This is a genomic window from Spirillospora sp. NPDC052269 (assembly GCF_040679435.1).
GTDB lineage: Bacteria > Actinomycetota > Actinomycetes > Streptosporangiales > Streptosporangiaceae > Spirillospora.
In genome coordinates this window covers 111,031-166,420 of the sequence record NZ_JBFAUU010000015.1, presented here as the reverse complement: position 1 = coordinate 166,420, position 55,390 = coordinate 111,031, and the positions used below count along the sequence as shown (strand labels likewise).

At 73.3% G+C, this 55,390-nt stretch carries 56 protein-coding genes and 1 pseudogene (2 of these 57 running past the window's edge); 20 read left to right on the top strand and 37 right to left on the bottom strand.

Features of this window, described 5'->3' with window-relative positions; all coding sequences use genetic code 11:
• Positions 1-901: the 5' portion of a MalY/PatB family protein gene (locus tag AB0L06_RS30270; RefSeq protein ID WP_500234519.1), read on the bottom strand. It extends 299 nt beyond the left edge of the window; only the first 901 of its 1,200 coding nucleotides appear in the window; its start codon is at positions 899-901; its stop codon lies off the left edge, out of view.
• A 200-nt stretch (positions 902-1,101) separates the two neighbouring features.
• On the opposite strand from AB0L06_RS30270, the gene AB0L06_RS30265 reads away from it, so the two are divergent.
• The gene (locus AB0L06_RS30265; RefSeq protein ID WP_500234518.1) at positions 1,102-2,166 is read left to right on the top strand and encodes a polyprenyl synthetase family protein; all 1,065 of its coding nucleotides are present in this window, start codon (positions 1,102-1,104) and stop codon (positions 2,164-2,166) included.
• A 9-nt stretch (positions 2,167-2,175) separates the two neighbouring features.
• Here the strand turns inward: AB0L06_RS30265 and AB0L06_RS30260 are convergent, their stop codons facing one another.
• Positions 2,176-2,829 carry a TetR/AcrR family transcriptional regulator gene (locus AB0L06_RS30260; RefSeq protein ID WP_500234517.1) on the bottom strand — a complete coding sequence of 218 codons (654 nt, stop codon included), beginning with the start codon at positions 2,827-2,829 and terminating at the stop codon, positions 2,176-2,178.
• Positions 2,830-2,890: 61 nt separating this feature from the next.
• Between AB0L06_RS30260 and AB0L06_RS30255 the strand changes: the two genes are divergently transcribed.
• Positions 2,891-4,309 carry an MFS transporter gene (locus tag AB0L06_RS30255; RefSeq protein WP_500234516.1) on the top strand — a complete coding sequence of 473 codons (1,419 nt, stop codon included), beginning with the start codon at positions 2,891-2,893 and terminating at the stop codon, positions 4,307-4,309.
• A 28-nt stretch (positions 4,310-4,337) separates the two neighbouring features.
• The gene (locus tag AB0L06_RS30250; RefSeq protein ID WP_500234515.1) at positions 4,338-4,649 is read left to right on the top strand and encodes a hypothetical protein; all 312 of its coding nucleotides are present in this window, start codon (positions 4,338-4,340) and stop codon (positions 4,647-4,649) included.
• Here AB0L06_RS30250 and AB0L06_RS30245 read toward each other — a convergent pair.
• The 6 genes from AB0L06_RS30245 to AB0L06_RS30220 form a co-directional block, all read right to left on the bottom strand.
• Positions 4,558-6,759 carry an MMPL family transporter gene (locus AB0L06_RS30245; protein WP_500234514.1) on the bottom strand — a complete coding sequence of 734 codons (2,202 nt, stop codon included), beginning with the start codon at positions 6,757-6,759 and terminating at the stop codon, positions 4,558-4,560. The genes AB0L06_RS30250 and AB0L06_RS30245 overlap by 92 nt on opposite strands.
• Positions 6,760-6,889: 130 nt before the next feature.
• Entirely contained in the window at positions 6,890-7,162 is a 273-nt protein-coding gene (locus tag AB0L06_RS30240; protein ID WP_500234513.1) for a hypothetical protein, read from the bottom strand.
• On the bottom strand, positions 7,159-7,482 hold the full coding sequence (locus AB0L06_RS30235; protein WP_500234512.1) for an ArsR/SmtB family transcription factor: 324 nt from the start codon (positions 7,480-7,482) through the stop codon (positions 7,159-7,161). The genes AB0L06_RS30240 and AB0L06_RS30235 overlap by 4 nt, the downstream gene beginning before the upstream one ends.
• Positions 7,483-7,612: 130 nt before the next feature.
• On the bottom strand, positions 7,613-10,096 hold the full coding sequence (locus AB0L06_RS30230) for an FtsX-like permease family protein (RefSeq protein ID WP_500234511.1): 2,484 nt from the start codon (positions 10,094-10,096) through the stop codon (positions 7,613-7,615).
• Positions 10,093-10,833, bottom strand: a complete 741-nt coding sequence (locus tag AB0L06_RS30225) for an ABC transporter ATP-binding protein (RefSeq protein WP_500234510.1) — start codon at positions 10,831-10,833, stop codon at positions 10,093-10,095. Before AB0L06_RS30225 ends, AB0L06_RS30230 begins: the two co-directional genes overlap by 4 nt.
• A 26-nt stretch (positions 10,834-10,859) precedes the next feature.
• Positions 10,860-11,501 (bottom strand): PadR family transcriptional regulator, encoded by a 642-nt coding sequence (locus tag AB0L06_RS30220; RefSeq protein WP_500234509.1) that lies wholly within the window; start codon positions 11,499-11,501, stop codon positions 10,860-10,862.
• Between the two features lie 176 nt (positions 11,502-11,677).
• On the opposite strand from AB0L06_RS30220, the pseudogene AB0L06_RS30215 reads away from it, so the two are divergent.
• Together AB0L06_RS30215 and AB0L06_RS30210 are read left to right on the top strand one after the other, a co-directional pair.
• Positions 11,678-11,767 (top strand): annotated as a pseudogene (locus AB0L06_RS30215) (hypothetical protein); the annotation flags it as partial.
• A 124-nt stretch (positions 11,768-11,891) separates the two neighbouring features.
• A complete protein-coding gene (locus AB0L06_RS30210) occupies positions 11,892-12,137 on the top strand; it encodes a hypothetical protein (protein WP_500234594.1) in 246 nt (81 codons plus the stop codon).
• 118 nt (positions 12,138-12,255) lie between these two features.
• On the opposite strand, the gene AB0L06_RS30205 is transcribed toward AB0L06_RS30210, so the two are convergent.
• Entirely contained in the window at positions 12,256-12,447 is a 192-nt protein-coding gene (locus tag AB0L06_RS30205; RefSeq protein ID WP_500234508.1) for a DUF397 domain-containing protein, read from the bottom strand.
• 23 nt (positions 12,448-12,470) lie between these two features.
• The gene (locus tag AB0L06_RS30200; protein WP_500234507.1) at positions 12,471-13,490 is read right to left on the bottom strand and encodes a helix-turn-helix domain-containing protein; all 1,020 of its coding nucleotides are present in this window, start codon (positions 13,488-13,490) and stop codon (positions 12,471-12,473) included.
• A 173-nt stretch (positions 13,491-13,663) separates the two neighbouring features.
• On the opposite strand from AB0L06_RS30200, the gene AB0L06_RS30195 reads away from it, so the two are divergent.
• From AB0L06_RS30195 to AB0L06_RS30185, 3 genes are all read left to right on the top strand, one after another.
• Entirely contained in the window at positions 13,664-13,918 is a 255-nt protein-coding gene (locus AB0L06_RS30195) for a hypothetical protein (RefSeq protein ID WP_500234506.1), read from the top strand.
• Complete coding sequence (locus AB0L06_RS30190) at positions 13,915-14,406, top strand: ATP-binding protein (protein WP_500234505.1); 492 nt, start codon at positions 13,915-13,917, stop codon at positions 14,404-14,406. The genes AB0L06_RS30195 and AB0L06_RS30190 overlap by 4 nt, the downstream gene beginning before the upstream one ends.
• 88 nt (positions 14,407-14,494) lie before the next feature.
• A complete protein-coding gene (locus tag AB0L06_RS30185) occupies positions 14,495-14,968 on the top strand; it encodes a TIGR00725 family protein (RefSeq protein ID WP_500234504.1) in 474 nt (157 codons plus the stop codon).
• Here the strand turns inward: AB0L06_RS30185 and AB0L06_RS30180 are convergent.
• The 14 genes from AB0L06_RS30180 to AB0L06_RS30115 form a co-directional block, all read right to left on the bottom strand.
• Positions 14,949-16,133: an NAD(P)/FAD-dependent oxidoreductase gene (locus AB0L06_RS30180; RefSeq protein ID WP_500234503.1), complete on the bottom strand. Its 1,185-nt coding sequence runs from the start codon at positions 16,131-16,133 to the stop codon at positions 14,949-14,951. The genes AB0L06_RS30185 and AB0L06_RS30180 overlap by 20 nt on opposite strands.
• An 85-nt stretch (positions 16,134-16,218) precedes the next feature.
• Positions 16,219-16,347 (bottom strand): hypothetical protein, encoded by a 129-nt coding sequence (locus AB0L06_RS30175; RefSeq protein WP_500234502.1) that lies wholly within the window; start codon positions 16,345-16,347, stop codon positions 16,219-16,221.
• Positions 16,348-16,486: 139 nt separating this feature from the next.
• Entirely contained in the window at positions 16,487-16,675 is a 189-nt protein-coding gene (locus tag AB0L06_RS30170; RefSeq protein ID WP_500234501.1) for a hypothetical protein, read from the bottom strand.
• Between the two features lie 6 nt (positions 16,676-16,681).
• Positions 16,682-18,130, bottom strand: coding sequence for a SagB family peptide dehydrogenase (locus tag AB0L06_RS30165; RefSeq protein WP_500234500.1), 1,449 nt, complete (start codon positions 18,128-18,130; stop codon positions 16,682-16,684).
• Between the two features lie 68 nt (positions 18,131-18,198).
• The gene (locus tag AB0L06_RS30160) at positions 18,199-20,139 is read right to left on the bottom strand and encodes a TOMM precursor leader peptide-binding protein (protein ID WP_500234499.1); all 1,941 of its coding nucleotides are present in this window, start codon (positions 20,137-20,139) and stop codon (positions 18,199-18,201) included.
• Complete coding sequence (locus tag AB0L06_RS30155) at positions 20,132-21,967, bottom strand: hypothetical protein (RefSeq protein WP_500234498.1); 1,836 nt, start codon at positions 21,965-21,967, stop codon at positions 20,132-20,134. The genes AB0L06_RS30160 and AB0L06_RS30155 overlap by 8 nt, the downstream gene beginning before the upstream one ends.
• Before the next feature lie 250 nt (positions 21,968-22,217).
• Positions 22,218-23,084: a glycosyltransferase family 2 protein gene (locus AB0L06_RS30150; protein ID WP_500234497.1), complete on the bottom strand. Its 867-nt coding sequence runs from the start codon at positions 23,082-23,084 to the stop codon at positions 22,218-22,220.
• 46 nt (positions 23,085-23,130) lie between these two features.
• Complete coding sequence (locus tag AB0L06_RS30145; protein ID WP_500234496.1) at positions 23,131-24,051, bottom strand: NADP-dependent oxidoreductase; 921 nt, start codon at positions 24,049-24,051, stop codon at positions 23,131-23,133.
• Positions 24,052-24,071: 20 nt separating this feature from the next.
• Positions 24,072-25,607 (bottom strand): MFS transporter, encoded by a 1,536-nt coding sequence (locus tag AB0L06_RS30140; protein ID WP_500234495.1) that lies wholly within the window; start codon positions 25,605-25,607, stop codon positions 24,072-24,074.
• Complete coding sequence (locus AB0L06_RS30135; protein ID WP_500234494.1) at positions 25,604-25,858, bottom strand: hypothetical protein; 255 nt, start codon at positions 25,856-25,858, stop codon at positions 25,604-25,606. The genes AB0L06_RS30140 and AB0L06_RS30135 overlap by 4 nt, the downstream gene beginning before the upstream one ends.
• A gap of 162 nt (positions 25,859-26,020) precedes the next feature.
• The gene (gene crcB, locus AB0L06_RS30130; RefSeq protein ID WP_500234493.1) at positions 26,021-26,389 is read right to left on the bottom strand and encodes a fluoride efflux transporter CrcB; all 369 of its coding nucleotides are present in this window, start codon (positions 26,387-26,389) and stop codon (positions 26,021-26,023) included.
• On the bottom strand, positions 26,386-26,922 hold the full coding sequence (locus AB0L06_RS30125; protein ID WP_500234492.1) for a fluoride efflux transporter FluC: 537 nt from the start codon (positions 26,920-26,922) through the stop codon (positions 26,386-26,388). The genes crcB and AB0L06_RS30125 overlap by 4 nt, the downstream gene beginning before the upstream one ends.
• Before the next feature lie 356 nt (positions 26,923-27,278).
• A complete protein-coding gene (locus AB0L06_RS30120; protein ID WP_500234491.1) occupies positions 27,279-28,835 on the bottom strand; it encodes a sialidase family protein in 1,557 nt (518 codons plus the stop codon).
• A 295-nt stretch (positions 28,836-29,130) separates the two neighbouring features.
• Positions 29,131-29,607, bottom strand: a complete 477-nt coding sequence (locus AB0L06_RS30115; protein ID WP_500234490.1) for a hypothetical protein — start codon at positions 29,605-29,607, stop codon at positions 29,131-29,133.
• Positions 29,608-29,764: 157 nt separating this feature from the next.
• On the opposite strand from AB0L06_RS30115, the gene AB0L06_RS30110 reads away from it, so the two are divergent.
• From AB0L06_RS30110 to AB0L06_RS30080, 7 genes are all read left to right on the top strand, one after another.
• The gene (locus AB0L06_RS30110) at positions 29,765-30,400 is read left to right on the top strand and encodes a LysE family translocator (RefSeq protein WP_500234489.1); all 636 of its coding nucleotides are present in this window, start codon (positions 29,765-29,767) and stop codon (positions 30,398-30,400) included.
• Between the two features lie 75 nt (positions 30,401-30,475).
• Positions 30,476-30,658 (top strand): DUF3099 domain-containing protein, encoded by a 183-nt coding sequence (locus AB0L06_RS30105; RefSeq protein WP_122197198.1) that lies wholly within the window; start codon positions 30,476-30,478, stop codon positions 30,656-30,658.
• Positions 30,659-30,683: 25 nt separating this feature from the next.
• Complete coding sequence (locus AB0L06_RS30100) at positions 30,684-31,310, top strand: trimeric intracellular cation channel family protein (RefSeq protein ID WP_500234488.1); 627 nt, start codon at positions 30,684-30,686, stop codon at positions 31,308-31,310.
• Between the two features lie 46 nt (positions 31,311-31,356).
• Positions 31,357-32,169, top strand: coding sequence for a formate dehydrogenase accessory sulfurtransferase FdhD (gene fdhD, locus AB0L06_RS30095; RefSeq protein WP_500234487.1), 813 nt, complete (start codon positions 31,357-31,359; stop codon positions 32,167-32,169).
• Between the two features lie 82 nt (positions 32,170-32,251).
• Complete coding sequence (locus AB0L06_RS30090) at positions 32,252-33,187, top strand: metal-dependent hydrolase (RefSeq protein ID WP_500234486.1); 936 nt, start codon at positions 32,252-32,254, stop codon at positions 33,185-33,187.
• Positions 33,188-33,302: 115 nt separating this feature from the next.
• A complete protein-coding gene (locus tag AB0L06_RS30085; protein WP_500234485.1) occupies positions 33,303-34,148 on the top strand; it encodes a M24 family metallopeptidase in 846 nt (281 codons plus the stop codon).
• A complete protein-coding gene (locus AB0L06_RS30080; RefSeq protein ID WP_500234484.1) occupies positions 34,145-35,938 on the top strand; it encodes an SDR family oxidoreductase in 1,794 nt (597 codons plus the stop codon). The genes AB0L06_RS30085 and AB0L06_RS30080 overlap by 4 nt, the downstream gene beginning before the upstream one ends.
• Here AB0L06_RS30080 and AB0L06_RS30075 read toward each other — a convergent pair.
• Entirely contained in the window at positions 35,935-37,893 is a 1,959-nt protein-coding gene (locus AB0L06_RS30075; RefSeq protein WP_500234483.1) for an AfsR/SARP family transcriptional regulator, read from the bottom strand. The two genes, AB0L06_RS30080 and AB0L06_RS30075, sit on opposite strands and share 4 nt — an antisense overlap.
• 344 nt (positions 37,894-38,237) lie before the next feature.
• On the opposite strand from AB0L06_RS30075, the gene AB0L06_RS30070 reads away from it, so the two are divergent.
• Positions 38,238-39,671, top strand: a complete 1,434-nt coding sequence (locus AB0L06_RS30070; protein WP_500234482.1) for a phenylacetate--CoA ligase family protein — start codon at positions 38,238-38,240, stop codon at positions 39,669-39,671.
• Positions 39,668-40,537 carry a hypothetical protein gene (locus tag AB0L06_RS30065; protein WP_500234481.1) on the top strand — a complete coding sequence of 290 codons (870 nt, stop codon included), beginning with the start codon at positions 39,668-39,670 and terminating at the stop codon, positions 40,535-40,537. The genes AB0L06_RS30070 and AB0L06_RS30065 overlap by 4 nt, the downstream gene beginning before the upstream one ends.
• Before the next feature lie 15 nt (positions 40,538-40,552).
• On the opposite strand, the gene AB0L06_RS30060 is transcribed toward AB0L06_RS30065, so the two are convergent.
• From AB0L06_RS30060 to AB0L06_RS30040, 5 genes are read right to left on the bottom strand one after another with little or no spacing between them, the layout of a single operon-like run.
• On the bottom strand, positions 40,553-41,719 hold the full coding sequence (locus tag AB0L06_RS30060) for an ABC transporter ATP-binding protein (protein ID WP_500234480.1): 1,167 nt from the start codon (positions 41,717-41,719) through the stop codon (positions 40,553-40,555).
• 12 nt (positions 41,720-41,731) lie between these two features.
• Entirely contained in the window at positions 41,732-42,556 is an 825-nt protein-coding gene (locus AB0L06_RS30055; RefSeq protein ID WP_500234479.1) for a carbohydrate ABC transporter permease, read from the bottom strand.
• Positions 42,556-43,449 (bottom strand): carbohydrate ABC transporter permease, encoded by an 894-nt coding sequence (locus tag AB0L06_RS30050; RefSeq protein ID WP_500234478.1) that lies wholly within the window; start codon positions 43,447-43,449, stop codon positions 42,556-42,558. The genes AB0L06_RS30055 and AB0L06_RS30050 overlap by 1 nt, the downstream gene beginning before the upstream one ends.
• Positions 43,446-44,708, bottom strand: coding sequence for an ABC transporter substrate-binding protein (locus AB0L06_RS30045; RefSeq protein ID WP_500234477.1), 1,263 nt, complete (start codon positions 44,706-44,708; stop codon positions 43,446-43,448). The genes AB0L06_RS30050 and AB0L06_RS30045 overlap by 4 nt, the downstream gene beginning before the upstream one ends.
• A complete protein-coding gene (locus tag AB0L06_RS30040; protein WP_500234476.1) occupies positions 44,708-46,027 on the bottom strand; it encodes an NAD(P)/FAD-dependent oxidoreductase in 1,320 nt (439 codons plus the stop codon). The genes AB0L06_RS30045 and AB0L06_RS30040 overlap by 1 nt, the downstream gene beginning before the upstream one ends.
• Before the next feature lie 260 nt (positions 46,028-46,287).
• Between AB0L06_RS30040 and AB0L06_RS30035 the strand changes: the two genes are divergently transcribed.
• Entirely contained in the window at positions 46,288-46,725 is a 438-nt protein-coding gene (locus AB0L06_RS30035) for a CBS domain-containing protein (RefSeq protein ID WP_500234475.1), read from the top strand.
• A 102-nt stretch (positions 46,726-46,827) separates the two neighbouring features.
• On the opposite strand, the gene yczR is transcribed toward AB0L06_RS30035, so the two are convergent.
• A complete protein-coding gene (gene yczR, locus AB0L06_RS30030) occupies positions 46,828-48,318 on the bottom strand; it encodes a MocR-like transcription factor YczR (RefSeq protein ID WP_500234474.1) in 1,491 nt (496 codons plus the stop codon).
• Positions 48,319-48,360: 42 nt separating this feature from the next.
• On the opposite strand from yczR, the gene yczE reads away from it, so the two are divergent.
• Positions 48,361-49,002 carry a membrane protein YczE gene (gene yczE, locus AB0L06_RS30025; protein WP_500234473.1) on the top strand — a complete coding sequence of 214 codons (642 nt, stop codon included), beginning with the start codon at positions 48,361-48,363 and terminating at the stop codon, positions 49,000-49,002.
• A gap of 99 nt (positions 49,003-49,101) precedes the next feature.
• Here yczE and AB0L06_RS30020 read toward each other — a convergent pair whose 3' ends face one another.
• The 3 genes from AB0L06_RS30020 to AB0L06_RS30010 all read right to left on the bottom strand — a co-directional run bounded on the left by AB0L06_RS30020 (position 49,102) and on the right by AB0L06_RS30010 (position 51,997).
• Entirely contained in the window at positions 49,102-50,010 is a 909-nt protein-coding gene (locus AB0L06_RS30020) for a hypothetical protein (RefSeq protein WP_500234472.1), read from the bottom strand.
• Complete coding sequence (locus AB0L06_RS30015; RefSeq protein ID WP_500234471.1) at positions 50,007-51,026, bottom strand: S66 peptidase family protein; 1,020 nt, start codon at positions 51,024-51,026, stop codon at positions 50,007-50,009. The genes AB0L06_RS30020 and AB0L06_RS30015 overlap by 4 nt, the downstream gene beginning before the upstream one ends.
• Before the next feature lie 113 nt (positions 51,027-51,139).
• The gene (locus AB0L06_RS30010) at positions 51,140-51,997 is read right to left on the bottom strand and encodes an SIR2 family NAD-dependent protein deacylase (protein ID WP_500234470.1); all 858 of its coding nucleotides are present in this window, start codon (positions 51,995-51,997) and stop codon (positions 51,140-51,142) included.
• Positions 51,998-52,151: 154 nt separating this feature from the next.
• On the opposite strand from AB0L06_RS30010, the gene AB0L06_RS30005 reads away from it, so the two are divergent.
• A complete protein-coding gene (locus tag AB0L06_RS30005; protein ID WP_500234469.1) occupies positions 52,152-53,129 on the top strand; it encodes a sulfotransferase family protein in 978 nt (325 codons plus the stop codon).
• A 115-nt stretch (positions 53,130-53,244) separates the two neighbouring features.
• Here AB0L06_RS30005 and AB0L06_RS30000 read toward each other — a convergent pair whose 3' ends face one another.
• The 3 genes from AB0L06_RS30000 to AB0L06_RS29990 all read right to left on the bottom strand — a co-directional run.
• Positions 53,245-53,394, bottom strand: coding sequence for a hypothetical protein (locus tag AB0L06_RS30000; RefSeq protein ID WP_500234468.1), 150 nt, complete (start codon positions 53,392-53,394; stop codon positions 53,245-53,247).
• A gap of 230 nt (positions 53,395-53,624) precedes the next feature.
• Positions 53,625-54,233 carry a hypothetical protein gene (locus AB0L06_RS29995; RefSeq protein ID WP_500234467.1) on the bottom strand — a complete coding sequence of 203 codons (609 nt, stop codon included), beginning with the start codon at positions 54,231-54,233 and terminating at the stop codon, positions 53,625-53,627.
• Positions 54,234-54,491: 258 nt separating this feature from the next.
• Positions 54,492-55,390, bottom strand: the end of a protein-coding gene (locus tag AB0L06_RS29990; RefSeq protein WP_500234591.1) for an ABC transporter ATP-binding protein. 1,018 nt of this gene lie beyond the right edge of the window; only the last 899 of its 1,917 coding nucleotides appear in the window; its start codon lies off the right edge, out of view; it ends in the stop codon at positions 54,492-54,494.

Sequence of the window (55,390 nt, the reverse complement as noted above, 5' to 3'; positions counted from 1 at the left end):
GACGGCGGTTGTCGTCGAGGGCGGCGAGCAGGCCGTCCAGCCAGGGCTCGCCGTGGGCGAAGGCGGCTTCGGCGGCCAGGACCCCGAAGAGTCCGGCGCCGTCCTCCACCTCGTCGTGGATCGCGGCGCTCACGGCCCGGGCGTCCGGCCCGGCGACGACCAGGGCGGCCTTCAGCCCGGCGACGTTCCATGCCTTGGACGCCGAGTGGAACGCGACCGAGCCCGCGGCGGCCGGGTGGTCGAGCGACGGGAAGGGGACGTGCCGGGCCCCGGGGTGGACGAGCGGCGCGTGGATCTCGTCGCTGACGACCTGGACGCCGTACCGGGCGGCGAGCTCGGCGACGGCTTCGAGGTCCTCTTCCGAGAAGACGGTGCCCGTCGGGTTGTGGGGGTTGCACAGCAGGTAGGCGCGCACGCCTGAGGCGAAGTCGCGTTCCAGCCGGTCGAGGTCGAGGCGGTATCCGTCGTCGGTGGCGGCCAGGGGGCTCGCGACGACGCGGCGGCCGATCCGGGGCAGCCAGGAGAAGTACGGCGGGTACCCCGGCGTGTTGAACAGGACGCCGTCGCCCGGTTCGGTGACGACCTGCAGGACCTCCGCGATCCCGACCATCACGTCCGGCACGAGCCGCATGGACGCCGGGTCCGGCCGCCAGCCGAAGCGGCGGGCGGCGAACTCGGCGAAGGCCTCGGGCAGGCGTCCGGCGGTGGCGTAGCCGGTGTCGCCCTGGGCGACCGCGCGGGCCAGCGCATCGGCGATGGGCGCGGCGATCGGGGTGTCCATCTCGGCGATGTGCATGGGCAGGACGTCCTGCGGGAAGTCGCGCCACTTGACGCTGTGGCGGCCCCTGAGGTCCTCGAGCGAGTAGGCGGCGAGCGGGGACGGCGGCGTCTCGGAGGACATGGTGGACCTTTCCGCGAAGGGACATGGTTCGCAATTGCCACCTTTTCACCCCCGAGGGCGTCCGGTCAGCGCCGTCGCCGACCGATCGGCCGATGGAAAAGATCACTGGCAAAGCGTTCCCGCGCGGGCGGCAAAAGTGGACGGGACGCGGCCGCCGCTCGGCGAGACTGCGGAGCGACGTCCGCCCGTGAGGAGTCCGCATGTCCGCCAGCGTTTCCAGTTCCCTCCCCCACGCGCCGTCCGCTCGGCCGTTGCTGGAGCGGTCCCGGGCGCTGGTCGAACCCGAGTACCGGGGCGCGGTCGACCTCCTGCCGTCGCCCGTCCGCCGGGTGATCGGGTACCACGCCGGGTGGTGGGACATCGACGGGCGCGCGGCCGACGGCGGGGGCAAGGCGGTCCGCCCGGCGCTGGTGCTGGCCGCCGCGTCCGCCCTCGGGACGCAGGTTCCGGAGGCGGCGGTGACGGCGGCGGGGGTCGCGGTGCAGATGGTCCACGACTTCTCGCTGCTGCACGACGACGTCATGGACCGGGACACCACGCGGCGGCACCGTCCGGCGGCCTGGACGGTGTTCGGGACAGGACAGGCGATCGTGGCGGGAGACCTGCTACTGGCGACGGCGCTCGGCTGCCTGCCCGGGGCGGGGGCCGACGCCGCTCCGGCCCCGTTCGCGCGGGACGCCCGGACCGTCCTGTCGGACGCCGTGGTCCGCCTGTGCGCCGGGCAGTCCCTGGACCTGCGGTTCGAGCGGCGCACCCGGGTGTCGCTGGACGAGTGCCTGAAGATGTCGGACGGCAAGACCGCCGCCCTGCTGGAGGCGTCCTGCCGCCTGGGCGCGCTCGCCGGCGGGGCCGGTCCGCGGACGGCGTCGGCCCTGGCGGTCTTCGGACGGCACCTGGGCATCGCCTTCCAGCTCGTGGACGACCTGCTGGGCATCTGGGGCGACCCGGCCGTCACCGGGAAGCCCGCGGGGTCGGACCTGACGTCCCGCAAGAAGAGCCTCCCGGTGGTGGCGGCCCTCCACTCGAAGAACAACGCCGCCGCCGAGCTGGCCGACCTCATCGGACTCTCCGCCGAGCTCAGCGAGGGCGAGGTGGCGCGGGCCGCCGAGCTCGTGGAGCACGCGGGCGGCCGCGCCTGGGCCGAGCAGGAGGCGCGCCGCCGGCTGGCCGGCGCCTTCACCGCGCTCGACCACGCCGAGATCCCGGCCGAGCGGCAGGCCGAACTCCGCGCCCTGGCCACGCTCGTGGCCTCCCGCGACCGCTGACCGCCCCGCTCAGTGGGCGGTGTGGACGCGCCGGTGGTCGGTGGCGACGCCCGCGAGGACGACGGTGACGACGTCCTCGGCGAGGGCGGGGGTGATGGGCAGGTGTCCGAACAGGACGCGGTAGTAGGTCGTGGCGGCCAGCATGTCCAGCAGCAGGTCGATGTCGGCGTCCGGGCGGATGTCGCCGCGGTCGATGCCGCGCCGCAGGGCGGCGGCGGTGGTCGCGCGGCGCGGCTCGAAGTAGGAGCGGCGGAACTCCTTCTCCAGGTCGGGGTCGTCCGCCAGGTCGGCGACCAGGGCGGGCAGGACGCGGCGTCCGACGGTCGTGGTGAACGCCGTGCTCAGGGTGCCGATGCCGGTGACGAGGTCGCAGTGCGTGCAGCCGGTGTCGGGGGTGGGCGAGGTGCCGACCGTCCGCGCGAGGGCCTCGACGACCAGGTGCGGGAGTGACCGCCACCGGCGCCGCAGGGCCGGTTTGCTCGTGCCCGCGCGGGCGGCGACGCCCTCCATCGTGAGGCCCGCGTAGCCGACCTCGTCGAGCAGGTCGAGCACCGCGCGCGGGACGGTCTCGTCGATCCGCGCGTCCCGGGGACGCCCCGGACGGGCCGGGGCGGCGTCCTGCCGGCCGGGACGCTCCGCGGGGCGGCTGCCGCTGTTGACCATGCGCCCAGTATATGTACTATTTCGTTCCGATCCGGAACGGAACGAAATAGAGGTGATGGCCGTGTCCCCCTCCGCGCACACCGAGCGGCCGGAAGTGCCGCCCGACACGACGCCCCCCGAAGAGGGTGTGTTCGGCGCGTCCTACCGGGCGCTCACGGCCGGGGTCCTGCTGTCGGTCGGCATGGTCGCGTTCGAGTCGCTCGGCGTGGCCACCGTGCTGCCCGGCATCGCGGGCGACCTGCACGGGCTGGGCTCTTACGGCTGGGGCCTGTCGGCGCTGATGCTGGCGAACATCGTCGGCACCGTCCTCGGCGGACGGTCGGCGGACCGGCGCGGCCCGCGGCGTCCGATGGCGGCCGGCATGCTGGTGTTCGCGATCGGCTGCGCCGTCGCCGGGGCGGCCCCGACCTGGCCGGCGTTCCTCGCCGGACGGGTCCTGCAGGGCCTCGGCGTCGGGGCCGTGATGGCGATGGCGTACACGCTGATCGGGCTCGCCTACCCGGGACGGCTCCAGGCGCGGATGTTCGCCCTGCTGTCGTCCGCCTGGACGCTGCCGTCCCTCGTCGGACCGGTCGCCGCCGGGACGCTGAGCGACGCGGTGAGCTGGCGGGCGGTGTTCGTCCTCGTCCCGCCGATCGCCGTGCTGGCGGCCGCCCTCGCCCTGCCCGCGATGGGCCGCCTGCCCGCCCCCTCGGCCCCGGGCCCGGACGAGGCGGACGCCGTGGCGTGGTGGAAGCGGCCGCTCGCCGCGTCCGTCTGGCTGACCCTGGGCAGCGGCCTGCTCCTCCAGGGACTGCTGCTGGACGACCCGGTGCGGCTGGCCGTGGTCGCGGGGATCGGACTGGTCGTCGCCGTCCCCGCGCTGCGGCTGGTCACCCCGGGCGGCACGCTGAGCGCACGGCCCGGACTCGGGGCGGGCGTCGTCGTCCGGGCACTGCTGTGCGGGGCGTACTTCGGCAGCGAGGCGTTCCTTCCGCTCGGGCTCCAGCAGCTGCGCGGGATGGGCGCGACCGAGGCGGGCCTCGGCCTGTCGGCGGGCGCGATCACCTGGGTCGCCGGTTCGGCGTTCCAGGCCCGCCGGGACTCCGGACGCGTCGCCGCAACGGCCGCCGGGTTCGCGGTGCTGCTCGGCGGCGTCGCCCTGACCGGGGCGGCGGTGGTCACGAGCGCGATGCCGAGCTGGATCGCCGTCCTCGGCTGGGCCGTCGCCGGAATCGGCATGGGCGTCGCGTTCAACGCGTCCACGACCGCCACGCTGCAGCCCGTCCCCGCCGCCCGGCAGGGACAGGCCAGCGCCGCGCTCCAACTGGCCCAGACCCTGTCGACCGCACTGGTCGCCGGCCTAGGCGGCGCCGCCGTCGTAGCCGCGGAACACATATCGTCCCTGAGCCCCCGCGGCGCCCTCCTCCTACTCTTCGCCCTCACCGCCATCCTGGCCCTCGCAGGCACCCTCCTCTCCCACCGCCTCACACCCCGCTGAACCTCCGCGTTCGCGGGCTGGAACGAAGGTGGGTTCCGGAGCGGTGCTGCTGGGCGTGCTCGCCGTCCCCGACCTCGGGGAAGTGGACTGGGGAGCGCTGCCGACGAGCGTCTGGCTGAACGTGGCGTACCTCGCGGTCGGCGCCGCCGCGGTCGCCAACCTCCTCTACTACCGCGGCGTCGCGGACGTCGGGCCCGCCGCCGCCTCTCTGATGATGTTCCTGGTCGCCTGCATGCTCGGCGTCCTCGTCAGGGGAGGCTGGGAGTTGACCCGCGCCCTTCGCGAGCGGGCGCCCCGGAGGGGGCCGCGGAGGGGGCCGCGTCCGCTTCCCGTGGACTGACGCGTCCCGCCGGGGCCCGCTTCCATAGGCGGTCGCCCAGGACGGCGAGCGCGGCGGGCAGCAGGACGCCGCGGACGAGCGTGGCGTCGATGAGGATCGCGGCGGCCAGGCCGACGCCCATCATCTTGTACTCGATCGCCGTCAGCACCGCGAAGACGCTGAACGCGCAGGTCATGATGGTCGCGGCGCTGGTGACGACGCCCGAGGTCGCGCCGACCCCGGCGACGACGGCCGCGCGCGCCGGGAGGCCCTCGGCCCGGTGCTCGCGGATCCGGCTCAGGATGAAGATGTGGTAGTCCATGCTGAGCCCGAACAGGATCACGAACATGAACAGCGGCAGCCAGCCGACCACCCCGCCGTAGCCGGTGAAGCCGAGCGCGCCGCCGAGGTGGCCGTCCTGGAAGCCCCAGGCCAGCACGCCGATCGCGGCGCCGATCGACAGCAGGTTCAGCGCGATCGACACCAGCGGGACGGCCAGGGAGCGGAAGGCGACGGCCAGCAGCACGAACGCCAGCGCCAGGACGGCCCCGACGACGACCGCCGACCGGTCCTTGATGACGCGGGTGAAGTCGTAGGCGAAGGCGGTCTTGCCCGCGACGGCGTGCCCGACGCCGTCCATGCGGCCGAACGCGGCGTCGCCGCGGTGGCGCAGGTCGAGGAGCGAGCGGTTCGCTTCGGTCCCGGTGCCGAAGTGCGCGAGCGGGACGCGCGCGACCAGCACGTTCTCGCTTCGGGCGGTGACGGTCGGGTGCAGGTCCGCAATGGCGGACGCGACGGCCGGGTCGTCCAGCGCGCCGGGTCGCTTCTCCCACAGGACGACGGACGCCGGTGACGGGCTGCCCGGGAACGCCGACTGCATGCGCAGCGCCGCGTCCACCACGGGGACGGACCGGGGCAGGCTGTCGGTGACCGCCGCGTCCTGGAGGCGCAGGCCGAGCGCGGGCACGGTCAGCAGGACCAGCGCGAGCACGGCCAGCCCGCCCCACACCAGTGGACGCCGGACGACGCGCCCGGCCACGGCCGTCCAGAACCGGGACGGGGCGGCGGCGGTGCGGCGGCGGCCGATCCACGGCAGGCGCAGGCCGTCCACGCGGGGGCCGAGCGCGGCGAGCAGCGCGGGCAGGAAGGTGACCGAGCCGACCATGGCGAGGCCGACGACCAGGACGGTCCCGGCGGTCAGGCCCTTGAAGTTGTCCAGGCCGGTGAACAGCAGCCCGGCGAGGCAGAGCATGACGGTCAGGCCGGAGACGACCACGACGTGCCCGGACGTGCGGGTCGCGACGCGCAGAGCCTCGTCCGGGGCCCGGCCCGCCGCGCGCTCCTCCCGCGTCCGGCGCAGGTAGAACAGCGAGTAGTCGACGCCGACGGCGATCCCGACCAGCAGCACGATCGAGGACGCCGCGCTGTTCACGGGGACCCAGTGCCCGGCGAGCCGCAGCAGCCCGAACGTCCCGGCGACGGTGGTGACCGCGAGGAGCAGCGGGATCCCGGCGGCGATCAGCGACCCGAACACGGCCAGCAGGATCAGGACGGTCAGCGGCAGCGAGAAGTACTCGGCCCGCTTCATGTCGTCCTTGATGCCGCCGTTCACCGCGTCCGAGAGGCTCTTGTCCCCCGCCTGCGCCAGCCGGACGTCCGGGTGCCGCGCAGCGACGTCCCGGACGGCCTTCACGACGCCGTCATAGTTCGCGCGAAACTGCTCGTGCGGCCCGGCGACCTGCACGGTGACCAGGCCCGACCGTCCGTCCCGCGACACCAGGGCCGGGCTGTCGAGCGGCGATCGGACGGTCCCGTAGGGCCGCAGCGCGGCCGTCAGTTCGCGGGTGGCGGCGCGGAGTCCGGGGTCCGCCGAGAACCGGGTCGTCCCGCCGTCCCGGCTCTGGACCAGGACGTTCTCCAGCAAAGGAAGGTAGCCGGTGTGGACGTCCAGGACGCGGTCGGCGCGTCCGGACTCACCGGGGTCGGTGCTGTGTCTCTGATCCAGGCCGAGGGCCCCGGCTCCGAGGATCGCCGCGACGACCAGGACGAGCCAGCCGGTGATGGCGAGCGTCCGGTGCCGTGCCGACCACCCCGCGACGCGCTCGGTGATCGGTTTGCGTTCAGGCAGCATGAAGTGCTGTCCTTTCGGTGAAGGAGTGCTGCTGAGAGAGCCCGCCCGGAAACGGGCGGGTGGTGGTGCCTCTTCACGCCGGGTCGTCGAGTGGCCGCTCGACGGCCCGGCTCTGCTGTGCTCCGCCCGCTCACTCGACGGTGAGCAGGATCTTCTCCAAGGCGTCCATCCTCTTCTGCATCTCGCCGAGGCTCCGCGCGCTCTCGGTGAGCTGCTTCTCTATCTCGCGCTGGGTCGCGAGGCTCGTCTCGGCGATCCGGCGGAACTCCGCCTCGCGGGCCAGCGCGGCACGCGCCCGCACCGTCGCCCCCAGCTGCACGATGATCACCGTGACCACGGTGGTGACGAAGGCGAAGATGCCGATCGCGCCCGCCACCTCCGCCAGATCGTGACCGTCCATCATCCGTCCGCCCTCCTGTCCTCCGGTGCGGTCAGGGTCCGCACCGCCCGCCGTACGCCCTCAGGGGTCAGTTCGAGCCGGAACGGGACGATCTCGTAGAACTTCATCGCCTTCCCGTCCGGCGAGACCTCGCTCGCGCTCGTCACCAGCCCGGCCGCCTCCAGCTTGCGCAGGTGCACCTGGAGCAGCGGCCGGCTGATGCCCAGCTCGCGCGCGAGGTTGCTGACGTAGTCGCGCTCGACCGCGAGCGCCGCGAGGATCCGCAGCCGATGCGGGTTGTCGAGCGCCGCGAGCGCGCGGAGCAGTTCGTCCCCGGTCGTCACGCCACCTCCTCCGCACATGCAAAAGAAAATTAGCACGTGCCCATCGGAGTTTCCACATGCCGAGATCTTGATACCGCACGGGAGGGTGGAACGAACGGACGACGCGCCTGGTCAGGGACGGCGCGAAGGGTCAGTCCAGTGTCCGCCGGGCGAACGCGGACGGTTCCCGTCCCGCGAGGGCCCATCCGGCGACGGTCGACGCCACCGGCACACCGACCACGATCGCGAGCAGGTAGGGCACGGGGACGTGCCCGAGCTTCCCCAGATCCTTCAGGTGGACGGCGACCAGCGCCGCGATGGCCCCGGCTCCGCCGAGCAGCACGCCCAACAGGGCGAGCCCTCCGGCGGTCGCGGCGGTCAGCGTCCGGCGGACACGGACGCTCGCCCCGGTCGCCGTGAGCGTCCGCAGGTCACGCGCGCCCTCGATGCGGATCAGCCCGACCGTCATCGCGAGCACTCCGAGTGCGAGCAGCAGCCCCGCGAGCGCCGCGGCGAGCCGGACCCGGCCGAGGGACGCCTGGTCGCGGCGGGACTCGACGTTCACCCCGGCGGACGCGGCGATGTGCCGGGCCGAGACGAGCTGCGCACTGGTGAGGGGCTTGCCGGATTCCACGAGCCACCCGGCCCGGATCCGCTTCCAGTGCCGCCGCGCCAGCCCGCTGGAGGTGAGCACGGACGTCGGGTCGTCGGTGTAGGCGCTGGTCCGGATCCGCTGGATGCGCGTCAGCGTCTCCGGCCTCGACACGCTCGGGATCTCGATCCTGCCGTGCCGTCCGGTGACCAGGTCGGTGGACGGCCCCACCGACGCCGGGTCGACGCCGAGGTGTTCGAGCAGCCCGGGCGTCTCCACGTACAGCGGGACGGCCTGGAGCGCGCCGCTGCTGCGGCCCGCACCGGCGGCGGCATCGTCGTCCTTGCCGGTAGAGCCCGGCGGGATGCCGAGGTCGGCGGCGGGCTGGCCGCCCTGCGCGTCCGCGTAGCCGGGCTCGGGCCTGATCGCCGGGTCGACCGGCAGGTCCAGCGCGACGACCTCGGCGTTCGGCAGCTGCGCGGCGATCCGGCGGACCTGGGCGTCCAGGTCCGCGATCGCCCTGTCGGTGCGCAGCGGCACGACCGGGTCGCCGAGCCGTCCGATCCGGATCACCAGCTGCCGGTCGGACAGGTTGCCGGTGGCGGCGGTGTCCTGAGCGGCGGACGAGGCGACGATGACGGCGATCGGGATGCCGAGCGCGAGGCTGATCGCGGCGAGCGCGGCGGCCGACCGGGCCCGATACCGCGCGAGGTCCCGCACCGCGAGGCGGATCGCGACCGGGGCGCGGCCGCCGGCCGCCGCGAGCGCCCGCAGCGCGAGCGGACCGGCGAGCAGCACGCCGAGGACGGTCCCGAGCGTCCCGGCGATGACCAGGAACGGATTCCTCTGCCCGGACGCGGCGAGGCACGCGATGCCCCCGGCGAGGAACAGCACCGCGAGCGCGGTGGCCCGGCGCGCGGGCCTCGGCCGCGGCGGACGCGCCGACAGCGCCTGGACGATCGGGACCCGCGCGACGCTCCGCGCGGGCCGCCAGGCCGCGGCGGTCGCCATGACGACGGCGAGCAGCGCGCACTCCAGAGCCAGCGACCACGGCACCCCGGACGGCGGGATCCGGTGCTGCGCCGCACCCTCCAGCGTCCCGGACACCGGCACCCACACCGCCACGCCCAGGAGCAGCCCGGCGACGGCCGCGACCACGCCGACCGCCGCGCCGTTGGCGATCATCACCAGGCGCAGCTGCCGCTCGGTCGCGCCGATCGCCGCCAGCATGCCGATCTCCCGCAGCCGCCGCTGCGCGACGACGGCGAACGCGGCGGCCGCGACCAGCGACACCAGCAGCAGCATCACGGTCGTCACGGCGAGAACCGCCCCCGCCGCCTGCCCGTTGTGCCGCAACGTCTGCGTCGCCAGCGGAACCTCCGACGCCTGCCGATAGGAGTCGAAGGTGCCGGCCGACACCCTGACGAAGACCGTCACCCCGTCGGCCTTCAGTGTGCCGGGCGCAACCAGGGCGAACTCGTCGCTCAGGTCCCGTGGGTTCTCCACGATCCCGACGACCTCGCGGTGTTCGCCGCCCGCCGTGAACGTGCCCCCGATCCCCAGGTCGAGTTCCCTGGCGGCGCCGTCGGTCAGCGCCGTCTCACCCGTCCCCTGCGGTAGGCGCCCCTTCCGGACGTCCAGCATCGGCGCCGTGTACGGGCCGTGCGGATCCTGCGCCCGGACCTCGAGCGACTCGGCGATACCTGGAACGGGCACGAACCGCCGCCCGACCTCCTCGATCTTCCCGAGCCTGCTCCGCGCGAGGTCGAGGCTCCGCTTGAGCGCCGCTGCGTCCCCGCCGTCCAGATTGACGAGCTGATGCGCCCGTCCGTACCGGGCGTCATCACGCGGCGCGAGGTTGACGGCCGCCGCCCCGCCGACGACCGCGCCGAGCACGGCGAGCGTGAGGAGCGAGGTCACGACGACCTGCTGCCGCCAGCCGCGGCGGAGCATCCGCCATGCCCACCGGACGATCGCGCGCCGGGCCGCCACTCCCCCGTTGGCCGGTCCCCCGAGCGAGGACGGCTCGCGCGTGACCGTCACCACTGCCCTCGGGACGGCTCGCCGCCGGTGAGCAGCGAGTCCGGCCCGGGAGGCGGGGCGGTCTGGTCGACCACGCGGCCGTCCCGGATGAACACGATCCGGTCGGCCCAGGCCGCCAGCTGCGAGTCGTGCGTGACCACGACGCCCGCGACGCCGTCCCGGCAGGCGGTGCGGAGCATCCGCATGACCCCCTCACCGTTCACCGAGTCGAGCGCACCGGTCGGCTCGTCGGTGAGCAGGATCCGCCGGTCCCCCACCACGGCGCGCGCGATGGCGACCCGCTGCCTCTCGCCACCCGACAGCTGCTCGGGAAACCGGCCCGCGCGTTCGCCGAGGCCGAGCCGGTCCAGCGCCTCCAACGCGATCGAGCGGGCGGTGCGCGCCCCGGTGCCGTCCAGCTCCAGCGGAAGCGCGACGTTCTCGGCGACGGTGAGGCCGGGCAGCAGGTTGAAGTCCTGGAACACGTAGCCGATCAGACGGCGGCGCATCTTCGCCCGGTCATTGCGGGACGCCTTCGCCAGGTCGATCCCGCCGACCACGACCCGCCCCTCGGACGGCTCCTCCAGGCTGCCCGCGATGGTCAGCAGGGTGCTCTTGCCCGACCCGCTCGGCCCCATGATCGCGACCAGTTCGCCGTAGCGGATCGTGAGGTCCACCTCCGCGAGGGCCCGCACCTGGTCGGGCGGGGAGCCGTAGACCTTCGACACCCGCTGAAGCTCGATGGCGGGTTGGTTCACCGTGGCACCTCCACATTGCGAGCCGTCTAGTCGCGCGCCGTCGCGCGTTCCGTCCCCACGCCGCTCCCCGTCACGTCCCGCCCGCCCCCACCGCGCGCCGCGCCGCCGCTCCCCGGTCTGCCCTGCGCCGTGACGCCGTTCCCCGGCACGCCGCTCCGCCTGAACAGCGCGTCGGCCTTCTCCAACCACCGGTAGGCCGCGTCCAGGCGGAACAGCTCGGCGTCGGCGACCAGCGTCAACCCGATGTCGTCCTCGTCGGCGCGGCTCTTCAGCGCGGTGAACCGCTGCATGGTCTCCACCACGTGCCGCCGGTGCGTCTGAAGCACCTCGTGCACGTCGACACCCGGCACCGTCGAGGCGACCATCACCTTGATGACCAGCTCGTCCCGCGGCGGCGGGGTCACCCCGGACGGCGCGCGCAGCCATCCGGTCAGCTCGTCCCACCCAGCCCCGGTCAACCGGTACCGCTTCTGCGACGACCGCCCGTCCGCCTCCTCCGCGTCGGACTCGATCAGCCCGTCCCGCTCCAGCCGCTGCAGGCTCGTGTACACCTGCCCGACGTTCAGCGGCCACAACTCGCCCGTCCGCTGCTCGAACTCCTCACGCAACCGCAGCCCGTACTTCGGCCCCTCGCTCAGCAGGGACAGCAGGGCATGACGGACACTCATCGCCGACCTCCCCGAAAGATACTCAGTACTATACTCGTTATACTCCCACCGTCCAGAGCAATCCGCGACGCATCGGCAAGTCTCCGCCTGCTCGCGCGTTCCGCCTCCAGATCGCCCCTCACGGCGTCGTCCCCGGCCAGTTCGCCCAGCTCCTCGCGCTGTACGAGCAGGAGGGCGTGACACAGAACCAGCTCTGCGACCAGGTGCGGATCGACCAGTCGACGCTGTCCCACACGCTGGGACGCATGGACCGGGACGGGCTGATCGAACACACCCCCGACCCGGCGGACCGCCGCCGCACCCTGGTCACGCTGACCGAACGCGCGGGCGACCGGCTTCGCGATGGCCGGCGCCTCCTCCGACGCCAGGATCAGGGCCAAGAGACGCCGGATGCCGTTCATCGCCGCGAACGGACTGCTGATCCTCGTCCCCGCCGCGCTCTACCTCGACAGGCTCGCCTCCCGAGGAGGGTTCGGCACCCTCTTCTACGCCGTCCAGGCACTCGAGCTGACCGCCGGCGCGGCCAACCTCACGCTGATGTCGCTCAACCTGCGCGACGGCCTCCGACTGACCGGACGTTGGCCCGGACACGGACACCACCACAGCCCTGACGCCTCGACATCAGCCCACAACTGAGACAGGCGCACCGTCCGGACGGCCCGGGAGGCGCCTCGCGTCGACCAGGCCGAACCGGACGCCGCCCCTCCCTCTCAATGCGCCGGATGACTGCCGTCCATCGTCTCGTCGGACGAGGTCAGTCCGCGCGGATGATCGATGCGAGGGTTCGCCATTCGGCGGCCCCCAGCAGGATCGGCGCAATGCTCGTGTCCTTGCTGTCGCGGATCGCCACACCGTCATCCAGGTCGGCGAGTTCCACACAGTTCCCGTTCTGGCCACTCCGTGAGCTCTTGCGCCATCTGGCGTGGGACAAGTCCGGGACGTTCATCCCGCACCGCCTTTCCGGTCGCCTCACTGCGCTGCATCCGCCAGCTTCCGGATGAGTGCGATCGACTCGTCCGGGTGCTCGGCGGCGGCGCGCAAACGGTCAAACGCAAGAATAAACCGCCCCACGTCGTCCGCATCCTCCAGATAAACACCTTCCGGGACGGATTCGAGGTAGATCACGTCGGGGTCCTGAGGCTCGGCGAAGTCCAGGACCACGAACGGGCCGGTCACGCCCGCGTGGGCGCCCGCCGCGAACGGGACGACCTGGATCATGGTCTTGGCCTGCTCCGACATCTCGGCCAGGTGGACGAGTTGCCGACGCATGATGGCCGAGCCGCCGACGGTGCGATGCAAGGCGGCCTCGTCCAGGATCGTCCACAAGCGTGGGCGATCGGCACCATTGAGGATCTCCTGCCGGGCCATGCGCACCTCGACACGGCGCTCGATCTCGTCCGGGTCGAGTTCCTGGGGACCGCCGCGGATCATCGCACGGGCGTAGTCGGCCGTCTGGAGCAGTCCGGGAATCATGGTCGTCTCGAAGGTCCGGATGCCGGACGCTCCGGCCTCAAGGCCGATGAACGCCTCATAGGGATTGGGCAGGACGTCCCGGAAGGAGTGCCACCACCCGGGCTTACGCGCGTCGCGCGCAAGCTGGATCAGCCCTTCCTTCGTGGTTCCGCCGATCCCGTAGAGGTCGAGGAGTTCGCGGACGCTGCGCGGCTGCGGCTTGGTCCGACCGGTCTCGATGCGGAACAGCGTGGTGTTCGACCACTCCAGGCGCTTGGTCACCTCATCGCGGCTGAGCCTGCGCGCCTCCCGGCACCTGGCGAGTTCGAGCGCGAGCCTGCGGGACAGAAGCGTCGGGCTGTGTCCCGTTCCCGGACGACGTGTCATGACATCCTCCTTGCTCTTTTGCCGAATTGCACAAGCCGTATTGCGTGAGCTGGCCAGCGTCGTGCATTGTGTTCGAGGACAGAGTGTCATCACATCGATGCGCTCGGTGGCGAAAGAGTAGAAGTCCGGCTCTGCTCTCAGGCGGCTCACGGGCCGACCTGGGAGGAGGTCCGGAACACAAGCGGCCCCGGCCTGGTGCGGCTACACCAGGCCGGGGCCTTGCCCGACTGGAAGGAGTCGGACCAATGCAGAACCTATCGGACACGAGGCGTCCGGGTTCGCAGGTGACACGTGGCGCAGGCGGCGAACACACGCTGAACGCCGTGACGCTGACTCGGATCGGACTGCTGGCGGGACTGATGGCTGACCTGCGGCGATTCGGCAGGGCTACACGACTGGAATGCCCGAAGTCGGGTGAGCCGGTGCTGTTGGTGCGCGCTCCCCTGTCGGGGGCGTGGTTTGCGGTGCTGGTGACGCGGGACGCGCAGGACAGGTGGCTGTTCGGATGGCGCGACCGCCTCCAGGTCGCGGACGACTCGGCGATGGCCGCGGCGCGGATCGCCGAGGTCGTCCGGTGACGGCCTGGGACCTGGTGGTGTCGCGGCGGCTGGATTCACCGTGCGGCGCGCGGCTGGACGTCAGGGCGGTGCGCGCGCAGGTGCGATCGTGGGTGATGGCACGCCCCCTGCCTGTGGACCTGGACGTCGTGGACCTGGCGGTGGCGGAGATCGCGGCGAACGCCGTCCGGCACACCGCGTCCGGACGGAGCGGCGGCGGGGTTGACGTGGCGGTGCGCACCGTCCATGGGGCCGAGTTCTCCGCGGCGCACGCGTTGCGCGTGGAGATCACCGACGACGGTGGCGCGATGGACATCCCGATGCTCCCGATGCCCGAGGCCGATGCCTTCGAGGATGCGGACCTGACCGCGGAGTCCGGGCGCGGCCTGGGCCTGGTGGCCATGATGACCGACCGCTCCGGCGCGGTGCTGCTGCGCGAGGGCGACCTGCGCCGATGGCGCGTCTGGTTCGAAGTGGCGGTCGGCGCGCACACGGACGCCCCACGGTGAGAACGCGCGCCGGGTGCAGGCGCTCGATCTGCGTGGCGCCTCAAGGGCTCTCTCGCGCTTGGCTAGGGTCGCGAGGGGAGGAACTGACATGGCCGTTCAGGTTTCGGTGTGCGGGCCGAGTGACTGCACCGGCGACGAACGTCGGGATGCGTACGAGGTCGGGCGGCTGCTGGCCGAGCGCGGGGCGGTGGTGGTCTGCGGTGGGTACAGCGGGGTCATGGCCGCCGTGGCGGCCGGTGCACGATCCGCGGGCGGGACGGTCGTGGGCGTCCTGTCTCATGACACCGCCGAGGGCGCCAGCCCGGACCTGTCGATCGTGATCCCGACGGGTGCCGGCGAGGCTCGGAACAGCGTCATCGTCAACTCCGGTGACGCGGTCATCGTGGTCGGTGGCTCATGGGGAACCCTTTCGGAGCTGGCATTGGCCGCGCGTCGAGGCCGCGTCCCCGTCGTCCAGCTGGGCGGTTGGACGATCCTGGGCCGGGACGGCGAGCCCGTCTCCGGCATCCGCCACGCCACCACTCCTGAGGAAGCTCTTGCCCTTACCGGCCTGTGGTCCTGACGAATGAGGGCTCGGCTCCGGCGGGTTCGAGCATGCCCGCATACGCGCGGAAGTACCGGTCGACGTAGGCGGGGTCGCCTTGGTTCTCGATGACGCGCTGCGAGTGGTCGTCGATCTCCATTCGAGCGACGAGCAACGTGTTCCGGTAGGCGGCGTCGAAGTCGCGGGGCAGCTGCCGGGCGTACCTGGTCAGGGCTTTCCTGACTCGGTCATGGTCGTCCAAGGGGATGTCGAGGTGGTCGGCCAGCATGCCGGCCTGGGTGAAGGCGTCGGTGATACCCCGGGCGGTGCCGGGATCCTTGGTGTGTGCCGCGTCGCCGACCAGGACCCAGCCCGGCCCTTGGGCGTGGCGGAAGAAGTTCGGTTGGTCGGCGCAGCAGAACAGCGGTTCCTCCTGCCGGGCGTCCGCGAGTTGCCGGTCGAGTTCGAGCGAGGCCCGCCGCACCTTGCCGAGGTAGGTCCGCTGACGGTCGTGGTTCGCGATGGTGTCTCCGGTGCGGGAGAACGCGAGTCCGATGAGCGTGAGTCCGTCATGGGTCGGGATGCACGCGGTTCCTGCCCCTGCCCCAAGGTAAAGACGCAGGCCCTGGTCCGGGATGCCGCTCCAGTAGGTGTAGTAGGTGTAGGTGAGCTTCGGGTCTTGGCGCAGGTAGGGCGCGCGGGTGAGGCGTGCGATGGTGGAGTTGCGTCCGTCGGCGCCCACGACCAGGTGAGCTCGTTCCACGTGTCGCGCTCCGTGCCGGGTGCCGTGGACGACCCCGGCCACGGCTCCGTTCTGCCAGTGCAGGTCCAGCACGGTGGTGCGGGGGCGGAATTCGGCACCGGCCCGGACGGCGGCCCGGACGAGGATGTGGTCCAGGATGTGGCGGCGGGGTGCGCAGCCTCCCGTGACCACGCCGAGCATGGGCGCCTGGCCGGTGAGTCGAGCGCCGGAGAGGTCGGCGCAAACGCGCGTCAGGGACGGGCAGCCCGTGGCGAGCACCTCGTCCAGCAGGCCCCAGCGGTGCAGGTGGGCCAGGCCGGGCTGGTGGATGTAGTGGGTCGACACGGTGTCGCTGGGAAAGCGGGCGCGGTCCAGGAGAAGGACCTTGTGTCCGGCGCGGGCCAGCAGCATCGCGGTGACCGCTCCGGCGCAACGCGCACCCACGACGATCACGTCGTACACCTGTTCCGTCCTCCCGGGACGTTGCCGGCGCAGCGGGCGGATGCCCGACGTCAGGTGTCCGCCCGCCGCATGGTTCACACGACCGCTACTTGCCCCAGTTGCATCCGCAGACAGGGGCGGTCTCGGTGGGGTCCGTGGCCTGCTCGGCGTCGGACGGCCGTACCTCGATCGTGCCGGTGGGCAGGTCGTTGAGCTGGTCGATGATTTCTTCCATGGACGATCACTCCTTGTTGTGGTTGCTCGGGGTTGTGACCCTGCCGTCAGGCCGACGCGTGAACGTCGGCCCGCTTCAGGGGGCCGACCGATGAGCAGGAGGCTCAGCGGCCGCCCGGCCCTGTCGGCCCACCGGACGCTCAGCCGCAGTGGGACCCGCACGAACTGCCGCACGGGCACAGGCAGGAACAGCTGGTGCACTCGCAGGTGCAGTGGGTGCAGTCGCAGGGAGGCAGCTCGGGAACGTGCGACGTCTGCTGAGCGTCGGCCGACCGCACCTCGATCGTGCCGATGGGCAGGTCGTTCAGTCGGCTGATGAGTTCTTCCATGGACGGTCACTCCTCGATCTCGTGCGCATGTCGGGTGGTGACGTTGCGGTCGGGCGGACGCGTGAGGGTCGGCCCGCTCGGGTGCGGGTGGCCGATGAGCAGGAAACTCAGCGACCGGTGGGGCGCGGCCAGGCCGAGAACGGCGTCGGTGACGGGGTTGGTGCCGTCGGAGTGGATGCGGCTGGTGAGGCCGAGTGCGGCGGCGGCCAGGGTCGCCCGGTGGACGACCATGCCGGTTTCGGCCTGTTGGAGGCGGTAGGCGAGGTCGCCGTAGGTGGCCGTTTCGATCAGTGGGGCGCCAACGGGGATGAGCGCGGCGGCGGCGCCGCGCAGGGCGTTGCGGGTGTTGACGATGAGCGGACCTGCGGTGATGTCGGCTGAGCCGTGATGGATGAGCGTGCGTCGCGTGTGGTCGTATCGGTAGGCGCCGGACGGGATGTCGGTGACGTTCCAGATCAGGACGTACAGGTCTGTGGTGACGCGGTCTCCAGGGCGAGCAGCCGCCAGGATGCGCGCCAGGTCGGCGGCGGTGAGCGGGCGGCGGCGGAAGCCGTTGATGGGCGAGGCACGGTGGGGGATGCCGCGTGCCAGGTCGACGTCCTCGGCCAGGGGTAGGGATATTGCCGGTTCGGAGGGTGATGCGGCCGGTCGGGGCGTTGATGGTGGCAGGGGTCCTGGCGTTCTGGTCGCGGCGTGGAGTTCGGCCAGGTGAGGCAGGAGGCGGGTGACGGGTCTGGGTGGGTCGACGGGTTGAGCAGCGGCCTGGGATGGCGGTGCGTCACTTCGGGGTGCCCCGCTGCGGGGGGTGTTGAAGGTCAGGACGGCGAGTGCGCCTTCGGCGGTGGGGTCCAGGCCCAGGAGGGTTTCGGTGTGTTCGCCGTCGAAGGCCAGGTGGATCGAGGCGTCCAGGTTCATGGATTCGGCCAGGACGAGAGCCTGGGCGCACAAAGCGCCGGTTTCCTGGCAGGCGAGGCGGTAGGCGAAGTCGCGGTATTTGAAGCCGTTGCGCCAGAACACGGAGGTGAGGACGATGGCGGCGTCCGCGGTCGCGGCTTGTGGGAGCGCGTTGCGGTGGTCGCCGTCGCGGACGGTTTCCAGGGCGTGGTGGACGATGTCGTAGTGGTGCAGCGCCGTCTCGTCGAGCAGGTACGCCTCGATCGGGTACAGAGCGCCGCCGGACGCCACCGGGCGGCCGATCCGCACGGAACGTGGGCCGGGGATCGCCTGGCCCACGCCGTCGGTCGGGTGGTTCCAGGACACGCGGGTCAGGCCGAGCAGGCCCCGGAGGAGGTCGCCCTTCCAGGCGTCCTGGCCGGTCGGGGGCAGGACGGTGCGAGTGGTGTCCCGGTACCGCTTGTAGCGGGGTGGGGCGGCGGCCCAGTCGATCGGCTCCGCGCGCCGCTGGTCGATGGCTGCCAGAAAGCGTCGGGTGGCGTGCCCGTCGGTGACCGTCATGAACTCCGCTCCCCTGCTGTTCCAGCTTGCTCTGCCTTGGTCGGGTCCGGGCTTGGGGCTTTGGCCGCTCAGGGAAAGGGGTGTGGGTGCGGGTTGAGTTCGTCCGGACGCAGGTCGCGGTCGCGGTAGCCGAGCAGGCGGGGCACGGTCAGCAGCCGAGGCAGGTCGTGGACACGCCGGTAGCGGTGGCCGAACGTCATCGACACGGTGCCCGGGACGATGACCTTGGCGGCGGCCAGCCCGCCCGCTTTCAGATCGGCGCAGGTCGTGTCGACCGCGATGACGTCCAGGCCGGTCGACAGGAAACGGCCGACCAGCTCGCTCAGGTCGTCGGCGAGGTCCCGGTGGGTCGGCCATGGCTGGACGAGTTCGGCGAGCGGCCAGCCGGGAGCGTCGGTCGGCAGGAAGCTCAAGCGCGACCAGGCGTCCGGGTGTCCGTACAGGGTGTGGTGGTCCGCCATTTCCCGGACGTGGTCAGGGTCGTCCAGCATGGCTTGCCGGCGGTCGTCGTGTGCCGGGTCTTTGGCGCTGTCGCGGTTGGGGTCGGCGGCTCCTTGGACGAACACGAGCAGTTCCATCAGCGCCGAGTGCAGAGCCTGTTCGGCGTGAGGGTGGGCGCCGGCGCCGCAGAGGACGTGCGGGCGGTCGCGGCCGTCTCGGTCGCGGCCGTCTGATCGGTCGACGGCCATGACCCAGAAGGCGGGTATGCCCTGTTCCATGGGCATCGCGAACGCCATGACCTCGTAGCCGAGGTTCTGGCGGATCTGCGTGGCGGTCAGCGGGATGCGGCGGTCGGTGACGGAGTTCAGGTCGACCTTGGGGACGGGGAGCCGTCCGTACCAGGTCATCAGGAAGGCGTCTCGTTCGGCGACCTCGAGCAGGCCGTGCAGGATCGCTTCGTTCCGGGAGCTGCCGAGGGCGGCGCCGTTGGAACACTCGTACACCCAGCCGGGCTCGGCCTTCGTCCTTTCGCCGTAGTAGGCGTAGGTGGCCGGGACCAGCAGCGGACGGGCGGCGGCGAAGGAGTACCCCCAGACCCAGCTGGCCCGCGCCTCCGGGTCGAAGCGGGTGTAGTCGAAGCCGTCCTGGTCGTACCAGGAGTCGGGGTAGAGGCCGAGGGTGCGCGGGTCGAGCGCGTGGTCGGCGATGTCGGCGTAGGCGGCCCGGACGGTCGTCCGGCCGCACAGGTGTGAACCGGCGTGGCGTTCGAGTGCCTCGGCGATCGCGGTCAGGCGCGCCGAGCGGGCGTCGCGGGTGCGGCCGTAGCCGTGGCGGCTGTCGTGCCCCTCACCGGCCGGCCCCAAGCGGGCCATGGCCCACGGGATCGGGCCGGTGTCGAAGGCCACGACCGAGTTGATCAGCCCGGTTTCGGTGTCCGCGTACGTCTCCTCCAGGCTTTCGGTCAGCTCGCCGGTTCGCAGTCGTGCCGGGTCGGGCTTGGGGGCGCGTTCCGGCGTCAGGTCGGCCGCGTGCTCCTGGGGCGGTGCGGCGCAGTCCGGGCAGCGCGGGTCGGGGAGCAGGCGGTGGTGGGTGAAGGCGCCTGTGGCGGCCGAAACCCGCAGCACGCCGTTCCGGGTGTGGACGAAATCGGACGCCAGTTCGTCGCGCACCAGGGCGGCGACCAGGTCGGTGACCAGCGGCAGAAGCGGCAGTCCGTCGTGGTGTCCGCTGTTGCGCCGCGTGTCGAGGCGTTCGCGCAGCTCGCGGCGGGCCGCGGCGTGCGGCAGGTTGCCGTTGCGGCGTCTGCGCAGGCAGGTGGGGCAACCGGGCCGCGATGGCTCGACCGCCGGGCCGATGAAGATCACCCCGGACTCCAGCCGCACCGGAAGCCATGGTGTGCCACCGGCGCGGACCGCCTCGTGCGGGGCGGTGTCGCCGCCGTCGGTGACCACCACTCGCAGGTGCGGCGGCACAGGCATCCGACGCAGCGCGGCATGGAGCGTCCCGGAACCCAGCACGCCGTCATCGGCCGGGTCTGCCGCGGACTCGTCGAGCAGACCATCAAGCATCGCTCGTCACCGCCTGCGCCACGAACGGCAGCAACTGGGCCACCTGGGCGTCGTGGGCCAGCGGGAGGACGGTCGGCCTTCGGCCCGCCCGCGTGAGCGCGTCGGTCATCGCCTCGGCGAACCGCTCGGTATCGCGGTCGTCGGCTTCGTCGCCCTCGGGCCAGCGGATCGGTGGATCGGCGTACCAGGGCTGTCGTTCGGTGCGGGACTGCCAGGCCAGCAGCGCCCGCTCCAGCGCCGCGCGCATCGCCGCGGCGGGACCGGCCCCGCAGGCGGGAGCCGCGTACGTCATCGTGACGCGACCGTCCTGTTCGGGCGCTGTCGAGCCGGTCGCGGTGCCGACCATGTACGCGGGGAGCCCGAACACTGCGCTCAGGTCGCGGATCTCCACCTGCTCACCGGCCGCCTCCAGCAACGCCACCAGCTGCGCGACTCGGGCGTCGGGCAGTGCGGCGACCGTGGGGAAGTCACCTGGATCGTTCTGGCGTAGCAGCGCCTGGCAGTGCTGCGCGAGGGCGGCCGCCACGGCCTGCGGCCAGGACAGCCCCGCCGCGACGCCGACCGGCGCGGTGTAGGGGGTGAGCGCCTGCCGCGTCCCGGCGAGTGCCTGGTAGGTGGCGAGTCCCGCCAGCACCGTCCGCAGCCGCGCGGAGTCGGCGGTGTCGCCCCATCCGATCACCGAGGGCTCGGCCGACCAACTCGGTAGCGCTCCGCGCGGGTCGGACACGGTCGCCTGGCACACGCGCAGCGGTGTCTGTGCCAGGTCACCGGAGTCCAGCGTTCCCAGCACCCCGGTACGGGCGTCGACGATCTCCGCCACCCGCGCCAGCAGGTCATCGGCCGCCATGGGCGGGAGGGAGGCCACATCCGGAGCCGTGTCGTGAGGGCCGGCGTAGGGGAACACGCGGTGTCGCCTGGTGTCGAGGGTGCGCAGGTCGATCCGGGTCACCGCCGAATCCGCCGACGCCGACGCCGGACTCGGTGATGCCGCCGGTGTGTTCGTCATGCCGGTGAGGTACTCGAAGCACGACAGCGCCGTCTGCGCGACCAGCACCGTGGGGACCGCGCCCGTGAGCCAGTCTCTGTCGTCCGGCGCGTCCTGCCGCAGTGTGTGGCGCGGCAGTCCCGTGAGCCGTCGCCAACACGCGGACGCGACGCCGTTCGTCCCGACCGGCGTCACCCAGGCCTCGTCCTGCCGGAGCCATACCTGGCCCAGCGCGAGGCCGTGCCGGGCGCAAGCGGCCGCCGTGGACTCCAGTTCGTCGGTCTGGTCGCCGTCGTGCACCTGCAGCACGACGTCGGCGTCGTGCCATGCCTGTTCGGTGCCGCCGATCAGCACCATCTGGTCGGGGTCCCGGCGGCTTTCGGCGACCGCCGCCAGCAGGTCCACCGGTTCGTCGCCCAGATCGGTCACCCGGACGGTGTGCCAGCCGCTGTTCAGCCCGGCCCGCAGCAGCGCGCCCAGCACCGGGCCCGACCCGACCAGGGAGATCCGCGCCAGCCGCAGGCGTTCGAACCGCCGCTCGGCCGAGTCGAAGCCGTACCGGATGAACGCGATCTCCGGGGCGTAGACCTCCTGCTCGGCCGCGCTCAGCCAGTGAGGTTCCTCGACCCGCGCGTCCACCACGAACCGGTGCTCGGCCAGCGCCCCGACCAGCCGTTCGACCAGGTCCCGGCGATCGGGCGACAGTGGCCCGGTCAGTTCTTGGAGGGTGTGCTCTCCGGTGAGGAACGGAGCCAGACGGGACAGCCACACGTATCCGTGCTCCCCCGCGATCGTGCACGCACCACGATCACTTTCCAGGAACACACCCTCATCGCACTCCACGTAACGCACATCGTCCAACAATCTCGGCCGCATGCATCTCCCCTGCCGTGTCCTGTCAGTCCCACTGCGAGATGCCCGAGCCCACCGGGCCTGCACCCCGCAAAGGAGCAAAGTCGAGGGAAAGGCCCGGCCCGGCTCGCCATCGAGCGGTCTTGCACGCTGCACTGGTGCGGCAGCGGGCGGTTGGCGGGATCGGTGGGGAACGAGTGCAGCCGTCGGCGTGGGCCGGCGGGCCGCGCGACGGCCGGTCTCAGATGACCGGCGGACGGCCCACCCGGGTGAGGCGTCCCACCGTCCGCCAGGCGATCGGCTTCCGCGTCTGCTCGTGCCGCGTGGACAGGCCCTCGCGGAAGCCGCGCAGGGTGGCGGCGAGCGCCTCGCGGGACCGCAGCCGCGCGACCGTCAGGATCGCCCACGAGGCGATGTACACCGCGGCCAGCGGCATCGGCAGGTTGCGATAGGCAGCCCAGACGCGGTTCCGCGCGCTGAGCCGGTGGAAGCCCGCGTGCCGCGCCGGATCAGTCGCCGGATGGTGAACGACGACATGCGGCGCGTAGCGGCCCGTCCGGCCCAGGTCCCAGAGCCGCCAGGCCAGGTCAAGGCCTTCGTGGAAGAGGAAGTAGTGGCCTGGCCAGTGGCCCGCGCGCTCGAAGTCGTCCCGGCGCACCAGCACGATGCCTTCCGACATCGTCGCGACCGCTCCCCCGCGCCGCGGATGCCTCCCGCGCGGCCGCGGCACCCATCGCGCGAGCGTCACCCCGGTCACCGGGTCGGCGATGCGCGGCTGCGCGTAGGCGGCCTCAGGGTGCCGTTCGAGCTCCGCGACCAGCCGCGCGACGTCGTCGCGGCGCGGTAGGACGGCGTCGTTGTCGAAGAACAGCACGAACTCGCCGCCGCCGAGCGCGTTCGCACCCACGTTCCGGCCCTCGGGGATGCCGACGTTCGTCGGGAGCGCGACCGTCCGGACGCCGTCGGGCACGCCGTCCGGGACGCAGCCGTTGCCGACGACCACGGCGTTCAGCGTGACGCCCTCCTGGGCGAGCAGCGACGCCATGGCTTCGGCGAACTCGTCCGGACGGTCGTTCATGGTCAGGACGACCGCGTCGACGGTGCTCATGGCTGGTAGTGAAGCAGGCCGGGGCGCCTGCCGAGGGGTGGTCCGGTCAGGGCAGGAGGACGATTTTGCCTCGGGTGTGGCCGGTGCGGCTGGCGTCGAAGGCGGCGGCGACCTCGGCGAGGGGGAAGGTCCGGGAGACCTCGACGGTGAGGGCGCCCTGGTCGGCGAGGCCGACGAGTTCGGTGAGGGCGGCGCCGTCGGGGCGGGTCCAGACGGACGAGCCGCCGTGGCGGCCGACGGCGGGGTCGGCGATCGAGGCGTGGCGGCCGCCGGAGACGAGGACGGCGAGGGTGGTGTCGAGCTGGCCGCCGACGCAGTCGGCGACGGCGGTGACGCCGCCCGGGGCCAGGTCGCGGACGCGGTCGGTCTGGCCGTCCCCGTAGGCGAGGGGTTCGGCGCCGAGGGTGCGGACGAAGTCGTGGTTGGGGGCCGAGGCGGTGCCGAGGACGCGGGCGCCGCGCTCGCGTCCGAGCTGGACGGCGATGCTGCCGACCCCGCCGGACGCCCCGTACACCAGCAGGACGTCGCCGGGCCCGACCTCCAGCCGGTTCAGCATGCGCAGGGCGGTGAGGCCCACGAGCGGCAGGCCCGCCGACTGGGCCCAGTCGAGCGCGACGGGGCGGCGGGCGAGGAACTCGGCCGGGACGGCGACGTACTCGGCGAACGTGCCGTGCCGGACGATCGGCATGCGGGCGTAGGCGATCACCTCGTCGCCGTCCGCGAACTCGGGGGTGTCGGGTCCGGCTCCGGTGACGACGCCCGCGACGTCCCAGCCGGGGACGACCGGGAAGACCGCCTCGATCAGCGGGTCCAGGCCGCCCGCCATGACCTTCCAGTCCACCGGGTTGACCCCGGCGGCGCGCACCTCGACCAGGACGTGGCCCGGCCCGAGGCGGGGGTCGGGGACGTCCCCGAACCGCAGGCGCGAGTTGTCCGGGGCGTAGGCGTCGTAGCTGGCGGCCTTCATGGTGGTCCCTCCGGACGGTGTCAGTGGCCGTTCTCGGTCGGCCGGAAGTCGGACGGGATCACCCGGTACCCGATGTATCCGGACAGGAGCAGCAGGATCCCGGCGACGGCGAACGCGACGCCGAGCGCGTGGGTGAACGAGGCGGCCGCGGCCGCCATGATCCGCACGCCGAGCCCGCCACCGTTCTGCGCGGCGATGACGGCGGCCTCGCCGATCGAGTCGCGGACGCGCGCCATGTCGGCCTCGCTCAGGCCGAGGCTCGGCACGTCCCCCCGGTACAGGACGGCGGCGAGGCTGCCGATCGCGGCGACGCCCATCGCGCTGCCCAGCTCGTAGGAGATCTCCTCGACGGCCGCGGCGCCGCCCGCCTCCTCCTGCGGCGAGGACGACAGCAGCGCCACGGACGCGGCGGTCGTGGCGATGCCGAAGCCGGTGCCGAGGCACAGCAGCGCGACCGCGATCTCGACGTACTCGAGCCGTCCGGCGAGGTCGGCGATCCACGGCACGGCCATCCCGACGGCGGCGAGGACCATGCCGACACCGAGGACGACGCGGACGCCGAACCGCTCCATCAGCCGGGGCGTGAACAGCGGCGCGACGATCAGCGCGGCCGGGGCGGGCAGCAGCCGGAGTCCGGCGGCGAACGGCTCGAGGCCGCGCGCGTACTGGAACCACTGGGTGAGCAGGAACAGCACCGCGCCCAGCGCCATCATGCCGAGGAAGATCGCGACGGCCGAGACGGTGAAGACGGGGTTGCCGAACATCCGCACCGCCAGCAGCGGGTTGGCGATCCGCAGCTCCCGCCGGACGAACAGGGTCAGCGTGAACGCCGCGACGGCCAGCAGCACCAGGCCGACCGGTATGTCGTGCCCGCCGACCAGCTTGATGCCCCCGGCGAGCGAGACCATCCCGACGACCGACAGGACGACGCCCCACCAGTCCCAGCCCCCCTCGCGCGGATTGGACGACTCGGGCACCAGCCACAGCGCGAACACGATGCAGACGAGGGCGACCGGGATGTTCAGCAGGAACGCGGCCTTCCAGCCCGACGCCTGGACGACCAGGCCGCCGACGAGCGGGCCGAGGGCCATGCCCGCGCCGATCACGGCCGTCCAGACGCTGTAGGCGACGGCGCGTTCGCGCGGGTCGGTGAACACCACCCGCAGGATCGAGATCGTGGACGGCATGATCGCCGCGCCGCCGACGCCGAGCAGCGCCCGCGCCGCGATCACCACCCAGGGCGCGACGGCGACGACCGCGAGCAGTGAGGCCGCCGCGAACAGGACGAACCCGATGAGCAGCAGCCGGCGGCGTCCCCAGCGGTCGCCGAGCGCGCCCGCGGTGATGAGCAGCCCGGACAGCACCAGCGCGTACGCGTCGATGATCCACAGCTGCTCGACCGAGGTCGGCCGCAGGTCCGCCACCAGCGACGGGAACGCCACGTTGAGGATCGTGGCGTCCATCGCGATGATCAGCAGGCTGCCCGACAGGACCGCCAGGACGGCCCATCGCCGCCCCGTGGCGGTTCCGGGCCCGGCGGGAACCGGCCCGGTCACCCGTGGTACCCCGGCGGAGGCGGGGCGGGTGGCCGCGCGTCCGCGGGCCGCTGCATGGCGGTGTTCGCGACCGCGCACAGCAGGCTGACGATGGCGACGCCGACGACGAGCAGCACCCCGACCACGACGACGAGCGCGGCGACGACGGCCGTCGCGAGGCCCCCGGCCCACAGGCGTCCGGGGTTCGGCCGCGGCTGGGACGCCGCCGGGTCGTCCGGCCGGGACGCGGGACCGTACATCGAGTTCGACACGACCGGCCTCCTCCCCGTGCCGCCCTTCATGGGACCCGTAGCCGCAACCCCTCAGCGGGAAGCCCAAAACCCGTCCCAGGTTGGGCAAAAGGTGAGACCGGCGGTGCGGGTCCCGGACTCGGACAGGGCAGGAGTCGGGGTCAGGCGGTGCGGGGCCCGGCGTCAGGAGGCGCCGGAGACGGCCTGCGCGAGGACCATCCCGACCCACGCCGCGCCCAGGCCGGCGCCGAGCGAGGCGACGACGTTGAGCACGGCGTACGACCGCGCGCCGGTCTCGGCGAGCCGGACGGTCTCGTACCCGAACGTGGAGTAGGTGGTCAGCGCGCCGCAGAACCCGGTTCCCAGGACCGCCATGAGCCCGCCGTCGGCGGGGTAGGCCGCGAGGAATCCGAGGAGCAGGCAGCCGAACACGTTCACGGCGAACGTCCCCCACGGGAACACCGAGTCGTGCCGGGACTGGACGGCGCGGTCGGTCAGGTAGCGCGCGGGCGCGCCGACGGCCGCGCCGAGCGCGACGAGGAGCAGCGTCATCGGTCATCCCCCTGGGAGGTTCCGGCGCCGACCGTCGCGGCGGCGTCCTCGGGAGCGGCCTTCGACTCCGTCCGGGCCGGGGTGAGCGCGCGGGTCAGCCGGACGCCGGTCCAGACGGCGGCGAGCGCCGTCACCAGGGTCGCGGCGAGGTAGGCCAGCGCGATGCCGGGCGCCCCGTCCCGCACCGCCTGCTGGACGTCCACCATCGCGGTGGAGAAGGTGGTGAAGCCGCCGAGCACGCCGACGCCGAAGAAGGGCCGTAGCAGCGGATGCGGCCGCAGCACCTCGGTGATCATCACCATGAGCACGCCGATGACCAGGCAGCCGGAGGCGTTGATGCCGAAGATGGCCCAGGGGAATCCGCCGGGGCCGTGCGGGAAGGCGGTCGCGAGGCCGTACCGGGCGAGCGCCCCGCACACCCCGCCGGCCGAGATCGCGCCGAGCGTCATCCAGGGGGCGTGGGCCAGCTCACGTCGCTGTTCGGGGACGCGCAGCTCCACGTCGGGATCGACGGGCAGCCGGGGATCGGACATCGGTTCCTCCTACCAGGGCACAGCTGATCACTCTGGCAGGGACCGTTGGCGAAGCGTCGCGGTTTCCCGGGCCCGTGTCGCGGGCGCTCCGGGGCGGCGGGCCCCACCGCCGCGGCCTCGTCCTCACGAGGACCTCCGCACATTCTAGCCAATCCCACCCCGCCCCCCAGGCGACCCAGGTCACACCCCAGCCTTTGATCACGCGCGACCTGAAAGGAACAGGGCCGGTCGGAGGACACGGCCCGACCAAGCCGCGCGGCCGGACAAGGCCGCGCGGCTTGATCACGTGAGCCCCTGCCGGAATGCGGAGCGCCCGCCCCGGCCGGTGGCCGGGGCGGGCGCGGTGGTGACGCGCGTCAGTGGCGGCGCGGGTGGGCGTTGAGGTGGGTGGGGGCGGCCAGGCGCGGCGCGGGCCGCGCGAGCGGCGGGCCGGAGTCGACCGGGCCGGGCCCGAAGACGCCGCTGTAGACGTCCGTCGGGTCGGACGCGTCGCCGGTGGTCGCGACGAGGACGGGCCGGAAGTCCGTCCCGCCGCTCACCGCGACGGACTCGTAGTCGCCGAGGAAGTGGCCCCATCCGGCGTACGGCGCGAGCTCCCAGTCGAACACGCCGGAGATCCGGCGCTCGGACCCCTGGGACCCGCCGCGCGCGTAGGTCTTCATCCACATGGCCGTCGGCAGCGTCGTGGTGTCGTCCGGCCGCAGGTAGCGCAGGTCGTAGTAGGTGACCGCGAGCCGGCCGCGGTCGTTCACCGCGATGGACGGGGTGAACGCGGGCGCCGTCGGGGCGGTCTGGTTGATCTGGACGGGCGCGGACCAGGTCCGGCCGTGGTCGGTGGAGTGGACGAGCTCGACGTCGTCGGACTTGCCGCCGGTGAACGCCGAGCCCTCGAACGCGGCGTACAGCTCGCCGGTGACCGGGTCGATCGCGGCGCTGATCAGGTTCGCGCCGGCGCGCATCGCCTTGCTCGGGTCGTCCGGCGCGTTCGGGTGGACCTCCGGCACGGACGTGTCGGACCCGATCGTGGTGGGCTTGCTCCACGTCCGGCCCTGGTCATGGGACGTGACGAACGCGAAGTGCAGGTCCGTCGGCGTGACCCCGGTGGCGTCGCTGTAGGTCTGCCACTCGAAGAAGTCGTACAGGGTGTCGGTGCGCGCGTCGGGGACGATGACGTTGCCGATGGTCTGCGAGTTCGGGACGCCGCTGGTGTCGACGAACGCGTGCGCGGGGCCCCAGGTGCGTCCGTGGTCGCGGGTGACCGCGATGTAGGACGGCCCGTCGTAGTGCGCGCCCGGCCCGCTCGCGACCTGGTCGATGCGGTCCCAGACCTGGTAGGCGGTGCCGGGGTGGCGCGGGTCGGCGGTGACCGAGTTCTTGTCGTCGGTGAACGCCGCGTCGGTGTCGTCGATGAGCTGGGTGACGTGCGTCCAGGTCCTGCCGCTGTCGTAGGACGTGGCGGCGCCGACGCCGTTGCGCGGGCCGTTGGTGTCGAAGTCCAGGCCGCTGGAGTAGGCGACGCCGTCCGGGCCGAAGTCGACCCAGGCGTCGGAGGCGCGCTCGTAGTTCAGGCCGCCGGGCGCGCACTTGCTGAACGGCAGCGGGATCTTGGTGAAGTGCTTCCCGTCGGTGCTGTAGGACGCGGCGACGCCGCGCGCGCCGCCGTTCGACCAGCGGTCCTGCTGGTAGGCGGAGATGACGTGGCCGGGGTTGTGCCGGTCCACCGCGACCCACGGCTCGTCCTCGGCGCCGGGGACGACGACCGAGCCGGGCTTGTCCCCGGCCGTGCACGACGCGTACGGGTTGCCCGGCGAGATGTTCTTGACGGGCTGCCCGGCGTCGGCGGACGCGACGGCCGTCAGCGCTCCGCCCAGGATCAGGGCGAGCCCGGCGGCGGTCAGACTTCGTTGTCTCATGCAGGTGCTCCTCGGTGAGCGAGGTGCCGCTACAGACGTGTAGATCTTCACGGCCTTCGCAGGGAACGTAGATCTGCGCTCGAGCCCCTACAACCCCCATTGGCCGACCCCGGTCAAATGCCGTCCCGTCCGGATCCGGACGTGACGGGCAACCTCGTGAAGATCGACAGGGTCGGCTCGTTCGGCATGATGCGCGGCCGGGTCAGCTTGAGCAGCGGTTCCAGCAGGTAGAGGACGATGGTGACGCGGGCGAACAGCAGCGCCCGGTTGAAGGGGCGGCGTCTCCCGCGGGCGTTCAGAGCGCCGGCACGGCCCGGTTCCGCCGAATCCGCAGGACGGCCACGAACGCGGCCGTCGCCAGCGCACACACGACATAGCCGATGAACCCGGCCTCGCCGACCATGGTCAGGACGCGTCCGGTGGTGTCGTAGGAGGCGATGAACCGGCCGCCGGAGCCGAGCGGGGCCCCGAGGCCGAACAGCGCCGCGGCCGGGACGGCGATCTCGTTCGAGCCGTCGGAGAAGTCCGGGTAGGCCCAGGCGAACACCAGCAGCGCCAGGTCGGTGACCGCGAACGCCGCGACCGCGACGGCTCCGACCCGTCCGCGCGGAAGGGCCGCCGTCGCGATGATCAGCGGCGCGAGCAGCACCAGCGGGACGAGCCCGAGCGAGAACAGCATCATCGCCGCCAGCCAGCCCGGGGCCAGCAGCCGGGCCGCCACGGCGAGCAGCATCACGCAGCACTGGACGAGCAGCATGTGGTGTCGGGTCATCCTCCGAGCCTCGCGGCGCGAAGGTCCCGGCGGCAGCGCCCGGATACTCAGATCCGCTCGTCCCGGTACTCAAACGGGCCGCGCCGCCTCACCCAAGGCCCCGCACCTCGGCGAACGCCCCGCCGAATCCCCTTCGGGCCAGCGCTACGATCAACGCGTGCCCACCCTCATCCTGCCGTTTCTGCTCGTCGTCGCCGTCCTGACCGTCACTCCGGGCCCGGACATGGCCCTGGTACTCCGAAACGGTGTCCGGGGCGGGCCCAGCCTCGCGTGGTGGACGGGCCTGGGCTGCTGCCTCGGCATCGCGGTGCACGCCTGCGCCGCCGTGGCCGGGCTGTCGGCGCTGCTCGCCGCCTCGGCCGCCGCGTTCACGGTCGTCCGGCTGGCGGGCGCGGCCTACCTGGTCTACCTCGGGGCGTCCGCGATCTGGCACGCCCGGCGCGGCAAGCCCGCCCACGAGGCCCCGGAGGCGCCCGCGCCGGCCGTGGCCGTCACCCGGAAGGCCGCGTTCCGGCAGGGCCTGGTCAGCAACCTGCTCAACCCCAAGATCGTGCTGATCTTCCTGACCCTGCTGCCGCAGTTCGTCGCGGACGGCGAGCCGCGCCTGGCGACCACGGCCGTCCTGGCCGGAACGCTCCTGGCCTTCGCCGTCCTGTGGTGGCGGCTGTTCTCGCTGATGGTCGGGGCGCTCGGCCGGGTGCTGTCGCGGGAGCGGGTGCGCCGGGTGTTCGACCGCGTCACCGGAACGGTCCTGGTCGGCCTCGGCCTCCGGATGGCGCTGGAGCACGGCTGAGCCGGGCGTCCGCCGCACTCGGGCCGGGTGCCCGCCGCCACGGCGGACCGGCGCCCCGCGACGTAGCCTGGAGGTATGAGGCGCCGCAAGGTGGCGTACGGCATCATGATGGGCACCTGCCTCACGCTGTTCGTCCTGTCCTGGACGGTGGTCGCCCGGTTCAGTCCGCCGGCCGCCATCGTGATGTCGATCGTGGCCATGGTCATCCCGCCGTTCGCCGCGATCGTCGCCAACTGGGGCATCGACCGCCGGGAGTGATCCGGCGGTTTGAGATGATCTGCGGGTGAGTGACCTCGGGATTCCCGGCGCGCTCGACCTCGCCGGGATCTTCGTGTTCGCGGTGTCGGGGGCGCTCGCGGCGGTGCAGAAACGGCTGGACATCGTCGGCATGGTGGTGCTGGCCGAGATCACCGCGCTCGGCGGCGGGGTGCTGCGCGACGTGGTGATCGGCGCGATACCGCCCGCCGCGTTCACCAGCGTGGGCTACGTGGTCGTCCCCCTGTTCGCGACCGCGCTGGTGTTCTGGTGGCACCCCCAGGTCACCCGGATCATGCCGGCCGTCATGCTGTTCGACGCGGCCGGGCTCGGGCTGTTCTGCGTCACCGGCTCCATCAAGGCGCTCGACTACCACCTGTCCCCGCTGCACGCGGTGCTGCTCGGCGTCATCACGGCGGTCGGGGGCGGCATCCTGCGCGACATGATGAGCGGGCAGATCCCCTCGGTGCTGTACGACCGGCAGCTCTACGCGCTGCCCTCCCTGGTCGGGGCGACGGTCGCGACGGCGCTGTGGCAGGAGGGGCTGCACGGGGTGTTCGTGTCGGCCGGGTCGGCGCTGCTGGCGTTCGGGCTGCGGGTGGCCGCGATGCGCTGGAACTGGCGGACGCCGCGTGCCCGGGGCGTGGCGGACTGACCGTCCGGCGAGCCGGTGAAGGTAGAACGAAAGGTAGTTTCGGTACATGGGGCGGATCACGGTGCGCAGGCCGGTGGAGCGACTGGCGGTGGGCGGGGCGCGGAACCGGCGGGCGGACACGCTCGCGGTCGAGGAGCCGCTGGAGATCCGGGTGGCGGGCGCGCCGCTCACGATCACGATGCGGACGCCCGGCGACGACTTCGACCTCGTGGCCGGGTTCCTCTCGGCGGAGGGGATCGTCCGGTCGGCCGGCGACATCGCGGCGATGCGGTACTGCGCGGACACCCAGGAGCAGAACACCCTGGACGTCGTGCTCGCCCCGGGCGTCCGGCCGCCGGACGACACGCTCGTCCGCGCGTTCACCACGACCAGCGCGTGCGGGGTCTGCGGCAAGTCGAGCATCGAGGCGCTGCGCGCCGAGCGGCCCTACGACGTGGCGGCCGACCCGCTCGAGCTGGACGCCGAGGTCCTCGCCGGCATGCCCGGGTCGCTGCGCGCGGCGCAGCGGGTGTTCGACCGGACGGGCGGCCTGCACGCGGCGGGGCTGTTCGACGCGTCCGGCAAGCTGCTGGCCCTGCGCGAGGACGTCGGACGGCACAACGCGGTCGACAAGGTCGTCGGGTGGGCGCTGCGCGACGGCCGGCTCCCGCTGACCGGGACCGTGCTCATGGTGAGCGGCCGGGCGTCGTTCGAGCTGACGCAGAAGGCGACGGCCGCGGGGATCCCCGTCCTGGCGGCGGTGTCGGCGCCGTCCTCGCTGGCGGTGGAGCTGGCCGAGGACGCCGGGATGACCCTGGTCGGCTTTCTTCGTGGGGAGACGATGAACATCTACAGTCGTGGCGGCCGAATTCGCGCGTGAAGTGACTACTCCCTGGTAGGTCACGTCTGTACCCTGCTCCCCATCCCACCCGTGCGGGCGTGGGATGGACCGAAGGAGGGTCATGACCGAGTCCCTGGCTCCCAGAGGGACGGAACCCGAGATCGACGAGCGACACCCACCGATCCGGCCGCGCCGGGTGACCTTCGACTGGTCGTCCACGCCGCTGCACTGGATCCCCGGCGACCCGGTCGCCACGCACATCATCAACTCCTTCCACATCGTCCTGCCCGAGGGCGAGAAATGGTTCGTCCAGGCGGTCCGGGACGCCCGGCCGCACCTGCGCGACGAGAGGCTGCTGGAGGAGATCCGCGGGTTCATCGGGCAGGAGATGGTGCACGCGCGCTCGCACCAGGGCGTGCTCGACCAGATCCTGGAGGCCAACGGGATCGACGTCGAGAAGATCACCCGCCAGATGGCCGCGGGCAACGCCCAACGTCCGGCGGACATGGAGAAGCTCAAGGCCAAGTCGCCGCGCGCCTGGCGGCGGAGGCTGCGGTTCGAACTCGCCGCGGTCTCCTCGATCGAGCACTACACCGCCGTCCTCGGACAGTGGATCATGGACAACCGGCGGCTGGACGCGGCGGGCGTCGACCCGACCATGCTGGACCTGCTGCGCTGGCACGGCGCCGAGGAGGTCGAGCACCGGTCCGTCGTGTTCGACACCTACCAGGCGATGGGCGGCCGCTACCCGATGCGCGTGGCCGCGTGGGTGGTGTCGCTGTTCTTCCTGTACTGGGCGCTCATCGGCGGCTCGCTCTACCTGCTGAAACAGGATCCGACCGTCCGCGGCAGGGTGACGCTGCCGCGGATGTGGTTCGCCTACCGGCGATCGGTCCGCAAGGGGCACATCCCGGGCATCTTCAAGCTGCTGCTCGGCGAGGCCCCGGTCTACCTGCGTCCCTCCCACCACCCGTCCCAGATCTGCTCGACGCCGCGCGCGCTCGACTACCTCACGACGTCCCCCGCCGCCAAGGCCGCCGGCCACACCCCCTACTAGAAGGACGCGCCTCCGGGTCGGCCCGCAAGGTCGGCCCGGACGGTCGGGCGTCCGTGGCGCGGGTCACCTGCGGGCCGACTTGACCGGGGACTCGTCCGCGCGCTTAATTAACACCGTGTCCAATAATGTCACGCTCGCCCGCACCGACAACGCGGCGGAGCTTGAGCGGTTCCGGGAGATCCAGCGCCTGTGCTACCAGTGCGCCGACGAGGTGGCGGCCACGCTCGAGCCGGGCGTGACCGAACGCGAGGCGTGCCGCCGCATGCGGCGCTGGCTGCTCGACCACGGCGTGGACGACTGGCTGCACACCCCGTTCGCCTGGTTCGGCGACCGCACCGCCTTCCAGGGGTTCAAGGTGCCGACCCAGTTCCTGCCGAGCGGGAGGCGGCTCGAGGAGGGGATGCCGTACATCCTCGACATGGCCCCGGTGAAGCAGGGCTTCTCCGCCGACATCGGGTACGGGGGCGTGCTCGGCGAGAACCGGATCTGGGAGGCCCTGGACGCCGACCTCGCCGAGTACCGGGCGCTCATCGTGGGGCTGGTGCGCGAGCGGCGGACGTTCGCCGACATCTACGCCGAGGTGGACGCCCTGATCGACCGCCAGGGCTACCAGAACCGGCACAGGAAGTACCCGGGACGCGTCATCGGACACCAGGTCGGGATCATCGGCGGACCGCTGCCGAAGGGCGTCGGGTTCCCGTTCGGGGTCCGGTTCCTGCAGACCATCGGCCGCGAGCTGGTCAAGGAGCGGCTCGAGGGCCGCTCGCCGCTGTGGAACGGCGCCAAGGGGTCCCAGCACCCGCCGACGCCCGGCCTCTGGGCGGTCGAGCCCCACATCGGGTTCCGCGGCGTCGGGGTGAAGTTCGAGGAGCTCCTCGTGGTCACCGGGGACGACGCGTTCTGGCTCGACGACGACCTCCCCCACGTCCACCGCTGGGCCGCACGAAAGGCTGCCTCATGACCTCCCCGCACACCCCGGAGACGACCACGAACGCGAGCGGGGTCCGGCGGCGCCGGGTCCGGGGCGACGGCGTCGACCTGGCCGTCTACGAGCAGGGCGACCCGGGCCGTCCGACCGTCCTGCTGATGCACGGCTACCCGGACACGCACGCGGTCTGGGACGAGGTGGCCGGACGGCTCGCCGAGCGGTACCACGTCGTCCGGTACGACGTGCGCGGCGCGGGGGCCTCGTCGCGGCCGTTCGGGAAGCGCCACTACGCCTTCTCCTACCTCATGGCCGACATGCGGGCCGTCCTCGACGCGACCGCGCCGGAGCGGAAGGTGCACCTGGTCGGGCACGACTGGGGGTCCATCCAGGGGTGGGAGGCCGCCTGCACGATGCGGGACCGGTTCGCCTCGTTCACCTCGATCTCCGGGCCCTGCCTGGACCACGTCGCCCACTGGACGCGCCACAACCTGCGCCGTCCGACGCCGCGGAACGTGCGGCACGGACTCGGGCAGGCCGCCCGGTCCTGGTACATCTACTTCTTCCAGACGCCGCTGCTGCCCGAGATCGTGTGGCGGGCGGGGATGGGCGGGCCGTTCGCGAAGGCGCTGGAGGTCGGCGAGGGCGTCGCGTCCCGGGACGGGCACCCGGCGCGGACGCTGCCGCGCGACGGCGCCGCCGGCGTCGGCCTGTACCGGGCGAACATGCTGCGGCGCATGCGCGCCCCGCTCGACCGCCGGACGGACGTCCCGACGCAGGTCATCGTCCCGACCAAGGACCTGTTCGTGTCGCCGCACCTGGTCGGCGGGCTCGGCGACCGCGTCCCGGACCTGTCGCTGCGGACGATCACCGCCGGGCACTGGGTGGTCCGCAGCCACCCGGAGGTGATCGCGCGCTGGATCGGCGAGCACATCACCGGCACGACCGGCGGCGCGCTGACCGCCGCCGAGTCCCGCGCGCTGCGCCGGGCCCGGGTCGCGCCGGACCGGCGTCCGTTCGAGGGCTCGCTCGTGGTGGTGACCGGCGCGGGCAGCGGCATCGGCCGGGCGACCGCGCTGGCGTTCGCCGAGCGCGGCGCGGAGGTCGTCGCCGCCGACCTGGACCCGGCGTCCGCGCAGCGCACCGCCGAGCTGGCGCGCCTGCTCGGCCCGGACGCGCACGCCTTCCAGGTGGACGTGGCGGACGCGGACGCGATGGAGGACTTCGCCAAGACCGTCCTGCACGACCACGGCGTCCCCGAGGTGGTCGTCAACAACGCCGGGATCGGCATGGCGGGCGGGTTCCTCGACCACACGCCGGACGACTGGAAGCGCGTCCTGGACGTCAACCTGTGGGGCGTCGTCCACGGGACGCGCCTGTTCGCGGGGCAGATGGCCGAGCGCGGGCAGGGCGGCCACATCGTGAACACGGCCTCGGCGGCCGCGTTCACGCCGTCCCGAACGCTGCCCGCCTACGCCACCAGCAAGGCGGCGGTGCTGATGCTCAGCGAGTGCCTGCGCGCCGAGCTGGCGGGCCGGGGCATCGGCGTCACCGCCATCTGCCCCGGCGTCGTCAACACCAACATCACCAGGACGTCCCGGTTCGTCGGGCGGGACGCGGCGGCGCAGGAGCACGACCGCAAGCGGGCGTCCCGCGCCTACGCGCTGCGCAACTACGGCCCGGACCGGGTCGCCGAGCAGGTCGTCCGGGCCGTGCTGAAGGACCGCGCGGTCGTCCCGGTGACGCCCGAGGCGCACGTGAGCCGCCTGGTCTCCCGCCTGTCACCCGGCATGATGCGCCTCCTCGCCCGCATCGACGTCGGCTAGCCCGCACACTGCTCGGGCACGTTCCCGGACATGCGTCCGCGCGCGTGCTCGGGCCCCTGCCCGGGAGCGTGCCCGGGCCGCGTGTCCGAAGGCGTGCTCCGGTACGCCTCCGGATGCGCGCTCGGACGCAGGTAGGGATACGTGCTCGAGCGCGGGCCGGACGCGCAGTCCGTCCCGGGTCCGCACGCGTACTGCGCGGCGTGCTCGAAGGCGTACTCGAGCGCGTAGAGGCGCAGCAGCTCGGGGAAGCGGTAGGCGTCGTGGCCGTCGGGGTCGTACCCGGCGAACTCGACCAGACCCGCCCCGAGCAGCTCGTCGATGACGTCCTCGGCGCGTTCCAGGGTCATCCGCAGCTCGGCCGCGGCCTCGGTGGCGCAGAACCGGATGCGCCGCGTGCCGAGGACGGCGAAGGCCCGCCGGACCGGGGCCGGCAGCGCCGGCAGCGCGGCCGCCAGCACGCGGCGCAGGTCCAGGTCCGCGGCGCGCAGTTCGTCCAGGCGGCGGGGCGCGTCGCGGAGCCGGGTGGCGAACCGCCCGATCTGGCCGTGCGGACGCAGCGCCAGGCGGGTCCCGGCGATCCGCAGCGCGAGCGGCAGGCGGCCGCAGAGCTCGGCGATCTCGGCCACGGCCTCCGGCTCCGCCTGCGCGCGGTTCCGGCCGACGACCCGGGCGAGCAGCTCGTGCGCCGACACCGCCGGGAGCGGCCGCAGCAGGATCCGACGCGGCCCGGGCAGGCCGGGCAGCGGGCCGCGCGCTGTGACCAGCGCGGCGCAGCCGGGCGCCTGCGGCAGCAGCGGGCGGACCGCCGCCTCCCCCTCGGCGTTGTCCAGCACGACCAGGACCCGCCGCCCGGACAGCGCGTCGAGGTACCGGTCGGCGCGCTCCTCCCGCGCGTCCGGGACGTCGGGGACGCCGAGCAGCCGCAGGAGCCGGGCCAGCGCGCGCGCCGGGTCGCCGCCGTGCTCGCGCAGGTCCACGTGGACGCAGCCGTCCGGGAACGCGCCGCCCAGCAGGTGGGCCAGCCGCACGGCGAGCGCGGACTTCCCGGTGCCCGGCGCTCCGGAGATCGCGCAGAGGGTCGGACGGTCGTCCTGCGCGCCCTCGGCGAACACCCGGGAGACGAGGGCGATCTCGGTCTCCCGGCCGGTGAAGTCGGCCAGGTCGGGGGGCAGCCGCAGGGCGTGCTCGGTCGTGCCCTGCGGGACCGCGGCCCGGACGGGCGGGTCGAGCGCCGGGTCCTCGGTGTGGATGGCCCGCTCCAGGGCGCGCAGCCGCGCGCCGGGGTCGAGCCCGACCTCCTCGCGCAGCAGCCGCCCGCCGTCCCGGAACACCTCGAGCGCCTCGGACTGGCGGCCGCACCGGTACAGGGCGATCATGAGCTGCCCGCGCATCCGCTCGCGCAGCGGATGCCGCTCGACCTGCGCCAGGATCTCCCCCACCAGCTCGGCGTGGCGGCCCTCCGCCAGTTCGGCGTCGAAGCACTCCTCCAGGGCGGCCAGCCGGCGCTCCTCCAGGGCGGGCGCGGCCCGCCGGACGAAGTCGTGGGCGGCTCCGCCGAGGGGCTCGCCGTGCCACAGCGCGAGGGCGTCCCGCAGGAGCGCCGCCGCGTCCGCCGTGCGGCCCGCGGCGGACGCGGCCCGCGCCAGCTCGGTGCTCCGGACGAAGACCTCCAGGTCGACGCCGCCCGGCTCGGCGACCACGATGTACCCCGAGCCCCGGCGGACGATCGTCCCCGCCCCAAGGACGCGGCGCAGCGCCGAGACATGCTGCCTGACCTGCGCGCGAGCGGTCTCCGGTGGCACCGCCCACAACACCTGGACCAGCGAGTCGTCCGAGACGACCCGGCCGGGCTCCAGCAGCAGCGCCGCCAGCAGCGCCCGCCGCAGCGCCCCGCCGATCGGCAGCGACACGTCGCCGTCGCACGCCTCCACGGGCCCGAGCACACAGAACTTCATCGAACCGTCCCCTCGCCACCCTCCGGCCGTGGCCCGCCCGTCCCGGGCCCCTGCGCCGAATACAAGATCAATAAAGAGTGCGATAGCCGCCGCGTCAAGCGTTCCCCGCACGATGAAGTCGTTCGGGCCGACCGGTCCGGACGACCTGAGTGAAAGGAGGCCGCCATGGCCGCCGTTAAGAGTGCCGCCAAGCAGGTTCGCTACGTGACCGGCGCGATGACCGCCGTCTTCTTCGGTACCTGCGGCACCTCCTGATCCAACTCTCACCCGGGCGTGCGGGGAGGGGTCACCCTCCCCGCACGCCCGGCCCCTTTCCAGGCAGCGGCGACCCCGCGGAGGCTGAAGTGCTGGAGACCGGTGTCCGACAGGTCCGGGTGGCGATGGCGATGGTGTTCGGCCGGCGGATGAGCCCCCGGCTGGTGGAGCGGCTGGTGGACGACGCGCTCGCCACGCTCCACGAGTTCGGCTCGCCCGGCGACGACGTCGAGCAGCTCGTGGACGGGCCGTTCAGCGACCCGGACGAGCGCCGTGACCTCCAGACCCGGGCGCTGCGGCGCACCGCCCGGCGGCTCGCCGGCAGGTCGGCGTTCTACCGCGAGCGGTTCGCGGCGGCCGGGGTGGACCCGGCGGCGCTGACCCTCGAGTCGCTGCGCTCGATCCCGGTGACCGTCAAGGACGACCTGGTCACCCGGGCCGCGGACATGATGTGCGCGGCCCCCTACATCAGCACGCAGACCACCGGGACGACCGGCACGCCCACCCGGGTGTGGCTGTCCCGCTACGAGCTCGAGCTCTGGCCCGCGCTGATCGCGCTGGCGATGCTGCTGCGCGGCGAGGTGCGGCCGGGCGACTGCATGCAGATCAACGTCAGCTCGCGCGCGACCGCCGCCGTCCAGGAGGACCTGGAGATGCTGCGGCTGTCGAACGCGTCGGCGCGGGTCGTCGGGCAGGTCCCCCCGGACGAGTCGATCGACCACCTGCTGGACCGGGCGGGCGGGATCCCCACGCTCCTCGGCGCCTATCCGAGCTACCTCGGGCAGCTCGTCACGGCGGCCCGGCGGCGCGGCCTCGGCCCGGACGACTTCGAGCTGCGGGCGCTGTTCGTCGGCGGCGAGGTGCTGTCGCCGCACCTGGCCGAGGCGGCGCGCGACACCTTCGGCGTCCGGCAGATCCACGACACCTACGGCGTGACCGAGCTGCTCCCGGCGGGCGGCCGGAGCTGCGAGGGCGGCCACCTGCACCTCGACCTGAACATGGGCTATGCCGAGGTCGAGCGGCTGGACGCCGACGAGCCCGCCGAGGTCGGCGAGCTGGGCACGCTCGTCGTCACGCCGTTCTACCCGTACCGCGAGTGCATGCCCGTGCTGCGCTACGACACCCGCGACGTGGTCCGCGTGCTGCCGGACGAGCTGGACTGCGAGCTGGCGGGCGTCCCGGCCGTCTCGAAGATCCTCGGCAAGGAGAGCCGGCTGCTGCGCACCCGGGACGGAATCGTCACGCAGCGGGACGTGGTCGAGGCGCTGGACGGGCTGCCGGGCGTCGAGTGGCCCGTCCGGCACCAGGCCCGGGTCTCGGGCGACGGCCGCCTCCACCTCACGGTCGCGGCGCGCGGACCGTCCCCGTCGGACGTGGTGAAGGCGTTCGCCGACCGCGATCTCGACGTCACCGCCGAGATCGTCGAACTCGACGAGGACGAGGCCCGGCTGTTCCACCCGCTGCGCTGCGACCTGCGCGAGGAGACCTTCACCGCCGCGCCCGCCCCGAAGGAGACCGTGTGAGCACCGGCCAGCAGATCTACTTCACCGGCGTCACCCTCGCCTTCGCGCTGGCCGTCCCGGCGGGCGCGGTGCTGTACTTCCGGCGCGTCCGGGTGCCGCGTCCGCCGGTCGGGACGTTCAACGGCCGCGACATCGTGGTCATGATGGGCTTCGTCCTGGCGTTGCCGTTCGTGTATCTGGCGCTGCCCGGCGGGGTGCTCCCGGTGGTGCTGGCTCTGGTGTTCTCGGGTGGCCTGACCGTCGGCTACCAGCCGATCGTGGGCCGGACGCCGCTGCGCTGGGCGCTGATCCTCGCGCTGCTCGGCGTCGACCTCGCCGGACACCAGCTGCTCGGTTCGGACTCCCCGGTGTACTGGTCGGCCAACAGCGCGATCGTCGGTCTGATCGTCGTGTCCGCGACGAACCTGAACATCCAGGGCGGCATGCGGTTGCGGCACATCGCGTGGTTCGTGCTGGCGCTCGCCGTGTACGACCTGACGTTCGCGACCGCGATCCCGCTGACGCAGGAGCTGGTCGAGGCGATCCAGGGCTACCCGTTCGCGCCGTCCGCGGGCCTGCGGATCGGCGACCACTCCGCCGTGATCGGCATGGGCGACCTGCTGGCGTACTCGCTGTACACCACGGGGGCCTACAAGGCGTACGGACGGTCCGGCCTCCGCCTGGCGATCGTGCTGCTCGCGGTGTTCGGCGCGATCCTGCCGACGGTCGCCCCGCCCGTCCTGGATGCGCTGACCGGCCACCGGCCCGACCTGATCCCCGCGCAGGTGCTGTTCGGCCCGGCCGCGTTCGCCGGATACCTCGCGCTGCGGCGGCGCGGGCCCGAGCGCCGGATGGTGGAGCTCCCCGCGCTTCCGGCCCTCGCCTGATCCGCGCTTCCGGGCTCAGACCGCGTTCGTCAGGTTCAGGCCGCTGTCCGGGTCGAACAGGTGGAGCGCGGACGGGTCGAAGGTGAGCACGACGTCCTCGCCCTCCCGGGCGGGCGACTTCGGGTCGAGGTGCGCGACGAGCTGCGCGCGCGCCTCGCCCGAACCGTCCGAGAACGCCTCGGCGAGGTGCTCGGACCGGATCGCGCCCGCCTCGTCCAGCGCGATGTGGGCCAGCTTCTCCGACCCGAGCGACTCCAGGATGTCGACGTGCCCGGTGAACGTGTGGGCCGGCCCGTCCGGGCGGACGAGCCGGGCGTCGTCGAACGCCTCGGGACGCAGGCCCAGGATGAGCTCCTCGGGCGCGTCGCGATCGGCCAGGACGCGCCGCGTGGCGCTCGTGAGCGGGACGTCCCCGATGATCGTCCTCAGATGGCCGCCGGTCACCTCGCAGGGCAGGAAGTTCATCGACGGCGAGCCGATGAACCCCGCGACGAACAGGTTGCGCGGGTGCTCGTACAGCTCCTGGGGCGGTCCGATCTGCTGGAGGACGCCCCGGCGCATCAGGACGATACGGTCGCCGAGCGTCATCGCCTCGGTCTGGTCGTGGGTGACGTACACCGTGGTCGTGCCGAGCCGCTTCTGCAGCCGCGAGATCATCGTGCGCATCTGGACGCGCAGCCGGGCGTCCAGGTTGGACAGCGGCTCGTCCATCAGGAACGCCTTCGGGTCGCGGACGATCGCGCGGCCCATCGCGACCCGCTGCCGCTGCCCGCCGGACAGATTGGCGGGCTTGCGGTCGAGCAGCTCCCCGAGGTCGAGCAGCCGCGCGGCCTCGTCGATCCGCCGCCCGGCCTCGGCCTTGGCGGTCTTCGCCAGGCGCAGCGGGAACCCGATGTTCTCCCGGACGGTCATGTGCGGGTACAGGGCGTACGACTGGAACACCATCGCGATGTCGCGGTCGCGCGGCGCGCGCTCGTTCACCCGCGTCCCGTCGATGCGCAGCTCGCCGTCGGTGATGTCCTCCAGCCCGGCGATCATGTTGAGCGTGGTGGACTTCCCGCAGCCGGACGGCCCGACCAGGATGATGAACTCGCCGTCGGCGATGGTCAGGTCGAACCGTTCCACCGCCAGGGTGCCGTCCGGGTACCGCTTGGTCAGCCCGGCCAGGACGATCTCAGCCACCGCCCACCCTCCTCATCCCTTCACCGCCCCGGACGTCAGCCCGGACACGATCCGCCGCTGGAACGCCAGCACGAACACCACGATCGGGATCGTGATCACCACGGCCGCCGCCGCGATCGACCCGGTCGGGTCCTCGAACTGCGACGAGCCGGTGAAGTAGGAGATCGTGGCGGGCGCGGTGCGGGCCGCGTTCGACGAGGTCAGCGAGATCGAGAACAGGAAGTCGTTCCAGCACAGGATGAACGCCAGGATCGCGGTGGTCACCACGCCGGGCAGCGCCAGCGGCACGATCACCAGCCGGAACGCCTGGAACGGGGACGCGCCGTCCATGGTGGCGGCCTTCTCCAGGTCCCATGGGATCTCCCGGAAGAACGTCGAGAGCGTGTAGATGGTCAGCGGCAGCGCGAAGGTCACGTACGGGACGATCAGCCCGGGCCAGGTGTTGAACAGCCCGAGCCGCCGCTCGATCTCGAACAGCGGCGTGACCAGCGAGATCTGCGGGAACATCGAGATCAGCAGGGACAGCCCGAGCACCGCGTTCCGGCCGGGGAACCGCAGCCGGGCCACCGCGTAGGCGGCCATCGTGCCGAGCGCGATCGCGATCGCCGTGGAGATCAGGCCGATCCCGATCGAGTTCACCAGGCCGCGCACGAAGTCGTCGTTCCGGAAGATTCCGGCGTAGTTCGACCACGTCCATTTGGTCGGCCAGAACGTCCCCGCGCTGACGGTGGACGGCTCCTTGAACGACAGCGACGCGATCCACGCGACCGGGACCAGCGCGTACACGAGGACGAGCAGGTCGAGCAGGGCCCACCTGGCGCGCGCGTTCCCGCCCATCAGCGCCCCCGGTCCTGCCCCGGCGCGGACGCGCCGAGCAGCTTGACGAACACCACCGGCACCACGGCCACGCCGAGGAAGACCAGCACCGACATCGTCGAGCCGATGCCGAGGTTCAGCCCGGAGACCAGGTTGTGGTAGGCGATGATCGACACCGACGAGGTGCGCTGCGCGCCGTTGGTCAGCACGTAGATGTCGTCGAAGATCCGCACCGCGTCCAGGATCCGGAACAGCAGCGCGGCGAGGATCGTCGGCGCCATCAGCGGCAGGACGACCAGCCGGAACCGCTGCCACGCGGACGCGCCGTCCATCGCGGCCGCCTTCAGGGTGTCCTCGGGGACCAGCGCCAGGCCCGCCATGAGCAGCAGCGACATGAACGGCGTGGTCTTCCAGACCTCCGCGAGGATGATGATGCCGAGGGCGGGCCAGCGCTCGGTCAGCGGCGCGCTGCCGGCGGGCAGGAACCCGGCGAGCCACCCGGTTCCGGGCGTCCAGGCGTACTTCCAGCCGTAGGCGGCGGCGACCGTCACGATGCCGTACGGGATCAGCACCGCCGCCCTCACCAGGCCCCGGGCGACCAGCGTCCGGTACATCACCAGCGCGATCGCCATCCCGAGGACGAGCTCGATGGCCACGCTGACCACCGTGACCAGCACCGTCACCCCGACCGCGTTCCACCAGAACGCGCTGGTCAGGACGGTCCCGTAGTTCGCCAGGCCGATCCACGCCTTCCGGTCCGGGAAGCGCAGGTCGTAGCGCTGGAGCGAGAGCAGCACCGAGTACACGACGGGCCAGCCGGTGACCAGCAGCATCACCAGCCCGGCCGGGGCGCACAGCCACCAGCCGAGTCTGCGCTCGTCCCGGGCCCCCTGGCTCGCCGTCCGCCCGATCACGGCAGCACCCCCCTGCTGCGCAGCGCGTCCCCGATGAGCGAGCGCAGCGTGCGCAGGGTCCGCGGCGGGTCGATGGAGCGGGGCGGCGACAGCGTCACGGCCGTCACCGTCGAGACGTTCTGGTAGGTCGGCGTCTTCGGACGCGGCGCGGCGGTGCGCAGCGCCTCCTCGATCGTCTGCCGCATCGGGTACGCCTTGGCCATCCCGGGCGCTCCGTACACGGCCTCGATCGTGGGCGGCAGGCCGTCCTCGACGGCGGCGACGCGCTGGCTCTCCGGGTCGCGCAGGCACAGCGCCGCGCGGAAGGCCGCCCGCGGATGCCGCGAGTACCGGCTGACCGCGAAGTTCGCGCCGCCGAGCGGGGACCGTCCCGTGCCGTCTATGCCCGGGTACGGCGCCCAGCGGAAGCGCGCGGCCATCGCCGGACGGTTCGCCACCATCGACGCGTAGACGAACGGCCAGTTGATCTCGTAGGCGCCGCGCCCGGCCTCGACCGCGAGCCGCGCGTCGTCCTCCCGCGTGTTGGACAGCGACGGGTCGGCGGCCTTGGACCGGGCGAACGCGCGCATCACCCTCAGCGCCTCGAGTGCGGGCGGGCCGAGCGCGACGTGCTCGCCGCCGGGCGTCAGGATGCTCCCGCCCGCGGACGCGACCAGGCTGTTGAACCAGACCACCAGGCCCTCGTACTGCGCGCCGGTGACCTCGCCGTACGCGGGTCTCCCCTCCCGGGCCAGGCGCGCGGACTCGGCCATCAGCCCCGTCCACGTGCGCGGCGGGCTCGGGATGAGGTCGGACCGGTACCAGAGCAGCTGGACATTGGTGTTGTACGGCGCCGCGTAGAGCCTCCCGTGCCACAGCGCGGTGTCGAGCGGCGCCGCCAGGGTGCCCTGCCGGGCCCGCGCGGCGTCCGCCCCGGTCCACTCGCGGATCCAGCCCGCCTCGGCGAGCTCGGCCGTCCAGGTGACGTCGAGGCCGAGCACGTCCAGGCCGGTGTCCCCGGCCGCGAGCCGCCGGACGAGCTGCTCGCGCTGGTCGTCCGCGCCGCGCGGCAGCGTGTTGAGCCGGATCCGGTACGCGCCGCCCGCGATCCCGTTGCAGCGCCGCACGATCTGCGCCAGGTGCTCCTGCGGCGCGTTGTACAGGTCCACGGCCGGCGGCCCGGACGTCCCGGACCCGCAGCCCGCCAGCACCCCGCCGACCAGCACCCCGCCCGCGGCGGCGCGCGCGCCACCGCGGGCGGGCGTCGGCCGGTTCCGCATCAGACCGTCGCGGCGGCGGCGACCGTGTGGCCGAGGTCGACGGCGGTGTTCGTGCGCGCGTCCATGAACCCCATCCGGATCAGGTCGTCCCCGGCGACGGCGTGCAGGCTCCACTGGGCCAGGACGCGCGCCTTGGCGCGGTACCCGGGGAGGGTCGACAGGTGGTAGCCGCGCGTGACGGCCTGCGCGAGCGGCCCGGTGAGGCTCAGCCCGAGCGGCCGCGCGACCGCCTGCGTGCCGCCGAGGTCCACGACCATGCCGAGGTCGCGGTGCGAGTACCGGCGGACCGGCCGGCCGTGCAGGCCCGCCGCGATGTTGGCGGCGGCGACCCGCGCCTGCCGGGTGGCGTGCTGGGCGGTCGGCGGGCAGACCGCGCCGCCGCCCTTCGCCAGGTCCGGGACGGCGGCGGCGTCACCGAGCGCGATCACCTCGGGGAAGCCCGCGAGCCGCAGGTCCGCGCCGACCACCAGGCGGCCCTTCTCGGTGGGCGCGTCCAGGGTGGCGACGACCGGCGACGGCTTCACCCCGGCCGTCCAGATCAGGGTGCGGCACGGGAGCGTCCGGCCGTCGGTGAGCCGCGCGGAGTGCGCGTCGAGCCTCTCGAGGCTGACCCCGAGCCGGACGTCCACGCCGCGCCGGCGCAGCGTCCGCATCGCCACCTCGCCGAGCCGTTCTCCCAGCTCGGGCAGCAGGTTGGGCGCGATGTCCAGCAGTGTCCAGGACAGCAGGGCCGGGTCGAGCCGCGGGAAGCGGCTGAGCGCCTTGTAGGTGAGCAGCTGGAGGTTCGCGGTGGTCTCGACGCCGGAGTAGCCGCCGCCGACCACGATGAAGCCCAGCCGCGCGGCCCGCTCCTCCGGGTCGTGGGTCGCCGCCGCCAGCTCCAGCTGCGCGATCACGTGGTCGCGCAGGTAGACGGCCTCGGCGAGGTTCTTCATCCCGTGCCCGTACTCCTTCAGCCCGGGGATGTCGAAGGTGCGGGTGACGCTGCCCGGGCAGAGCACGAGCCGGTCGTAGCGCAGCGTGGTCCGGTCGCCGTCGATCTTGCTGACGGTGACCGTCCGCTCGCGCAGGTCCACGCCGAGGGCGGTGCCGGGGACGATCCGGGTGCGGTGCAGCAGCCGGTGCAGCGGCCCGGCGAGCGCCCGCGGGTCCAGCGTCCCGGACGCGACCTCGGGCAGCAGCGGCTGGTAGAGCGTGTAGCCGAACGGCGCGACGAGCGAGATCGCGGCCTCGGCTGGGCGGAGCGTCCGCTCCAGGCGGCGCGCGGTGCCGTACCCGGCGAACCCGCCGCCCACGATCACGATGCGGGGAACGGTCACGGCGACTCCCTTCGGCCCATAGTCGCTGCGGCCCGTCCCCATCCTGGACGCTCCGCAACAGATCACCCACTCTAAGTAACTCTCCGGAACGGGGAACACACCGGGGTCGCCACATGGCGTTCCTCCCGTTTCAACGACATTTGTCGTAGCCGATTCGTCAGGCTTTGCCCTCCAGGGGTTCCCTCCCCCGCGCCCGGCGTGCGACCTTGGGCGAAAGCCCCTCACCGCCAACCCTGCACCGAACCCCCGGAGCGTGTGAGATGCGTATACGCGACATCCTTCGAAGGAAGGGCAGCACGGTGGCCACCGTCCGGCCGGACGCCACCGTGCGCGACCTGCTGACCGTCCTCGCCGAGCACAACATCGGCGCGGCCGTCGTCTCGCCGGACGGCGCGGCCATCGCCGGCATCGCCTCCGAGCGCGACATCGTCCGGCGGCTGAACGAGCACGGCGCCGACCTGCTCGACCGCCCGGTCTCGGCGATCATGACCGGACGGGTCAGGACCGTGACGCCCGACACGGCCGTGGAAGATCTGCGCCAGACCATGACCGAGCACCGCATCCGGCACGTCCCGGTGCTGGAGGACGACCGGCTCGCCGGGATCGTCAGCATCGGCGACGTGGTCAAGAGCGCGATCGACGAACTGGAGGACGAGCGCGAGCACCTGGTCGGCTACATCCGCCGCGTCGGCTCCTGACCAGAGACCCCTGACCACCGTCCCGATCACCGATCACCGATCACCGATCCCCGGCCGCCCCGGCGCGCCCCGCGGGCCACATCCCATGGCCCGCCGCGCGCCCTAGACCAGGACGCGGAGCGGACGGGCGGGCGGGGCGTCGCGCAGGTCCTCGCGGGCCAGGGCGAGTCGCGCCACGGCCTCCCGCAGCGTCGCGGGCGGCAGCACGAACGGCAGCCGCAACCGGTCCTCGAGGACGCCGTCGGCGCCGAACACCGGCCCGGAGACGACCCGGACGCCGCGCCGGGCCCCGGCGTCGGCGAGCCGTGTCGCGACGGGGCCGCCGACCCCCACCCACAGCGACATGCCGCCGGGCGGCACCCGGAACGTCCAGTCGGGCAGCCGCTCGCGCAGGGCGCCGACCAGGGCGTCCCGGCTCGCGGCCAGCGCGGTGGTCCGCTCGGCGCGCACCTCGTCCGCGCGCAGCAGCAGCTCCCGGGCGATGAGCTGGTCCAGCACCGGGCTCGCCATGTCCACCGCCTCGCGGGCGATCGCGACCCGGCGCGCGACCGGCGCGCTGGCCCGGATCCAGCCGATCCGCAGGCCGCCCCACGCCAGCTTGGACATCGAGCCGATGCTGATCACGCGGCCGTCCCGGTCGTAGGCGGAGACCGGGAGCGGCTCCGGCGCCGCCGGGTCGAGCGCGAGGCCCACGAACGTCTCGTCCACCACCAGCAGCGCGTCGGCCGAGCGCGCGGCCGACACCAGGGCGGCCCGGTCGTCGTCGGCCATCAGCGCGCCGGTCGGGTTCTGGAAGTCGGGGATCAGGTAGCCGAGCCGGACGGCGGCCTGCCGCATCGCCCCGGCGAGCAGCTCGAGGTCCCAGCCCGCGCCGACGCCGACCGGGACGAGCCGGGCGCCCCGGCGGCGCAGCGCGTCCAGCGCGTTCGGGTAGGCGGGACGCTCGACCAGCACGCCGTCCCCCGGTGACATGAACATCTCCAGCAGCATGCCGAACGCCTGCTGCGCGCCGTTCGTCACGATGATCTGGTCGGGATGCGTGGGGACGCCACGCTCGGCGTACCCGGCGGCGATCACCTCGCGCAGCTCGGGCAGCCCGGCCGGGTCGTAGCCGGGGCCGCCGTAGTGCCGCGGCAGGGCCGCGACCGCGGCCTCCACCGACTCGTGGAAGATCGCCGGGACGGCCGGGGCCGCGCACCCGAGGTCGATGAACCCGCCCCCGGGCTCGGGCGCGTGCGCCATCCCGAAGCGCGGCACGACCGCCCCGGACGCGGCGGGCGGCGGAGCCAGCGAACCGCTGGTCGGGAGGGTCGTCCAGCTGCCCGCGCCCTGCCGGCTCTCCACGTACCCCTCCGAGCGCAGCCGGTCGTAGGCGGCGGTCACGGTCGTGCGGCTGACGCCGAGCGCGCCGGCCAGGTCGCGTTCGGCGGGCAGCCGGGTGCGGAGCGCGAGCCGCCCGTCCTGGACGAGGCCGCGCACCGCGCGCGCGAGCCCCGAGTACAGCGGCCGCTCGCGCGGCACCTCGCCCAGCAGCCGGGCCAGCTGCAGTCCACTCACGTACCGCGTTCCGCTCATAAGGCCACTTTTCCACATTGGCCCTATAGTCACCAGTCCACTTGCTTCACCATGACTGATATGAACGGACTGGCCTTGACGCTTCGCCGACTCACCCAGCTCTACGTCGGACTGGCCCTTTACGGCTTCGGGATCGCCCTCCAGGTGGCCTCCGGCCTGGGCAACGACCCGTGGGACGTGTTCCACCAGGGCCTCGCGCGCCAGTTCGGACTGTCCCTCGGCGCCTGGATCATCATCGCCGGGGCCGTGGTCATGCTCGCCTGGATCCCCCTGCGGCAGCGTCCCGGCCTCGGCACGATCAGCAACGTCGTGCTGGTCGGGGCGTTCGCCGACCTCGGCCTCTGGCTGCTCCCCCACCCGGACGGCACGGCCCTGCGCTGGACGTACCTGATCGCCGCGATCCTGATCGGCGGCTTCGCCACGGGCTGCTACATCGGCGCGGGGCACGGCCCCGGCCCGCGCGACGGCCTGATGACCGGACTGGCCTCCAAGGGCGTCCCGATCCGGGTGGCGCGCACCGGCATCGAGCTGACCGTCCTGCTGACCGGCTGGCTGCTCGGCGGCACCGTCGGGATCGGAACGCTCCTGTACGCCGTCCTGATCGGCCCGATCTGCCACTGGACGGTCCCCGCCCTCGCGATCAAGCTCCCCGGGCGCGAGCAGCCCGCCAAGGAGCCCGGCCTCGACCCGGTCCCCGCCTGACCCCGAGGACTCCCCCGCGATAGCAGAACAGCCCGGAGCTCAGGTCATGGGCTCCGGGCTGTTCTGTTCCGCTGATCGTGACCGTTCCGCTGATCGCGCCTAGAGCGGCTCGGCGCGCGCGCTGCGGGACGCCGGGCCGACGACGGCCGCCGCGAACCCCTCGGGCAGCACGACCGTGCCGTCCTGGTACCGCAGGTCGAGCCGGTCCATCTGGCCCGCCCGCCACCAGTACACGTGCGGGCTGAGCGAACCCGGCCCCTCGTCGTAGGCGTTCCGGGCGTGCGAGTGCAACTCGTGCGCGGCGGTGGCGGCGGCCCGGTACCGGATGCGGGGCGACGGATCCGACGACCGCAGCGGGTGGACGACCGTCAGGCTGCGGTTCGGGACGGTCACCAGCGCGCCCTGCGCGCCGATGTGCAGGTACTCCTCCAGCCACGCCAGGTGGGTCGCGGTGTAGGCCGTCCAGCCGGACAGGACCGCCACCCGCACCTGGCCGAGGTCGTGCTCGTCCACCCGGAGCGGGCCGTCCGCGCGGACGTTGGCCCGGCCGAGCATGAACAGCGCGTCGCCGGAGACCGGCCAGCCGCCCGCCTCCTGGCTGGTGACCGTCCGGACGGCGGTCGGGGTGTCCACGACCACGGCCTCGATCAGGCCCGGCGCGAACGGCCGGGCGGCCAGGCCGCCGATGTCGGCCGCGCTCTGGTACAGCCGGGTACGCAGGAGGTGCTGGGCCAGGTCGAAGTCCGCCAGGTCCAGCGGCTCCTCCAGCGCCGTGGTGAGCGTGGTGATGTGGTCCGACACGAGCGCGGGCCAGTCGTCGCGCGGGATCAGCCGGGCGATCTGCCGCAGGTCCCGCATCCCGACGTGCATCCGGGTCGGGCCCTCCAGCAGCATGACCTCGCCCGACACCGCGTGGCAGGAGTAGCCGAGGGTCTCGGCGACCAGGACCACCAGCGAGTCGAGCGTGCCGTCGGCCGCGGGGTCGGGCAGGGGGTGCCGTCCGGTCATCCGAGACCTCCGAGGAGGTGGCGGGCGCCGGTGTCCAGGACGGCCGGCGCGCCGAGTTCGAGGGTGAGCTGGCGCGGGCCGTGCCCGGCGGGCAGCCCCGCCAGCACCGGCACGCCCAGGGGGGCGAGGCGGGCCGCGAGCACGGCCTCGGCCTCGGCGGGGTCTCCGCAGTCGTGGAACGAGCCGAGCGCGATCCCCGCCACACCGTCCAGCCAGCCCGACTGGATCAGCTGGGTGAGCATCCGGTCGAGCCGGTAGGGCTCCTCGGAGACGTCCTCCAGGAAGACGATCCCCCCGGCGGCCGGGGGCGGGGCGTCGGGGGTGCCGAGCAGCGCGGTCAGCAGCGAGAGCGTGCCGCCGGTCAGCGGGCCCTCGGCGCGGCCGTCCCGGATCACCGAGGTCCCGGCCGCTTCGATCGTTCCACTACCGAACAGCGCGGCGCGCAGGCCCGCCACGGCGCCCTCGCCGTCCTCGTCCGGGCCCGGCCCGGCGATGATCTGGGACGCGGCCATGGGCCCGAAGGACGTGGTGACGCCGAGCCGCGCGCCGAACGCGGAGTGCAGCGCGGTGATGTCGCTGGACCCGTGCAGGATCTTCGGCTCCGGGCCCGTCGCGGCGGAGGCGAGCGCCGCCCAGTCGAGGTGGTCCAGCAGGCGGGTCGCGCCGTAGCCTCCCCGCGCGCACAGCACGGCCCGCACGGACGGGTCGCACCAGGCGTCGGCCAGGTCGGCGGCGCGGGCGGCGTCGGTCCCGGCGAGCCGGTACCAGTCGTCCCGGACCGCGCCGGCCTCGCTCAGATTGGCGGCGTCCAGGGTGTGCTTGCCCACCATGACGTCCAGATCGAGACCGCGCAGGACCTCGCACCCGGCCGCGAGGCGGTCCGGATCCAGCCGGCCGCTGGGGGCGATGACCGCCACCCGGTCCCCCGGACGGAGCCTGACGTGCCTGCGGGGCCGGGAACCGGGCCGGCCGTCACGGCCGTCCGGTTCCGTCTCGTGAGCGCCCCCGCTGCTCAACCCGTTCCCTCCTCGCACCGCGATCCCTAGAGCTTGTCAGCAGATGTCGTCCGATGGAAGGGGCCTCTGGTCACGACGTGCCAACGGTTCGTGACCGGTCCCCGGCACCCGCCTCAGCCGGCGGGACCGCCCGCCCGGCCGTCCATCGGGCCGTCCGGCGGACCGCCCGCCGGGCCGTCCGGGTCGTCGCCGGTGACGGCGGCGACCAGGCGGGGCAGCGCCTCCCCGATCGGGTCGCGGACGACCACGTCCGCCATCGGGTCGTACGGGGTGGGCTCGGCGTTCACGATCACCAGCCGGCCGCCGTTGTCGACCGCCTCGCCGCACAGTCCGGCGGCGGGGTGGACGGTCAGCGAGGTGCCCACGGCCAGCAGCAGGTCACAGGAGCGGGCGGCGGCGACCGACGCGTCCAGGACGTCCTCCCGGAGCGCCTGGCCGAACGAGATCGTCGCGGACTTCTGGATGCCGCCGCACTCGGGGCACGGCGGGTCCTCCTCGCCGGCCTCGACCCGCGCCAGCACCTCCCGCATCGGGGTGCGCAGGCCGCAGGACAGGCACTCGGCCTCCAGCATCGTGCCGTGGATCTCCAGCACCAGCGCCGGGTCGGATCCGGCCCGCTGGTGCAGGCCGTCGATGTTCTGGGTGACCAGGCCGTGCAGCCGCCCGGCGCGCTCCAGCGCGACCAGGGCCGCGTGCCCGGTGTTGGGCCGGGCCTCCCACGCGGGGTTGTCCAGCCGGGCCCGCCAGGCGCGGCGGCGCACCTCGGGGTCGGAGATGTAGGCCCCGATGGTGGACATCGCGGCGGCGGCCGGGTCCTTGGTCCACACGCCCTGCGGGCCCCGGAAATCCGGGATCCCGCTGTCGGTGCTGATCCCGGCCCCGGTGAGCACGGTGATCCGCCGGGCCGCGGCCATCAGCGCCCCGGCGCGCTCCACGTCGCCGGAACCGGGCCCGGGGGGTGCTGCTGCCATGCCACCAGCCTAGGGCCGGACCGCCCCGCTTCCGACCGTCTCGCCCGTCCGGCCCGGTCCGTGGGGGAATCGCGCCGCCGGGCGAAACACGCGGGCGCCGCTCTGGGCGTGGCGGACCGGAGAGGGCCCGCGGAGTGAGAAACTGAGGACACGTATGAGGTCGACGCCGCACATCCTGGTGATCAACGGGACCAAGGTCCGCCGCCCCGTGTTCATCCTCGGATCCCCCCAGTCTGGCGCGGACGTGCTCGCCCGCGCCGTCAAGCGTTCCGCCGGGTTCCACCTGACCGCGGGCCGCCCGAACGTGCTGCGCCTGGTCTACGCCTACGCCCGGCGCCCGTCGATCGCGACGGGACGCGGGGTCGGGGCCGCCCGGGTGCTGCGCGACGCCTACGCCGAGAGCTGGCAGATCACGCCCGGCGGCTGCCGGGACTGCCCCGCCGAGTGCCGGGCGCTGGCGGGCCTGCCGCCCGTCCCGCCCCGGGCCGCCGGCCGGTTCCGTCCGGACGCGGGCCGCCCGGCCGAGGAGCCGTGCGTCGAGGCGCGCGGCGTGGAGCGGTTCGCCGACGCCACGCCCGACCTGCTGTACAGCGCCGACGTGCTGCTGGACGCCTTCCCCGACGCCCAGCTCGTCCAGGTGATCAGGGACGGCCGGGACGTGGTCGCCGACATGCTCGCCGACGACGGCTGCCTGGGCTGGTTCCGGCCGGGCCTGTCGAACCTGGACGAGGTGTTCCCCAACCCGTTCCTCGGGGTCGAGGAGGAGTCCGAGCGCCGCCGCTGGCCGAGCGCGGCCCTGGCCGTGAAGTGCGCGCTGCGCTGGCGCGGCTCGGTGCGGCTGTCGGCGCGGCTGCGCGCCCAGGTCCCCGAGGACCAGCTGCACACCATCCGGTTCGAGGACCTGGCGGCCCAGCCCCGGCAGGTGGCCCGGGCCGTCTCGGAGTTCCTGGAGGCGCCGCTGTCGCCGGGTGTGATGGCCGGGCTCGTCCGGTCGGGCGCCCCGGCCGACCCCGCCGACCCCGAGCGCCGCGTCGGGATCTGGCACGACCGCCTCACCCCGCGCCAGGTCGTCCAGGTCGAGCGGATCGCGGGCAACGAGCTGCACCGCCTCGGCTACCGTCTCAGCGACTGATCGCCCCGGTCCGGCCCCCGCCCGCCCTCCGACGGATCGGCGAGCGGGCGGGCGGTGTCAGCGGGCCGGTCCCAGTGAGCAGGTGTCAGCGGGCCCGGGTGTCAGTGAGCGGATGTCAGCGGGACGGGGCGCGGCGGACGTCGCGACGCAGCTCGGGACCGAGCCAGCCGATCGCCACGCCCGCCGCGCCGAGCCCCACCAGGAGCACCGTGTACCGGCCCGTGCCGGTGCGGACGAGCCGGTCCGGGCGGATCTCCACGCGCATGATCATCTCCTCGGCCCTCGCGAGTGCGGGCGCCCATCGTGGTGCGCGGACATGGCCGCCGGATGGCCGCTCCGGCCCGCCGGAAAGAAGGTCCAGGAAACCCCATCGGCGCCCGGCACGTCCGGCATTCCGGAGAATCCGGGCCGATCGGCCGTGGCGAGGATCACTCCCCGGCCCCCGTGCGCCGACGGCCCGCGAACCCGCCCCGGATCGCCGCCGATCGCCGCGGATCACTTCCGCCAGCGGGGCTGCTTGTCCTTCGGCGTCGTGGTGCAGGTGTAGGCGACGCCCTGGGCGGTCTTGCCCTTGGCCCCCTGCGGCGCGCAGAACGCCCCCGGGCGGACGGCCCCGGGCACGGTCACGCTGCCCGGCTTCGCCGGGGCCCACCGGGCCCGCTCCCCGCTGCTCACCTTCACGCAGGTGGCGCCCTTGCCCTCCGAGGTCTGGCCGACCGCGCCCACGTCCGAGCAATAGGTGCCGACCTGGATGCTCCCGGTGGCGGCGGGCGCGACCCCGGAAGGGGCGGCCGCCCAGCGGGGCTGCTTCTGGCCGTTCTTCAGGGCGCACGTGGCGGCCTTGCCGTCGGCCGAGCGGGCCACCACCCCGATGTCCATGCAGGTCCGCCCCACGTGCACCGACGCCTGCTGCGCGGTCGCCGGGGCCATCGCCTTGACGTTCGCCTTCGCCGCGCTGCCGGACGCCTTCGCCATCGCGCTGGAGACCGCGCCGCTGGCACCGGCCTTCGTCGCCTCGTTCTTGTTGCCCGAGCCACAGGCCGTGCCCGTGAAGGCCACCGCCGCCAGCATCAGCACGGCCCCTGCCGTACGCATCCTCGTCATCGCGTGCCACCCCCGTTTAGTTCAGTCGCGTTGACAGACATCACCTTACGGAAAGTGATCGCTCGATCACGGTATTGCAACGGCGTGGCCGCCCCGCGCCGTCCCACCGGCCCCACGGAAGCGAACAGGCCCCCGTGATCCGGTGGATCACGGGGGCCCTGTTCACGAGGACGACCCAGACGGTCACGTCCGGCCGGTCGCCGCGGGCGGCCGGTCGGCGCGTGCGGCCGGTCGGCGTGTCCGGCGGGGCAGGCCGTGTCAGTCGGCGGCGAGGACGGGCGCGGCGTCCGTCCGCTCCTCCTGGCGGGCGAACTGGGTGCGGTACAGCTCGGCGTACAGGCCGCCTCCGGTGAGCAGTTCGTCATGCCGTCCGCGCTCGACGACCCGGCCGGCCTCCACCACCAGGATCTGGTCCGCCTCGCGGATCGTGGACAGCCGGTGCGCGATCACCAGCGAGGTGCGGCCCGCCAGCGCGGTCGCCAGGGCCCGCTGGACGGCCGCCTCGGATTCGGAGTCCAGGTGCGCGGTCGCCTCGTCGAGGACGACCACCGAGGGCGCCTTGAGCAGCAGCCGGGCGATGGCCAGGCGCTGCTTCTCGCCGCCCGACAGCCGGTAGCCGCGGTCGCCGACCACGGTGTCCAGGCCGTCCGGCATGTCGGCGATCAGCTCCCCGACCTGCGCGGCCTCGAGCGCCGCGATGATCTGCTCGTCGGTCGCGTCCGGACGGGCGTACCGCATGTTCTCGCGGATGGAGTCGTGGAACAGGTGCGCGTCCTGGCTGACGACCCCGACGCGGGAGCGGAGCGAGTCGAGCGTGACGTCCCGGACGTCCTGCCCGCCGATCCGGACCGCGCCGCCGGACGCGTCGTACAGCCGCGACACCAGGTGCGTGATCGTCGACTTGCCCGCCCCGGACGGCCCGACCAGCGCGACGAGCTGACCCGGCGCGGCGGTGAAGTCCACGTCGAACAGCACGTCCCGGGCGGGCGCGGTGTCGGTGCGGGCGATCGACTCCAGCGAGGCCAGCGAGACCTCCTCGGCGGACGGGTAGCTGAACGACACGTGGTCGAACTCGACCGCGGGGGCCTCCTCCTCGTCCACGGTGAGCGGCTCGGCGTCGTCCTTGTCGTCGATGAGCGGCTTGAGGTCGAGCACCT

Excerpts from the sequence above, each read along its gene's own strand:
- AB0L06_RS30265 (WP_500234518.1), top strand. The coding sequence starts at position 1,102 with ATGTCCGCCAGCGTTTCCAGTTCCCTCCCCCACGCGCCGTCCGCTCGG.
- AB0L06_RS30260 (WP_500234517.1), bottom strand. The coding sequence starts at position 2,829 with ATGGTCAACAGCGGCAGCCGCCCCGCGGAGCGTCCCGGCCGGCAGGAC.
- AB0L06_RS30245 (WP_500234514.1), bottom strand. The coding sequence starts at position 6,759 with ATGCTGCCTGAACGCAAACCGATCACCGAGCGCGTCGCGGGGTGGTCG.
- AB0L06_RS30240 (WP_500234513.1), bottom strand. The coding sequence starts at position 7,162 with ATGATGGACGGTCACGATCTGGCGGAGGTGGCGGGCGCGATCGGCATC.
- AB0L06_RS30220 (WP_500234509.1), bottom strand. The coding sequence starts at position 11,501 with ATGAGTGTCCGTCATGCCCTGCTGTCCCTGCTGAGCGAGGGGCCGAAG.
- AB0L06_RS30210 (WP_500234594.1), top strand. The coding sequence starts at position 11,892 with ATGCCGTTCATCGCCGCGAACGGACTGCTGATCCTCGTCCCCGCCGCG.
- AB0L06_RS30205 (WP_500234508.1), bottom strand. The coding sequence starts at position 12,447 with ATGAACGTCCCGGACTTGTCCCACGCCAGATGGCGCAAGAGCTCACGG.
- AB0L06_RS30185 (WP_500234504.1), top strand. The coding sequence starts at position 14,495 with ATGGCCGTTCAGGTTTCGGTGTGCGGGCCGAGTGACTGCACCGGCGAC.
- AB0L06_RS30175 (WP_500234502.1), bottom strand. The coding sequence starts at position 16,347 with ATGGAAGAAATCATCGACCAGCTCAACGACCTGCCCACCGGCACGATC.
- AB0L06_RS30170 (WP_500234501.1), bottom strand. The coding sequence starts at position 16,675 with ATGGAAGAACTCATCAGCCGACTGAACGACCTGCCCATCGGCACGATC.
- AB0L06_RS30165 (WP_500234500.1), bottom strand. The coding sequence starts at position 18,130 with ATGACGGTCACCGACGGGCACGCCACCCGACGCTTTCTGGCAGCCATC.
- AB0L06_RS30160 (WP_500234499.1), bottom strand. The coding sequence starts at position 20,139 with ATGCTTGATGGTCTGCTCGACGAGTCCGCGGCAGACCCGGCCGATGAC.
- AB0L06_RS30150 (WP_500234497.1), bottom strand. The coding sequence starts at position 23,084 with ATGAGCACCGTCGACGCGGTCGTCCTGACCATGAACGACCGTCCGGAC.
- AB0L06_RS30145 (WP_500234496.1), bottom strand. The coding sequence starts at position 24,051 with ATGAAGGCCGCCAGCTACGACGCCTACGCCCCGGACAACTCGCGCCTG.
- crcB (WP_500234493.1), bottom strand. The coding sequence starts at position 26,389 with ATGACGCTGCTCCTCGTCGCGCTCGGCGCGGCCGTCGGCGCGCCCGCG.
- AB0L06_RS30125 (WP_500234492.1), bottom strand. The coding sequence starts at position 26,922 with ATGTCCGATCCCCGGCTGCCCGTCGATCCCGACGTGGAGCTGCGCGTC.
- AB0L06_RS30120 (WP_500234491.1), bottom strand. The coding sequence starts at position 28,835 with ATGAGACAACGAAGTCTGACCGCCGCCGGGCTCGCCCTGATCCTGGGC.
- AB0L06_RS30115 (WP_500234490.1), bottom strand. The coding sequence starts at position 29,607 with ATGACCCGACACCACATGCTGCTCGTCCAGTGCTGCGTGATGCTGCTC.
- AB0L06_RS30105 (WP_122197198.1), top strand. The coding sequence starts at position 30,476 with ATGAGGCGCCGCAAGGTGGCGTACGGCATCATGATGGGCACCTGCCTC.
- fdhD (WP_500234487.1), top strand. The coding sequence starts at position 31,357 with ATGGGGCGGATCACGGTGCGCAGGCCGGTGGAGCGACTGGCGGTGGGC.
- AB0L06_RS30090 (WP_500234486.1), top strand. The coding sequence starts at position 32,252 with ATGACCGAGTCCCTGGCTCCCAGAGGGACGGAACCCGAGATCGACGAG.
- AB0L06_RS30080 (WP_500234484.1), top strand. The coding sequence starts at position 34,145 with ATGACCTCCCCGCACACCCCGGAGACGACCACGAACGCGAGCGGGGTC.
- AB0L06_RS30075 (WP_500234483.1), bottom strand. The coding sequence starts at position 37,893 with ATGAAGTTCTGTGTGCTCGGGCCCGTGGAGGCGTGCGACGGCGACGTG.
- AB0L06_RS30055 (WP_500234479.1), bottom strand. The coding sequence starts at position 42,556 with ATGGGCGGGAACGCGCGCGCCAGGTGGGCCCTGCTCGACCTGCTCGTC.
- AB0L06_RS30045 (WP_500234477.1), bottom strand. The coding sequence starts at position 44,708 with ATGCGGAACCGGCCGACGCCCGCCCGCGGTGGCGCGCGCGCCGCCGCG.
- AB0L06_RS30035 (WP_500234475.1), top strand. The coding sequence starts at position 46,288 with ATGCGTATACGCGACATCCTTCGAAGGAAGGGCAGCACGGTGGCCACC.
- yczR (WP_500234474.1), bottom strand. The coding sequence starts at position 48,318 with ATGTGGAAAAGTGGCCTTATGAGCGGAACGCGGTACGTGAGTGGACTG.
- yczE (WP_500234473.1), top strand. The coding sequence starts at position 48,361 with ATGAACGGACTGGCCTTGACGCTTCGCCGACTCACCCAGCTCTACGTC.
- AB0L06_RS30020 (WP_500234472.1), bottom strand. The coding sequence starts at position 50,010 with ATGACCGGACGGCACCCCCTGCCCGACCCCGCGGCCGACGGCACGCTC.
- AB0L06_RS30010 (WP_500234470.1), bottom strand. The coding sequence starts at position 51,997 with ATGGCAGCAGCACCCCCCGGGCCCGGTTCCGGCGACGTGGAGCGCGCC.
- AB0L06_RS30005 (WP_500234469.1), top strand. The coding sequence starts at position 52,152 with ATGAGGTCGACGCCGCACATCCTGGTGATCAACGGGACCAAGGTCCGC.
- AB0L06_RS30000 (WP_500234468.1), bottom strand. The coding sequence starts at position 53,394 with ATGCGCGTGGAGATCCGCCCGGACCGGCTCGTCCGCACCGGCACGGGC.
- AB0L06_RS29995 (WP_500234467.1), bottom strand. The coding sequence starts at position 54,233 with ATGACGAGGATGCGTACGGCAGGGGCCGTGCTGATGCTGGCGGCGGTG.